Here is a 57671-nt window from a genome sequence, read left to right on the forward strand (position 1 = left end):
TTTCGTTTGGGTATTTACCACTGAGTTTCACAGAGGAATAAGCCGTATTCTTATTTATTCTGTTTATGAAGGATAATTAATAGCGCCTGGAAAAACTCCCAGTGAGGGAAGTACAATATAAAGAGCGATAGGACGTTATATATTAGTAAATCTATATTTATATGCAATTTATTGATATTCGACGAATAAAGGTTGTGCTAGTTCTTTCTGCTATAGTTATAGCCGTGGCTTCTTTGTACATTTCTCATCAGTTGGTTAGAGATCTTTCAATGGAAGAAAGGCTTAGGATGGAGGTTTGGGCGGAAGCCATGCGTGCTTTTAATACAGCTGATGAAAAGACTGACCTTAATCTGGTGTTGAAGGTACTGAATGCTAATAATACGATTCCTGTAATCGTAGTAGGGGAAGCAGGAGATATCCAAACCTATCGTAATATAGACGTTGCTTCCAATGACTCTGTTTCCTTTTTATATAAACGGTTGGAGCATTTGAAGCAATATGGAAGTGTGATCCGTATTAATTTGTCTCCAGGGAGTGATTATATAGATGTTTACTATGAAGATTCTCTGATGCTGACCCGGCTTTCTGTTTATCCTTATGTGCAGTTAGGGGTTGTTCTGATATTTGTATTGGTAGCTATTTTTGCTTTACTTAGTTCTAAAAAGGCTGAACAGAATAAAGTTTGGGTTGGGCTTTCTAAGGAGACGGCTCACCAGTTAGGAACCCCTATTTCTTCTCTTATGGCCTGGACGGAATTATTAAAGAGTGAATACCCTTCGGATGGTCTTATTCCTTGCATGGCTGAAGATGTAGCCCGTTTGCAGATGATTGCTAATCGTTTCTCTAAAATTGGTTCCGCGCCAGAAATGGAGGAAGTTGATTTGCGGATACTATTAAAAGAGGTGACTGAATATATGGCACGTCGTACCTCAGATAAAGTGAAAATTGTTACTCACTTGCCGGAGACGTCAGTAACTCTTCCTTTGAACGCTTCTTTATTTGGTTGGGTAATAGAAAATTTGTGTAAAAATGCGATAGATGCTATGGATGGTGTAGGAAGAATTACCATCTCAGTCACGGACTCTTCCAATCGCTGGTACATTGATGTAGAGGATACGGGAAAAGGAATTATAAAAAGTAAACATCAAACAGTCTTTACGCCGGGCTATACAACTAAAAAAAGAGGATGGGGTCTTGGCTTGTCATTGGCTCGTAGAATCGTTGAAGAGTATCACTCCGGGCGTATTTTTGTGAAACAATCCGAACTAAATAAAGGTACAGTATTTAGAATAGAACTTAAAAAGTGAATATTTACTGATGATTTGTGTGTTATGAGGATTATTATTTGTATCTTTGTCGCCCGAATTCTGTCCATCTAATTGTCCTAAATCGGAAAATAACTGGTGAAGAACAGAATATTTAGGCTTTTTTTGTACCTTTGCAACGATTAAAAAAGTAAAGCTTTGGGAAAGTTTGATAAATACAAAATTGATTTGAAAGGAATGCAGTCAGACTCTGTTAAGTATGAGTTTGTACTGGATAATCTTTATTTCACTCACATTGATGGCCCTGAGGTTCAGAAAGGTAAGGTTAATGTGGAATTAACTGTAAAGAGAACATCTCGTGCTTTTGAACTGAGTTTCCAGACCGATGGTATGGTATGGGTGCCGTGTGACCGTTGTCTGGATGAAATGGAACAGCCTGTTAGTTCTTCTGATAAGTTGATGGTGAAATTTGGTCATGAATATGCAGAAGAAGGTGATAACCTCATTGTGATTCCGGAAGAAGAAGGAGAGATCAATGTGGCATGGTTTATGTATGAATTTATAGCTTTATCTATTCCGATGAAGCATGTACATGCTCCCGGAAAATGTAATAAAGCGGTGACAAGTAAGCTAAGTAAACATTTAAGAACTAATGCCGATGACGACAGCGAAGATTCGTATGAATCTGCCGGAGGAGAAGATGTCGTTGTGGAAGAAGAGACAGAGGAACAAATAGATCCTCGATGGAATGAATTAAAAAAAATATTAGATAATAATTAAAGTTTAAAGAAAAATGGCACATCCTAAGAGAAGACAATCAAAAACAAGAACTGCAAAGAGAAGAACTCACGATAAGGCAGTGGCTCCTACATTAGCTATTTGCCCGAATTGTGGAGAATGGCACGTTTATCACACTGTATGTGGCGCTTGCGGCTATTACAGAGGTAAACTCGCTATCGAAAAAGAAGCAGCTGTATAAATTATAGTACAGTCTGAATAGACTTATACTTAAATAAACAGCCAGGGAGCTTGCTCTCGGGCTGCTTTAAGTATTATAAGTATTGCTAAATTAAATTTGAATTGATGGAAAAAATAAACGCAGTAATTACAGGAGTCGGTGGATATGTACCTGATTATGTCTTGACTAATGACGAGATATCAAAGATGGTAGATACAAACGACGAGTGGATTATGACTCGTATCGGGGTAAGAGAAAGACGAATTCTGAATGAAGAAGGATTAGGTACCTCTTATATGGCTCGTAAGGCCTGCAGACAGTTAATGCAGAAGACCGGTGCTAATCCTGATGACATTGATTTGGTTATTGTTGCTACTACTACAGCTGACTATCACTTTCCTTCCACAGCTTCTATTCTTTGTGATAAACTCGGATTAAAAAATGCATTTGCTTTTGACTTACAAGCTGCTTGTAGTGGTTTCTTGTTTGCAATAGAAACTGCAGCCAATTATATCCGTTCAGGAAGGTATAAGAAGGTGATTCTCGTAGGAGCAGATAAAATGTCATCGATGGTAGATTACACGGAACGTGCTACATGTCCTATCTTTGGAGACGGTGCAGCTGCTTTTATGATGGAACCAACTACTGAAGAGCTTGGTGTTATGGATTCTCTGTTGAGAACAGACGGTAAAGGTTTGCCGTTTCTCCATATGAAAGCGGGTGGTTCTGTTTGTCCCCCTTCTTATTTTACTGTAGACAACCATATGCATTATATCTATCAGGAAGGTAGAACCGTATTTAAATATGCTGTTTCAAATATGTCTGATAGTTGTGCTGCTATTGCTGAGCGGAATGGTCTGAATAAAGATAATATTAATTGGGTAATTCCTCATCAGGCTAATATGCGTATTATTGACGCAGTGGCTCATCGTTTGGAGCTTCCGATTGAAAAGGTTTTAATCAATATAGACAGATATGGTAATACCAGTGCTGGTACTCTGCCTCTTTGTATCTGGGATTATGAAGATAAACTAAAGAAAGGCGATAACTTAATCTTTACCGCATTCGGTGCAGGTTTTACCTGGGGAGCTGTTTACGTGAAGTGGGGTTATGATGGAAAGAAGGAATAGTAACAAATGTTACTAAAATATAACACATAAAACGCATCTTATTTCGATTCGATGCGTTTTTTTGTCTAAATCAATAAATGAAAGGCAATGCATAAAGCAGGTTTTGTAAATATAGTAGGTAATCCGAATGTCGGAAAGTCGACATTGATGAATGTGTTAGTGGGGGAGCGTGTTTCTATTGCTACCTTTAAGGCACAAACGACTCGTCATCGTATTATGGGTATCTATAATACGGATGATATGCAAATTGTTTTTTCCGATACTCCGGGAGTTCTGAAACCAAACTATAAGTTGCAGGAGTCTATGCTGAATTTTTCTACTTCGGCATTGACCGATGCGGATATATTGCTTTATGTGACGGATGTGATAGAGACTCCTGATAAAAATAATGAGTTTGTTGAGAAAGTGCGTCAGATGACAGTTCCGGTGTTGCTACTTATTAATAAAATAGACTTAACAGATCAGGAGAAGCTCGTTGAACTTGTAGAAGACTGGAAAACTTTACTTCCGCAAGCTGAGATTATTCCTATCTCGGCAACGTCAAAATTCAATGTGGATTATGTGATGAAGCGAATAAAGGAATTATTGCCGGATTCTCCGCCTTATTTTGAAAAAGATCAATGGACTGATAAGCCGGCTCGTTTTTTTGTAAACGAGATTATTCGTGAGAAGATTCTTCTGTATTATGACAAGGAGATACCTTATGCGGTAGAGGTTGTTGTGGAAGAGTTTAAGGAAGAGGCGAAGATGATACATATCCGTGCGATAATCTATGTGGAGCGAGATTCTCAAAAAGGGATTATTATCGGAAAGCAGGGAAAAGCTTTAAAGAAAGTGGCTACTGAAGCTCGTCGGGATCTGGAACGTTTCTTTGGGAAGACTGTTTTCCTGGAGACATACGTAAAGGTGGATAAAGACTGGCGTAGTTCGGATAAGGAATTGCGCAACTTTGGTTATCAGTTGGATTAAGAAAATATTCATACGACTGTGATAGTCGCAAAAACAACACGTGAACTATGGGAAATTTAGTTGCAATTGTTGGACGCCCCAATGTGGGAAAGTCAACTTTATTTAATCGCTTGACAAAGACTCGTCAGGCAATCGTAAATGATGAAGCGGGTACAACCCGTGACAGACAATATGGCAAGTCGGAATGGCTGGGTCGTGAATTCTCAGTAGTTGATACCGGCGGTTGGGTTGTCAACTCAGATGATATATTTGAAGAAGAAATTCGTAAACAGGTATTGATGGCAGTTGACGAAGCTGATGTAATACTGTTTGTGGTGGATGTGATGAATGGTATTACTGATCTGGATATGCAAGTAGCAGCGATTTTGCGTCGTGCGAAAAGTCCGGTAATTATGGTGGCCAATAAAACAGACAATCATGACTTGCAGTATAATGCTCCTGAATTTTATCGTTTGGGACTGGGTGATCCTTACTGTATTTCAGCTATGACCGGTAGTGGTACAGGAGACCTGATGGATCTTATTGTTAGTAAATTTAAGAAGGAGTCAGCTGAGATTCTGGATGACGATATTCCTCGTTTTGCTGTAGTAGGCCGTCCGAATGCAGGAAAGTCGTCTATTGTTAACGCTTTTATTGGTGAAGAGCGTAATATTGTTACTGAAATAGCCGGTACGACTCGTGATTCAATCTATACTCGTTATAATAAGTTTGGTTTTGACTTTTATCTTGTCGATACAGCAGGTATTCGTAAGAAAAATAAGGTCAATGAAGATTTGGAATATTACTCGGTTGTACGTTCTATCCGTTCCATAGAAAATGCGGATGTATGTATTCTTATGGTTGATGCAACCCGTGGTATAGAGAGTCAGGATCTGAATATATTTTCTTTAATCCAGAAGAATCAGAAAGGACTTGTCGTTGTTGTGAATAAGTGGGATTTGGTAGAGGATAAAACAGCAAAAGTAATGAAAACGTTTGAAGAAGCTATCCGTACTCGTTTTGCTCCTTTTGTGGATTTTCCTATTATATTTGCTTCTGCATTGACCAAACAGCGTATTTTAAAAGTACTTGAAGAAGCACGTGCAGTTTATGAAAACAGGACTATAAAGATACCTACTGCGCGTCTGAATGAAGAATTGCTTCCATTGATAGAAGCTTATCCACCTCCTGCAATAAAAGGGAAATACATAAAGATTAAGTATATTACTCAATTGCCTAATACGCAGGTGCCCTCTTTTGTGTTTTTTGCTAATCTGCCGCAGTATATTAAAGAACCATATAAGCGATTCCTTGAGAACAAAATGCGTGAGAAGTGGAATCTGACCGGAACTCCTGTAAATATTTATATTCGTCAGAAATAATGTGAAATAAATAATGCAATATCTTCATTTTTCTAATGATAATATTTATATTTGTCAAAAATAGCAACAGACAATAAAATAGTATGGTAGAGAAAGCGGAGATTTTGCTGGTTGATGATCATGCATTAATCTTGGAGGGAATATGTCATATTCTTAAACGGCTTCCTGAAGTTGTGGTAGTAAATGCTGTAACAACTGGTGAGGAAGCTGTTGGATTAATAGCTGAACGTGATTATGATATTTATATTTTGGATGTTGGCCTTCCCGATGTATCTGGATTTGAATTGATAGATATGATTCGTGAGCTCAATGAAGATGCACGTATTATTGTAAATACGATGCATGAAGAAATATGGTATATTAACAGGCTTGTTCGGCAAGGAGTGAATTCTGTAATTTTAAAGGCCTCCGATTCAATTGAAGTAGAAAATGCAGTGAAGAGTGTGTTACGGGGTGAAGCCTATACTTGTCCACGGTTTGAGAGGATACGTAAGAAACTGGGACATACATCTTCACAGATACACCCTAAAGACGTACCTACTAAGCGTGAAATAGAAGTACTCCAGGCAGTGGCTGAGGGACTTTGTACGCATGAGATTGCTGGACGATTGAAGATCACGGAGAATACTGTTGAAACATTCCGTAGAAGGTTGATTCAGAAATTTAATGCAAAGAATGCTATCGATATGGTAGTAAAGGCTATGGCTCAAGGATGGATTAATATTGTGTAAATAGATTTTTTCTTTTGTCACGGTTTTCAGTGATGTTTCTGTATGAATTTTCGACTATCTTTGAAGCGGTAATTGAAATACTCTCTTTTAGAGTTTTATAAAAAAAAGGGACAGTCAATATGTCGTGATGATATATGTCAATTCTATTAACTGGTTTTTACAATTAAGAAGGGCGCATTCTGAAGTGAGTGCGCCCTTTCTTATACTGTGTACTGTGTTTAACCTTCTATGTTTTGTATTTCTACATCTTTCACTTTACGGAGTAAGTCGGAAGCGAAGATAAAATCGTTCAAACGTTTATTGGTCGATGTAAAAATGTCGTCTTTTGTACCTTCCCACTCTTTTGTACCTTCATAAATATAAATAATCTTCTCTCCAATACCCATAACGGAGTTCATGTCATGTGTATTGATGATGGTGGTCATATTATATTCGCGGGTAATGTCATGTATGAGATCGTCAATTACCAATGAGGTTTTGGGGTCAAGACCAGAGTTGGGCTCATCGCAAAACAGATACTGAGGATTTAGTGCAATAGCCCTTGCAATGGCTACACGTTTTTGCATACCTCCACTGATTTCTCCCGGATATTTATCTTTAGCTTCTGTCAGATTTACACGGTCCAGGCAAAACATTGCACGTTTGGTACGGTCCCGTACCGTATCATTGCTAAACATATTCAGCGGGAACATTACATTGTCCAATACAGACATGGAATCGAATAAAGCAGCACTCTGGAATATCATGCCCATTTCACGGCGGAGCATCTTTTTTTCTTTCTTTCCCATGGTCAGAAAGTTACGATGGTCGTATAATAACTCTCCTTTTTCCGGGACAAGCAAACCAACGATGCATTTCATCAATACAGTCTTTCCCGAACCACTCTGACCAATAATCAGATTAGTCTTTCCATTTTCGAAGGTGGCATTGATATCTTTCAATACCGCTTTGTCCTCGAATGACTTATAGAGCCTTTTTACTTCAATCATCCCATTAAAAGTTTAGTTAATATCAAGTCGGCAAATAAGATTAGTACGCTACTGGAAACTACAGAGTCCGTAGATGCTTTTCCTACAGCTATCGAACCACCCTCTACCGTATAGCCGAAGAAAGAAGATACGCTGGCAATGATAAATGCAAAGAATAACGATTTTATAATACCGCACCACACAAACCATTCCACAAACATATATTGCAAACCATACTCTAAATTGGTAGCAGTCATAATGCCTCCAAACCAACAGGTGGCAAAGGCACCGATGATACCGGCAAAAATACTAAACGTTACCAGAATCGGAATGGTTGTCACCATTGCTGCTATTTTGGGAAGTATCAGGTAGTTAGCAGAGTTTACTCCCATTATTTCGAGGGCATCTATTTGCTGTGTTACACGCATTGTCCCCAATTCAGAGGCAATATTAGAACCCACTTTACCGGCCAGTATCAAACACATGATAGAGGAGGAGAATTCCAGTAACATGATTTCGCGGGTCACGTAACCCACTGTCCAACGAGGCATCCAGGGGCTTTCGATATTCAGCTTGATTTGTATGGTGATAACCGCTCCTATGAAAAATGAAATCAGCAGTACGATTCCAATAGAGTTCACCCCTAGTTGTTCTATCTCATTGAGATATTGACGGAAGAACATTCTCATACGTTCAGGCCGCGAGAAAGTGCGTCCCATCAGCACCATATATCTCCCAACCGTTCTTAATGCTTTGATCATAACTTCGTATATTTGTCTGCAAATGTACGTTTTTTCGGCTTATTTTTGCTACATTTGCCGCAAAATAACAAAGATATGGAAGAAAGCAAGATGGTACTTCGTACGGAGGACCTGGTAAAAAAGTACGGTAAGAGAACTGTGGTTAGCCATGTTTCCATTAATGTGAAGCAAGGTGAAATCGTAGGTTTGCTGGGACCGAACGGTGCTGGTAAGACTACCTCATTCTATATGACCGTAGGCCTGATTACTCCTAATGAGGGCCGTATCTTTCTCGATGATCTTGAAATAACAAAATATCCGGTGTATAAGCGTGCGCAAACCGGTATTGGTTATTTGGCACAGGAGGCTTCCGTATTTCGTCAGATGAGTGTGGAAGATAACATTGCTTCTGTGCTTGAAATGACAAACAAACCGAAAGAATATCAGAAAGAAAAGCTGGAGAGCCTGATTGCCGAGTTTCGTCTGCAGAAAGTGCGTAAGAATAAAGGAAATCAACTTTCGGGAGGAGAGCGCCGTCGTACGGAAATAGCCCGTTGTTTGGCTATTGACCCTAAATTTATTATGCTTGATGAACCTTTTGCCGGAGTAGACCCTATTGCAGTAGAAGATATTCAGCAAATTGTCTGGAAACTAAAAGACAAGAATATCGGTATTCTTATTACTGACCATAATGTGCAGGAGACGTTGAGTATAACAGATCGTGCCTATCTTCTGTTTGAAGGAAAGATTCTTTTTCAGGGAACTCCGGAGGAACTTGCAGCGAATAAGATTGTTCGTGAAAAATACCTGAGTAACAGCTTTGTGCTTCGTCGTAAAGACTTCCAGTTAGAGAAAGATTAGTCTTTTTTATCCGGGAGGTACTTCAAATAAACCATATCAATACATTGTTCGCCGTTGTCCTCGAATATAGGTTCGGGATAGTTGTCAACGAAGAAGTTCTTGATAATGTGTGAATTAACAAAGCCGCATTTCCGGTAAAATGCCAATTGGTAGAATTCCCGTTCGGGTATACCGGTGCTTCCCGTACCAACAATGATTTCAGGAGTTCCCTGGAAATAATTGATAATAAAGGAGATCATATGGCTGGCATATCCTTTCCTTAAATGATCGGGATGGGTAACCAGATTTTTTATTTCTGCTGTGATCCCATCCGATACAACTACAACTGCGCATACAACCTCTTTTTTTACCTGCATAGTAAATAAATGCCCCTTGTTGAGATATTTCGTTATCATGTCCACTGAAGGATCTGCTATCAGCAGTAATTCAATGAAAGCTTCTTTGTTCTCAGTGATTTCTTCTATCACGATGTCTTGTGGATATTTCATATAGATAAATCTGTTAAAGAAAGAACCTTCCGACAACACTTAGTATATCGGAAGGCCATTTCATTTTTTCCTTTTGTTAGAATTTGGGTCTTGCCTCTTTAACCACCATTGTACGACCGTGGTATTCTGCGCCATTCAGTTCGGCGATAGCTTTTGAAGCAGCAGCATCGTCTTCCATTTCAATAAAAGCAAAACCTTTTGATCTGCCGGTTTCGCGATCCATAATAACTTTTACTGAAGATACTGTTCCGTAGTCTTCCATGACTTGTTGCAAATCTGCCTCCTTAACGCGGTAGTTAAGGTTTCCAACATAAATGTTCATAGTGAAAGTGATAAAAAATAAATAATGAAATAAAACTCTCGGGAAGATGATTGATAATAAAAAGATTAAAACGACAGAGAGTTTACAAATGCGTTTTTCAAACGAAGTAAAACCTTGTAATAGAAATCGAGAAACTAATATATCATCATTCCGTAACAAAGAAAAACATAAAAAATGAAAATACAATTATTTTTCTTGTGTTTTTGTTGTTAATGTGATGATATACTGTGCTTTTATTCGTCTTGTAGTATAAATTGGTGTATTTTAGAGGCCTTTTTTTCAATAACAAGGATTTATTGAAAATTAGTTCCGGATAGTTTATAAAACCACCTAAAGACCTGTTTTTATACAGATGTCTTTAGGTGGTTTCTCTTTTTTGTTAGATAAAGAGGGAGAGAATATTATTCGATTACAACTTTTGTTGTATAGGATACCTGGTCTTTTGTGATTTTTACAATGTATAATCCGGCAGAAGGTACCTGTATATTATCTATGTTATTTATAATTTCTTTCTGTAAACAGACTTTTCCACTGGCATCAAAGATACGAATATAAGTGTTAGCGGCATTTTCTACAGTCAATGTTTCTTCGTTGGCATAAACAGTGAATGCTGTTTGTACTGCCATCTTTTCAATACCTGTACCTGTTTCCTTATCGAGTACAAAAAGGCATACGGTTTTACTATTGTTTTTGTAGGTTGCCGTCAGGTTGCATTGGGTCGTTTCATCCGGAAGTGTGATTGTAACCTCTTTGCCGTTGATTGCAGCTACTGTGGTATTGTCTGAAGTCCAGACTGTTTCATTGCTTCCGCCTACTTTAAAGTTTTTGCTTATTGTACTGAAATTATTGCCTGTGGCCAGATAAACCGGGGTTGCAGCAAGTTTGGCAGCATCGGTCTCAGTAAAATCTTTCAAGGTAGGATATTGTTCATTGGCAAATCTCCATGTATCGGCACTCATATCTTTAAGCGCTGTCCCGTTAGTAAGGTTAAGAGTTGATACTGCGGTTGCTCCTTCAGCAACTAAACCGTTTGTACACATTTGAGAGTCATAATAACAATTTTCCAGAACATCACTTGCAGCCATTGTACCTGCGATGGCTCCGGCTACACCCCGTGCTGTGACAATAACACTACCTACATTGATACAGTCTTTTAAGATGGCAGGTGCTGCTTTACTACCTCCGGTTCTGCCTATGATGCCTCCGGCTACCGATTTAGTATTTCCTGTAGCAGCGTCTACAAATAAGTGGGCTACTACCCCATAATTGATACAATCGGAAACCGGTTTTGAGGTATACCCCAGGATACCTCCGGCCTGTGTTGGGTTAGTTCCTGTTCCATCAACAAGCACGTAACCGAAGTTATAACACTTATTGATACTCAAAGCTGAGTTATTCCCCATGATACCACCTACGTTTCCGCGGGTTGAATTGATCTTACCTGCATTATAGCAGTTGTATATTTTACCATCATTAGCTCCGTATTCGGAACCTCCTGCAATGCCACCAACACCTGTTATACCAAAAATCGCGGCGTAGTTACTGCAATTATAAACAACTCCTCCAAGCTGGCCAACAATCCCTCCGATTGACATTGAGCCGTTGATATAGGAACCTGCCCCGAGCGTCAGATCTTTTATAGTCCCGTTTATACCTACATAGCTGAATAATCCGGCGGCACTTGTTGTTTCAGTAGAATAATAAAAATTGTCGATTACTTTTTTATTTCCGTCGAATGTTCCCTGGAATGGATTGTCTTTAGCGCCTACAGGTATTGAAGGGGTAGATTTATTTCCCTGCATATCCAAATCGTTGATCAGTTTGAAGTACTTACCTTTATAAGTTTCACCTCCTGCAACCATTGTTGCAAAGTAGCTGAATTGTTTAGCTGTTTTAATTTGATACGGATTACCTTCTGAACCGTCACCTCCTAAATCGGCTGTAATACTCAAAGGATAACTATAATTCATGTCCCCCAAAGAAGCTGTTAGTGTACCAGATACCAACTCGTCTGTCGGACGTTTTAAAAGAGTTACCTGGTTATTCTCTATTTTCAGATATTCGGTATTATCTACTTTCCAGCTTAATGAATTTCCTGTAGGTATGCTGATAGAGTGTGCCAAATAGTCTAATCTATCGAATTCACTGCCATCAGCATTAGAGTAACAAATAACCGGTGAAGCTGTGAGTATCGCATTAGGGATTGTCTCCATTCCTTTCAGGCGTGGATACATACCTTCTTCATAAATCCAGTCTTCTGCTCCAAGTGCTTCTTTCAAGGTTTCCCCGATCATATCTTTTGTTAATGTTCCTTCACCCGGCCCTCCGGCAGAACGATGCATTTGTTTGTCATAAAAGCAAGATTTGATACTGGCAACCAAACTGCTTCCCGGATCAGGGGTAATCATACCTGCCTTATAGTCACTTTGTCCGCCAGCTATGGTGTAGCATGATTCTAACTTGCTGCTTCCTGCATAGCTTCCTACTATTCCTCCTACATATGCATAGTTGTTTCCTTTGCAGGGCATTGTATTATAGCATTTCTGCACTATCGCCGAATAGCAACGTCCTACAACACCACCCACATAAGAAGAAGTGGCACTCTGTATGCTCTCTACTTTTCCGAAGTTGACACTTTTCTCTATAACGGCATTACTGGCAATAAATCCTGCAATACCGCCTACGCCAGCCTCTGTCTCGTAGTCGTACCCCATTTCGCTACCACCGGAAATTGATATACTCCCCATATTGTAACATTGACTGAGAGAGCCTGCATTATTAAAGGCTCCTGTAATTCCTCCCACGTGTTTCACGCCAAATATCTCTCCGGTATTGTAACAGTTCGTGATGTTCCCGCATGTATTCAGGGAATACTCTTTGTCCATGCCTCCGACGATACCTCCGATCCACCAGCCACCGGACGCTTTTCCGGAGAAATTACAATTTTCAATATTCCCGCCTATATTGTTACCTGCAATGCCTCCAACGTATTTACTTCCCTGAATCGTTGAGCTTTTAACGATACAATTACTTATTTTTCCTTTATTGTATCCGCAAATTCCTGCCACATAATAAGCCTCTTCACTTCCTACAGATACAATACGTGCAGAAGCTAATGTCAGATTTTTAATGACAGCACTAAGATCTGTACCTCCGAAAAGTCCTGAACCGTTTTGCCCACTTGGGAAAACAATCAGATTACTAATCGTCTTATTATTTCCGTCAAAACTCCCCTTGAATGGAATTGATTTACTCCCAATTGAAAATTGAGTACCTTCCAGCTCGATATCGTTGGCAAGTTGGAAGTAAGTATCTGCAAACTGGTTGTCTTTGGTGATGGCATCTGCCATATCTTCCAGATCCTGAGCAGTCTTGATCAGATAAGGTTCGGTTTCCGTCCCTTTACCACCGCTGAATCCTGCTGCCTGAGACTTTAACGAAAAAGTCAGACTGCATAGCAGAATCGCAAAAAAGTAATACTTTCCCATAATACAAATTTTTTAATGAATACTATATATAAATTGAAATACACGTTATTGCTTCATCATTATATGATATTATTATTGAAACGCAGAAACTCGCGGATTCACGCAAAGCATATCATCGCTCAAGTATAACGCAGCCATTTAATCTGCGAAAATCAGCGATCATTTGCGTTTCAATAAAATGCTGCCATAGTATTGACTAAATTTGAAATATACTACTTACACATTATTGCTTCATCATAACTATGTCTATAGCCCGATCCAGTCCTCCGGCGTAACTGCCACTCGAAGGCTCTTTGGTGGAGAATCCCGCGAAATATAATCCTATGACCTTGTTGCCGGGGAATGTGCCATTGTCTTTGAATGACAGTCTTACCTTTCCATCACGTATTTCCGGGATAGCCATGCACTGGCTGCTTTTATCCCATGTGATATTGTCATTATCGGCCAATACACAATTATATACAAACAAAGGTGTTGAAGTACCCAAATACTGCCCGGCAGCGATAATTAGTTTTCCGTTATCATAGTCTACAACGAACTGCGCACCAGACATCGGACCATCAATCATCACATACTTATCAGGTTGATATTTTAATAATTGAGCTGTATGCGATACCGTTTTATTGGTTTTATCTATATAGCTGATGTCATATTTTCCCTGAAAATCCTTATAGATGGTTTGGCAGAATGAATAAGTTTGTTGTGTTTTTCCACATCTGATAGTGACCGGGATGACTTTTTCGGTCAATGTTCCTTCTTCGTACGGAATGGAAGTGAAAATAACGGAATCGCCTTCGACTTTATGTGATAACCATTTAGAATCGTATTTTATTTCGTATGGTAAGTTGCTTTTCAGATAATATGCTTTTCGCTCTCCTGTTGTAGAGAAATTATAGAAAGCTGGAAAGTTGGTGGAGAAAATAGCTCCTAACTGTGTGACGGGGACAACTGTACTTTCTGTTCCCATACAGATTTCTATCAAAGCATTTCTTCCGGTAATATCTTCATTGGCAGAGATTGTCAGGAGTACTTTATTTCCCGATAGAACAGGGGCACACCACTCTTCTGTAGAAGTCACCACATAGTCTCCTACCACCGATAATTCAATCTCACCCGTTCCTCCGATAGCAGGTAGGCTGGTACTGGCACTGATCACTTTAAAAGTAGGGGAGGAATTCTCCTCTTCATTGTCATTGCATCCCATGTTTAGTATGCAAAGCATAAATAAGCATAGATAAAAATATTTTTTCATAACTCTTTATTTAGCTGAGACGGTGAACCACACCTCTTCTGGTTTATCAATACTTGTGAATTTAATTTTTGTCGGATATTTGGGATTATCAGCTTCCATGATATAAGGACTATAGTTTGTAATAATACTGACAAACTCCTGATATCCACCTGTCCAAAATGCACCTCCGTTGATATAGCCTTTATTTGTAAAGTCAAGTTCTATTTCATTTTCCGTATTCTTTACCGGAATGAAATCGAATGAATAATAGCTCCACCAGGCGATAGAAGAGTTGTCTACCCGGGTGGCGCCGGTTACTACGGCATAAGTGCTTTCATCTTTGTAGTATCCCAGGTATATGAAAGATAATCCGGTAGTAGCTTCTGCGAAGTTGGTAGCAAGCTGGCGATCTGTATATTTCCAATAAGTCAGAACGAAATCACTCATTTCGTCCGGAGAAAAATACCAGGAAGCCTTTGATTGGGCAAAGAATTTATTCACTTTCATTAGTTCAAAACTAATTTGGGCATTTCCATTGTCTGTGCTTAATATATCTTGTTCAACCGAATATTGCATACTTTCAATAGAGTTTCCTGAGATAGTGACCGGTTGATAGAAGCGGATGCCTGTGTCTGTGTAGATATAGGGTACTTCTGTAGAAATAGTTTTTCCCCCATCTTCATAATTTAGAGTGAAAGTGCGGTTGGCACCTTTTTCTATGGAAACTTCCTCTCCATTGACATTCATTTTATAAATAGGAGCTATCGCATTCTTTTTTGTGTATTCTACTTTATCCATGTACTCTTTGGCGGGTACAGTCAGTTTGTTCATTACGATTTTGTTTCCGGTCTTTTTGCCTTGTAATATGATTTGGGTATCGGTTTTACTCATTAATATAAATTCGTAATCTCCTTCCAACCCCTGATAGAGATCAGAATATGGAGTAGAGAAATAGTGTAACAATGAATTATAAGTATCAAAAGTAAGTACAGGACCGTTATCTGATATTAAACGCCACAGACTGCTCTCTTCTTTTCCGGGAGATAAATCCATTCTGACTTTTACTTCTGAACTGGTGAACTGGAGCGTGTACATATATCCTCCGTAAGCCTGTGATCCTTGCGGGTAGTATTCCATAGACCATCCGTATTCGGAACTCACCAATGCTTCCTGATATTCCCTTAATGCCTGTGCGATTCTTTCGGCGGCCGGGCTGTCGAAGATATCTTCATTATCTTTAAAGCAGGAGCCTAATAGAAGCGGCAATAATAATATGATTACTATTTTTTTCATTTTTGTTCTGTTTAAAAGTTTTCCAGATCGAGTTTGTCTATCTCAGAAGAGCGGCGTTGTACGATGTCTCTAAGCTGGTTTAGGTCGATGTTCCAGCTGTCTTTCATATAGTTGTATACAACTTCAAATTTCTGTTTTATAATTTCGGCTCCGGCTGTTCCGGCTCCAGTCAACATGGCGTCCCATTGTTTGGAAGATTGAGTCAGATAGATACATACATTTTCGGCAAAATCCTCGTTGGCCTCTTTACTGGCATATTGGCTGACAAAACCGGCTTTTTGTGCATCTGCATCACTACTCCAATAATCATTCCAGGCATCGCCCACATACGACGTACCGGATATTAACTGAAAGTCGCTCGTGTACTCTTTGGTCTGAGTAAAGATATGCGTAAATTCATGGTGAATGGTTTTAAAGTACCATTCGTTGAGTAGGTTGATATTGGTCGGATCAATGTAGTTAGCTCCGTATAAAGTGATTTTCATCCCTCCTTCGGCAGTACCCAGTTCGAATGTTCCGTTGTTGCGAAAAGCAAAACTGCCTATGATATGAATTACTTTGGGAAAATAGTTTCGGATGTAATCCGGACCAGCCAGTTCATCATAGGCTTCAATACAAAGATGTTTGATGAGCTTGGCCAATTGTACTGACTTTTTCATTTCTGCGGGAACCAATGTATAGTCCATATCCGATTCAATATCTTCCATCCGGTATTTGAATTCGATGTTGTAAGGATATATATAGTTGTTTAACAACCATCCGTCAAATTCGTTTTGTTCACCGGTTTCTACGGTAATAATACTATGGTTCTTGTCCGGTTCGTCATCAGTGCAGGCTATGAAGCCTACTATGACAGGAATCAGGAATATCCATTTACTTTTCATATTCTCAGGTTTTTATTTTTGTTGTAACGAATGTGTTTATCTCGGGTTGGCCGGAAGCCCGGCATTGATGACTTCCTGTGGAAGCTGTATGGCACAGCGTGGGTCACGGGGAAGCAATTGGTCTGCTATGGTGACATCTTTCCCGTTGGCACTGACTACACGGCGGTCTACCTCTATGCCATATCGTTTGATGTCGAACCAGCGCAATCCTTCATGAATTGTTTGTATCCGGCGGACGAACAGTAAGAATTGGATGAAACTTTCCTGCTTCCCACTTTTGACAGTGAATCCGGGATTCAATTTTTTCTTTAGTGTTGGTGCATTCGGTTCATAATAAGGAATAGGATTGATAAATTTCTCTACATCCTCTTCTTTTAGTACATAAGCACTTTTTGTATTGGCTTTGATCCAGATATTGAAGTCTCTGACAGCTTCCTGATATTTCTCTTTCATGATATATGCTTCCGTTCTTGCCAGTAAAGTCTCTTCTGCACTGAAGGCTGTGTATACGGTGTGTGGATAGCCTATCATTGCAACGGGATCGAGGTATTCAAACAAGAATGGTAACTTCATTGTCAGAGTCTTATCAAGATTGGTTCCTTGGTATATGAATGGGAGGACATGATAGTTGGTATATCTTCCCCATGGTCCGTCGGCCTTTAATGTTTCATATTCGGCGATGAGGGCTCCGTGCGTAATACGCGACATGTTAAAGTAAGGGCCAAAGTATCTTCCTGCCTGTGATAGTGAAGTCATTAACATCAGATTACAGTTATATTCCGGTTTGATATAGTCTTTGGTATATACATCTTCGTCTCTTGTCATTTTGGCGCGTGCCTCCATATTCCTCATCATAACAGCGGGGTTGGAGGTTAGTACTTTATCTGCATATTCTATCACTTTGTCCCATCGTCCGGCATATAAGTTGAAACGTGTGGCAAATGCATAGGCAGCCTTGGTGTTGAAGTGATATTTGGGTACACTGTACGCGTCTTTGATCATGGGGAGTGCTTCTTCTATATCCTTGTTGATTTCTTTATAGACACTATCCACTGTGATACGGTCATATTCTACTATCAGCTGGGTTTCCGGTACCTTCACATAAGGTATACCCATGTCTTTGGTTGCATACTTTTCAGTGTAGTGCTGGCAGAAAATATTGACCAGTATGAAGTGTGCATATGCCCTACATAACAGGGCTTCTGCCTTGAATGGTTTCAGACTGGCAGGAGTTCCCAGCTCTTCTATGGCTTCCAGCGCCTGATTGGCTGCGGAGATTGATTTATATGACCGACTCCACAAGGCATACGGATCTTCTTGTCCGTTCGTTTCTGTAACATCTTTCCAGTATGCCATTTGTTCAATGAATAAATAGGTATAGGGATTACTGGGGCCATAGTCGTCTACGTTGTCGGAAGAGTACTCCCCTAAGAACATGGCTGAGGCTTCGGGATAGGCTGAAGTTATCAGCGCTTTTACATTTGCCTCTGTGTTGACCTCTGTACGGTTGTCCGGAACCTCGCTCAGGAAGTCATCGCACGAAGCTAAGATGCTTCCTGATAGTAGGATGATAACCGGAATATATTTATATATATGTGTCATATTGATTTTATTTAGTGGTTATTGTTACATTCCAAGTCTTAATGTCAAAGTGAACTGCCGTGGCACTGGGGTTGCTACACCACCTGAATTAAAGAATTCCGGATCTTGCCCGTTCAGTTTCTTATCGGCATATATCAAAAAGAGGTTCGTACATTGTAGTTTCAATGACAGGCTGTTCAGTTTCCAGTTGGCTATCAATGCTTTGGGGAAATCATAAGACAAGCCTATTTCTTTCATTCGGATAAATCCGCCGTCAGCAATGCGCATGTCAGAATAGTTGTAGGCATTGTAGGCCCGGCTTAAATAAGGATCCAGTCTGTTTTGGCGCGTACTGGCTATTACGGGTATATTAGTAAACTTTTCGTCTCCCGGCACCATCCAGCGGTTTTTGAATTCTTTTGGAGTGGCGGTGAGGTCCGAATAACTGGAACTGAAAACATTGTCCAGACGCACCACGTTGCCGAATGAATAGGTGATGAATAAGTTTAGTTTAAACCCTTTATAGCCGAATGTATTCCCGAAACTACCCAGATCTGTTGGGTCAGCAGCTCCCGAATATTTCAGGAAATCAAGTTTTTTACTTTCCTGAAAGTTGATATCTGTTGTTGTAATCTGTCCGTCCTGATTGAGGAAAGTAGGTATACCATCTTTGTTTAATCCCTGAAATGGAATAGAGAAGATGGAACGTACCGGATAGCCTTCTCTGGCAAAACCATATCCGGATACCAAGCCCATCAGTGTTTTGTTTGATTTTAGTTTGGTAATCTCGTTATGTGTATGAGAATAGATGAAGTCGGTAGTCCAGCTAAAATCTTTAGTCTGGATGTTTCTTGTTGACAGGGTGAACTCTACACCATTGGATTTCATTTCGGCGATATTACCCATTTTCAAAATCTCACCTCCGGCTCCCTGGGTACTTACCGGCCCTATGAGGTCATAGTTGTTACGCTGATACCAGTCTACTGCAACACTGATACGATTGTCCAGCAATCCTACATCAACTCCTATGTTCAGTTCATGTTTTTTTTCATAAGTCAGATCAGAGTTTCCAAGATTCACTACCTGCAATCCCATTTCACCTGTAGAGGCTGTTGGTCTCCAGGGTTTATAAGCGGATAAGATGGCTGTAGAGTTTGTTACACTTTCGGGACCACGGTCTGCCGTCAAGCTATAAGATGCTTTAAGCGATAAATGAGATAGAGCCGGTTCCCAATCTTTGAAAAACTCTTCCTCATGGATGTTCCATGCACCCGATATATTCCATGTTGGTAACCAACGGGACGAACGTGTTTTTCCTAATGTATTGGAACCTTCGTAGCGAATCGTACCATTGAGGGTGTATATTCCTTTATAAGAATAGGTTGCATTGGCGAAAAAGGCAATGTTGCGTACCCTTCCCTTTGCGATTGAATAGTAATCAGTGCCTTCTTCGGCACCTTTCTTAAATACTTGATAAGCATAGAACGGTACTTCACCCATTGAGTACTGAAGCCCCCATCCGCGTATCCACTTTCTTTGCCGGTCAATATAGTTTGATTCCATACCGCCAAACAAGTTCACGATATGTTTCTCTTTGAATACATTATTATAAGAGATTGTACCGCGAAAATCGTATCCTAACATGCGGAAGTCCGAACACTCGTAAATACCACCTTCCGGGAGTATACTGATAGGCAGTGCGTATGGATTGTCCGGATCACGGTATAAATGAGGATTTTGGTCTCTGATACTAGAAGTGGGCATGGCCCGGTAGGCCATTGCCTGATTGGAAAAGTCAGTAATGATATGTTCTTGTGACGTTGATGAGTATTTCATGGCACCTAATGCGGTAACTTCCAAGTTGGGCAGTATTTTCCATTTCAATTCTCCCTGTACCTTTAGGTCGGATGCGTTGATATCCATGTAATTGTTCTCTAATTCATGGAAAATATTGAAAGGAGCATAATTACGGGTATAGTATTCGGTGGCACTGATGGCTCGCGAACTGTTCAGGGCATAGCTGTAAGGGTTGATATCAAAATCACGTTTTACTTCTCCCGAAACGGGATCGGTACTTTGTGACAATGTGCCTGGTGCTTTTTGCTTTCGGTACGAACCGCTTGAAATAAGATTCAGGCTCAGGTTTGTCAGAATGTTGTAGGTGGCATTCAGGTTGGCTGTATAGCGGTTTACCTTGCTGTCTTTAGTCCATCCCGGGTCTACCAGAGCGCTCAATGATGCATAATAAGAGGTCTTGTCGTTACCGGAGGAGATACTGACGGAATGATTGTGCATCACATTGGTATTGAATAATAAATCGAACCAGTCGGTATTTCTCATTTCTGCATCACGCAGGTAATTGGCACGGGACAGCGGTGTATTTAATAAACCGAATTGTTGGGTAACGGGGTCGTACGTATGTAGTAGCTCGTACATCTTTCCGTAGACTCCACTTTCACTGGCATTAGATAATTCGGAGAAGTTCAACCACCCTTTCTTCTGCATCTCCTGATAGACAGACATCTGATCTTGTGAATTCATTATGTTGAACTGTGAGTAGTCCGGCTTTAATCTCATCGTGTATTCACCTGTATAACTAACCCGGCTACTGCCTGCTTTTCCTTTCTTGGTAGTGATCACAATTACTCCCGACATGGCTCGGGCCCCATAAATAGAGGTGGCAGAACCATCCTTTAATATCTGAAAGCTTTCGATGTCGTCAGCATTCAGGCCTGATATAGCCGAACTGATTAACGTGGTGGCATCTCCTGAGGATAGCTGGTCGGCATCTACTTCTACTACATCCTCCATGATGACCCCGTCTACTACCCATAAAGGCTTGGAACTACCATAAATAGAAGTAGCACCACGAACACGAATTTTAGGTGCCGTACCAAAGGTACCCGATACATTTTGCACAGATACACCTGCGGAACGTCCTTCCAATGAACGACTTATATCTGGTACACCATCCAGTTTAACATTCGAAGCACTGAGCTGATCGGTAGCTCCTGTGAATAGCCGTTTGTCCATTTTCTGTACACCCGTTACGACTACTTCATTCAGTGTCTGTACATCTGAAGCCAATGTCACTTTTAATGGGATGCCTCTTTTGACGGCTACTTCTTTATCTTTCATTCCGACATAAGAAACGATCAGTGTTTGTGCGTTTTGAGGGATATCTTTCAATGTAAAACGTCCGTCTATGTCGGCAATTGTCCCCATTGTGGTACCTTTTACTTTGATAGATGCCCCTACAACAGGTTCGTTGTCTTCTTCGAATAGAACGATACCGGTTATAATATTACTTTCCTGTGCAGGAGCCTGTACCGGGGCCATCTTGTAGATCTGTATTACTTTATTTTTAACTTCATACTGTAGTTGCTGGCCGGTAAGAATAATGTCCAGCATCTCACTGATCGTTTTATCCTGCGCCTCCACGCTGATTTTCTTTTCTAACTCCATTTCAGAAGAGCTGCACCACAGGGAGTAAGATGTAAGTGTCTTCAGCTTTTTAAGGGCTTCTTTTACCGTAACATTGTGCATACTCATTGAGACCCTTTGTTCCTGTGCAAAGGCTCCGATGCTACAACATAAAAGCATGATTAATAATAGTTTTCTCATATCATCCGTTTAAAATGTTTATGGACTAATTTACACGATTTCTTATTTCATTTTTTTTCATTATCTGAATAGTATCCCCTTTTATGGTGTAATAGAGACTGTTTTTCTCCGCTATGATTTTCAATATGTCAGTGATTGTTTCTTCATTGCAGAAGTCACCGTAGAAGTGTTTCTCCCTTAGAGTTTTGTCTTCTATCACAATATGTACATTGAAAGCTCTTTCCAGGTCTTTTACAATCTGACTGAGTGGTTCTTCATCAAAAAACAGTATATTCCGGGCTGCTGCTTTGGGGAGGCAGGTTGCTGCGGGAGCCTTTGCATTGTCGGTGGGGGATAATGCTGCACTTTTGGAGTGGGAGGTGGTCCACATTACATAGTTAGATGCAATAACATTGCGTACTTGCGTCCGTTCGCTTTTTTGATTGATGACTGCCTGTTGGTTAGGTTTCAATAAAATATTGGCTTTTGAATTTTTGTTGTTTTCAACAGCCAGACTTCCTTCTACCAGTGTAATTTTGGCTTTCTCATCTTCCGGATAGGCTTTCATGTTAAATTTGGTTCCTAATACATGAATGGCAATTTTTCCAGAACTTACTCTGAAAGGGAGTTCCTTGTTTTTGCTGACCTCAAAGTAGGCTTCTCCTTTTAAAGTCACATTTCTGTTACTTCGCCCGAAACTTCCGGGATATTCAAGTTTACTTCCCGAATTGAGCCATACCTGTGTACCATCCGGCAGGGTGACCAATGATTTTGAACCATAGGCTATTTCTATACTTTGCATAGAGTTATCCCATGAATTTTCGCCGGTTGATTTTAATAAATATCCCACTCCGAATGCCAGTAATACAATCGCTACATAGCCTATCCAGGCGATAGAGTGTTTTCGGTTTATGGTATATTCTTTTTGTCTGGTGATTTTATATATGCGGTTGTAAGCCGGGATTACCCGGGCTGTGAAATGCTTTTCTTTTTGCTTGATCCGGAAAAGTTTTAGTGTGGCATAATAACAGGTATAAGTACGCTGGTTGTTTGCATTGTTATTATACCACGCTTGTAGTTCCTGCTCTTCATTAGGAGTGAGGGCTCCATTAAATTGCTTTTTAATTAATTTGAAAATATTATCCATAAATTCTCTATTAATTGTTTGTTGATTGTATAAAGACGTAATAGAGAATAAAAGGGGTAGTGAGAAAATGAAATATTTTTCTACTAAAATGATTTATTTTAATAGAAAAAAGAAGTTAGTGCTTTTAATTTTTTACTGAAAGTTAAGTAAAAAGAAAAAGTTGCAATGCCAGGATGCATAAAATATAATCGGTGAGATCTTCACGAAGAGCATTTAACGCGTTTTTTATGTGATATTTGACTGTATTTACAGAAATGCCTAATTCTGCGGCAATTTCCTGATGGCTTTTGCCTTCATAGCGGCTGAGGATGAATACTTTCCGGCATTCTTCGGATAATCCGTTGATAATTTGCTGTATTTGTTCTTCTAATTCCTGAGATACCAATTGCTCAAAAACATCCTCGTCCGGTGCAAAACAGTTTTGATATTTTTTGTCTGTGATGTCTACTGAATGAAAAGAATGGTCAGCTCGTATAAAGTCGATAGCCTGATTCCGAACAGCTCTCATTAAATATCCCCTGATGGACTTTGTTACAGCTATTTGCTTTCGTTTTTCCCATAATGCGAGCATCACGTCTTCTACGATACTTTGGCATATGTATTCATCATGGACATATTCATAAGCAACGGCACACAAAAATGCATAATGTTGTTTGAAAATAATCTCGTATGCTTTATGATTACTATTCTGAAGTTTCGATATCAGCTCACGTTCGTCCATGCCGTTAAGTAACTATTTTCTTGCAAAAGTAGTTATTTTGTCGATATATCCTATAAAATCTAATAATAGTGATTGTTTTTTTAGAATATTCCGTTTGTAGTTGTTCTGTTTCTCTTTTGCTGACATTGTTTTTATTTGTGATTGTTTGTAAGTTGTTGATTATCAATTGATGTAAGGATGTACATTCTTGTAGTGTGAAAGTGTACATTTTTGTATGACAGGATTGTACACTTTTGTGGTACTAATGTGTACAACCTTGTCCTATTAAAGTAATAAGAAGATAATTTTATTATTTATTTTGGTCTCTTTTTATTACAAATAATGCAAGACCTTTATTTTGAAGTTTATGTCCTTTGTAATCTTTTAGAAATAGCCTGTCGGCTTCTCTACGAGAAACGCCTCGTTTGTCGTAGAGAAACGGTCCGATCTTCGTAGAGTTTCGAAGCGTTTCTCGTAGAGAAAAAATATGTATATTTAATGTGTTGATATTTAGTATTTTAACAAGAGTTTGGTATGTCTTGTATTTTCTTAATGATACTATCTTTCTTTTTCTTCTTTTCTTTGTGTACTAGTTTTATAAATAGTTACAAAATTAAGTTCGGAAGTGGCTGTTGTTCTTGTGCTTAAAAATGGTAATACTTTGGGTGTTTTTTATCAATTTTGGTAGAAATATTTATGGGAAGTATGACAAACGATGTTTGGTTGAAATGTATGTTAACTCAGGCTTTCGAGAATAAAATGATGTGTAAGATAAAGAAAAACAGTTTTTTAATCTGTGTTTTATTGAATAATAATACTCAGTAGAACTTTGTGTGACTCTGTGGTGAGTTTAACTCATTTATTGATTCATATTAAAAAATCTTCAATGCGTTAGTTCTATAAATAATTCTTCCGCGTTTTTTTGATAATTGAAAGATTAGCACTAATTTTGCACCCTCATTTGAATATAGAATAAAGTATAAATCAAATAAATAATTGTCAGAATGAACGTTTCATTTCAAAACATTGACAAAGTAAGCGCATTGCTTACAGTAAAGCTGGAAAAGGCTGATTATCAGGAAAAAGTAGATAAATCTTTGAAGACATTCCGTCAAAAAGCTCAGATCCCGGGATTCCGTAAAGGGATGGTACCGATGAGCCTGGTGAAGAAAATGTATGGTAAATCAGTGGTTGCTGAGGAAGTAAATAAACTTCTTTCAGAAAAAGTATATGATTATATTAAGAGTAATAATATAAATATGCTGGGCGAACCAATGCCTAACGAAGAAAAGCAGCAGGTGATTGATTTCGATACAATGGAAGATTTTGAATTTGTATTTGATATTGCTTTGGCACCTGAATTTAAGGCGGAAGTAAGTAGCAGTGATAAGGTAGACTACTATACAATCGAAGTAACTGATGCAATGGTAGACAACCAGGTGAAAGCTTATACACAGCGTAATGGTAAATACGAACAGGTTGCTGCTTACGAAGATAACGATATGCTGAAAGGCCTGATTGCCGAACTCGATGAAAACGGTAATACTAAAGAAGGTGGTATTCAGGTAGAAGGTGCCGTATTGATGCCTTCTTATATGAAGAACGATGAGCAGAAAGCTATTTTTGCCAATGCAAAAGTAAACGATGTATTGGTGTTCAATCCGAATACTGCATATGACGGACATGCTGCTGAAATCGCATCGTTACTGAAGATTGAAAAAGAGGCTGCTGCTGAAGTGAAATCTGATTTCAGTTTCCAGGTGGAAGAAATTACTCGTTTTGTGTCTGGTGAATTAAATCAGGAAATCTTTGATCAGGTATTTGGCGAAGGCGTTGTGAAGACTGAAGAAGAATTCCGTGCTAAAATTAAGGAAAGCATTGCTGAACAGCTTGTTGCCGACAGTGATTATAAATTCCTGATTGACGCTCGTAAGATGTTGATGGAGAAGGTTGGTAAACTTGAATTCCCGGATGCATTGCTGAAACGTGTGATGTTGTTGAACAACAGAGAAAAAGGTGAAGAATTCGTAGCTGAAAACTATGACAAGAGTATTGAAGAACTGACTTGGCACCTGATTAAAGAACAGTTGGTGAAAGACAACGAAATCAAAGTTGAGCAGGAAGATGTAATCAAGATGGCTAAAGAGGCTACCAAAGGACAGTTTGCTCAGTATGGTATGATGACTGTGCCCGAGGATATTCTTGAAAACTACGCTCAGGAAATGTTGAAGAAAAAAGAAAATGTTGATGGTCTTGTAGGGCGCGTGGTTGAAGCTAAATTGGCTACAGCGCTGAAAGCTAAGGTAACGCTGAACAACAAGACTGTTCCGATGGAAGAATTTAACAAGATGTTCGAATAATATCCTTTTACAGGAAAGAACATAAAGTCACAGAAACACAGAGTTTTTATAAAATTATAACTCTGTGTTTTTTTGTGTCTCTGTGTTCTTTTTTGTTTCTTTGCAGTTACATATTAAAAAATAAGAAAGGAACATAAAAATGGACGATTTTAGAAAATACGCAACCAAGCATTTAGGAATGAACAGCTTGGCACTGGATGATGTGATTAAATCACAGGCTGGGTATTTGAATCCCTATATTCTTGAAGAAAGACAGCTCAATGTAACACAACTTGATGTGTTCTCGCGTCTGATGATGGACCGCATTATCTTTCTTGGTACTCAGATAGACGATTATACAGCCAATACTTTGCAGGCTCAGTTGTTGTATCTGGATTCTGTGGATCCGGGCAAAGATATCTCTATCTATATTAATTCTCCGGGAGGGTCAGTGTATGCCGGATTGGGCATCTATGATACAATGCAATTCATTTCCAGTGATGTGGCTACTATCTGTACAGGTATGGCTGCTTCTATGGCTGCTGTTCTGCTGGTAGCGGGTACAGAGGGTAAGCGTTCTGCTTTAAAGCATTCCCGCGTAATGATTCACCAACCGATGGGGGGGGCGCAAGGACAGGCTTCGGACATCGAAATCACTGCCCGCGAAATAATGAAGTTAAAGAAAGAACTCTATACGATTATTGCAGACCATTCTCATACAGACTTTGAAAAGGTATGGGCGGATTCTGACCGTGATTACTGGATGACAGCAGAAGAAGCCAAGGAGTATGGTATGGTAGACGAAGTGTTGATTAAAAAATAAAAATGGCTGAATCAAAAAATAATAAAAAGAGATGTAGTTTTTGCGGCCGTACGGAGAATGAAGTCGGCTTCCTGATAACAGGAATGAACGGTTATATCTGCGATAGTTGTGCCACCCAGGCTTATGAGATAACTCAGGAAGCGCTGGGGGCTGACAAAAAGGGCGCAGGAACTACAAAACTGAATCTGAAAGAACTGCCTAAACCGGTAGAAATCAAAAAGTTCTTAGATCAGTATATTATCGGGCAGGACGATGCGAAACGATTTCTGTCCGTGTCGGTATACAATCACTACAAGCGTCTTTTACAGAAAGACACGGGAGATGATGTGGAGATTGAAAAGTCGAACATCATTATGGTGGGAAGTACCGGAACCGGAAAAACTCTATTGGCACGTACAATTGCAAAGCTGCTGCATGTGCCGTTTACTATTGTAGATGCTACAGTGCTTACTGAGGCTGGTTATGTAGGAGAAGACATCGAGAGTATTCTCACCCGCCTGCTCCAGGTGGCCGATTATAATGTACCCGAGGCAGAACAGGGAATTGTATTTATAGACGAAATAGATAAGATTGCCCGCAAAGGTGATAACCCTTCTATAACCCGTGATGTCAGTGGTGAAGGTGTACAGCAGGGGTTACTCAAACTATTGGAAGGATCTGTTGTAAATGTACCGCCTCAGGGTGGTCGTAAACATCCGGATCAGAAAATGATTCCCGTGAACACCAAAAATATTCTGTTTATTTGTGGAGGTGCTTTCGATGGTATCGAGAAGAAGATAGCACAGCGCTTGAATACGCATGTGGTAGGCTATAGCGCTTCACGTAAGACAGCTACGATTGATAAAAGCAATATGATGCAGTATATTGCACCGCAAGACTTGAAATCATTCGGATTGATACCCGAAATTATCGGTCGTTTGCCGGTGCTTACTTATCTGAATCCGTTGGATCGTGATGCACTTCGTGCGATACTGACAGAACCGAAAAACTCCATTATCCGTCAATATGTGAAGTTATTTGAGATGGATGGAGTCAAACTGACGTTCCAGGATGAGGTGTTTGAGTACATCGTAGATAAAGCAGTTGAATATAAGCTCGGAGCACGCGGATTGCGTTCCATTGTAGAGACAATCATGATGGATGTCATGTTTGAAATCCCTTCGGAAAATAAAAAAGAGTACGAAGTAACATTGGATTATGCGAAATTGCAGCTGGAAAAAGCAAATATAGCAAGATTGCAAACTGCTTAAAATCAAAAGGTAAGAAGTATCGGATGGTTCGTTTCTGTTTTTTATTGAAAAATATTAGTCGAATTATGCTTGATATTTAAGAAGTTGTTTATAACTTTGTTAGAGCTCTTTTACAGAAAGAGTTTTTAAAGTTAAACCATGAACTGAATAAAACAACCTATTTAAGATGGCAGGGAAGATTAATTTGACAGACCAACTGAAACAGTATTTCGGATTTGATAAATTCAAAGGAAATCAGGAAGCGATCATTCAGAACTTGCTTAATGGTGGCGATACTTTTGTGTTGATGCCTACCGGTGGCGGCAAATCTTTATGCTATCAGTTGCCTTCTCTTTTGATGGAGGGTACGGGAATTGTTATTTCTCCATTGATTGCATTGATGAAGAATCAAGTGGATGCAATGCGTAACTTCAGTGAGGAGGATGGTATAGCCCATTTTATTAATTCTTCATTAAATAAAGGTGCGATAGACCAGGTGAAGTCTGATATTCTTGCCGGAAAGACAAAGTTGCTGTATGTGGCTCCTGAGTCATTGACGAAGGAAGAGAACGTGGAGTTTTTGCGGTCGGTAAAAATCTCGTTTTACGCAGTAGATGAGGCTCACTGTATTTCGGAATGGGGACATGATTTCCGTCCGGAATATCGAAGAATACGTCCTATTATTAATGAGATAGGCAAAGCGCCACTTATTGCGCTTACAGCAACTGCAACACCCAAAGTGCAACACGACATCCAGAAGAATCTGGGAATGGTAGACGCACAAGTCTTTAAATCGTCGTTTAATCGGCCGAACTTATATTATGAGGTACGTCCGAAAACTACAAATATAGATAGAGATATCATTAAGTTTATCCGAAATAATCCGGAAAAGTCAGGTATTATCTACTGTCTGAGCCGGAAAAAAGTGGAAGAACTTGCTGAAATTCTTCAGGCGAATGGTATTAACGCACGAGCTTATCATGCAGGTATGGATTCGGCTACAAGGACTCAAAATCAAGATGACTTCCTGATGGAAAAAATTGATGTGATTGTGGCAACCATTGCTTTTGGTATGGGGATCGATAAACCGGATGTCAGGTATGTGATGCATTATGATATACCAAAGAGTCTGGAAGGTTACTATCAGGAGACAGGGCGTGCCGGCAGAGATGGCGGTGAGGGCAAGTGCATTACCTTTTATACAAATAAAGACCTGCAGAAACTGGAGAAGTTTATGCAAGGCAAACCTGTGGCAGAACAGGAAATAGGCAAGCAGCTTCTGCTGGAAACTGCTGCGTATGCCGAATCTTCCGTTTGTCGCCGTAAGACTTTATTACATTACTTTGGCGAAGAGTATACGGAAGATAATTGTGGAAATTGTGACAACTGTTTAAACCCTAAAAAACAAGTGGAGGCTCAAGAATTATTGTGTGCTGTGATTGAAGCGGTCATAGCGGTAAAAGAAAACTTTAAGGCAGACTATATAATAGATATTTTACAAGGAAGAGAAACTTCTGAAATACAAGCACATTTACATGAAGATCTGGAAGTATTCGGATCGGGTATGGGCGAAGAAGATAAAACCTGGAACGCTGTTATTCGTCAGGCATTGATTGCCGGTTATCTAAGTAAAGACGTTGAGAATTATGGCCTGTTGAAAGTGACAGAGGAAGGACATAAGTTTCTGAAGAAACCTAAATCGTTTAAAATTACAGAAGATAATGATTTTGAAGAGGTAGAAGAAGAAACTCCGGCCAGAGGTGGTGGTTCTTGTGCTGTGGATCCGGCACTTTACTCTATGCTTAAAGACTTGCGGAAGAAACTTTCTAAAAAACTGGAAGTTCCCCCTTATGTTATTTTCCAGGATCCTTCTTTGGAAGCGATGGCGACCATTTATCCGGTGACGCTTGATGAACTCCAGAATATTCCGGGAGTTGGAGCTGGAAAAGCGAAACGTTATGGTGAGGAGTTCTGCAAACTGATTAAGCGTCATTGTGAAGAGAATGAGATAGAGCGCCCTGAGGATTTACGTGTGCGTACTGTCGCCAATAAATCGAAGTTAAAGGTTGCTATCATTCAGGCCATTGACCGTAAGGTTGCATTGGATGATATTGCTTTGTCCAAAGGGATTGAATTCGGTGAACTGTTGGATGAAGTAGAAGCGATTGTTTATTCGGGCACAAAACTGAATATTGATTATTTTCTTGACGAAATAATGGATGAAGACCATATGCTTGATATTTATGATTATTTCAAAGAGTCAACAACAGACAAAATAGATGATGCCCTGGATGAATTGGGAGATGAGTTTACAGAGGAGGAAGTGCGTCTGGTGCGTATTAAGTTTATCTCGGAAATGGCTAATTAAAAAAAAGCAAAATATATTTTGCGGAGAATAGCAAAAGTCCGGTTACCCGTTGAGGTAGCCGGACTTTTTTATGGAGGAAAATAAAGGTTTCTTTTTGAAATGTAGTAATACTGAATTGTTATAAAAACACGGCATTTCTCTTTCATTTGGATGGAAATGGGAAATTTTAACAATAAAGTAGGAGTTTTTACGGAATTATATTTAACTTTGTAGCATCAAATAAAAAAAATACAAGTATAAGTTTTACACCTGACAAAACAAGTTTATCATGAATGAGGATTACTTAATAAATCTATTAACTGCACACGCTCTGAATATTTGGGTCAAGATAAAAAAATGCCCTGTCTGAATATCTTCTCTTGAGCTATTATCTATAATGTATTTAAAAGTGATTTTCTCTCTTTTGCTTTTTTATGTATACATTGAAACTGCTCATACTATAAATATCCTAACGAAAAGAATTTCTTTATTATAATCAATGCTATCACACCTGACAAAACAAGTTTATCATGGATGAAGATTACTTAATTACCGTTTTTGCCGTACGTGCTTTAAAAAATGTCTGGGTCAAGATAAAAAAATGGCCTGTTTGAATACTCTCTTTTAATCGTATTAAAGTTTATGCGAAAATAGTTACCCTCTTTTGAAGAGGGCTGGATTTGTTTTATCATATCTGATTGCATCCCCCGTCTTTGTACGCACATGAATAGTCTAAATAAGTATATAGAATAAAGTTTAATTAAAAAGAACGCAGAAGATGAGAAAAAGTATCCTTTTGTTTGTACTTTTTTCAGTTTTGCATATCTCAATGCTCTATGCACAGGGGTATGTCGTGAACGGACATATCATTTCGGCTGAAGATAATCAGCCTTTGATAGGTGTTTCTGTTCTGGAAAAAGGTACAACGAATGGTGTAATTACCGATATGGATGGTAATTACAGACTGAATGTAACAAAGTCTCCGGCAACCTTGCAATTCTCTTATATAGGAATGACAATGGTAGAAAAGCAGGTGACAGGTACTTCAACAATTAATGTTACAATGGAAAATGCCACTCAAATGGTGGACGAAGTTGTGGTGGTGGCTTACGGGGTAAAGAAAAAAGGGACCATAGCCGGTTCGGTTTCCGTAGTTAAAGGTGATAAGATTGAGAACACACCCACAGCCAGCTTCGATCAGGCACTACAAGGTAAGTCTGCCGGATTAACCGTTTTACAGAATACAGGGGAACCGAGTGCTGCTGCCAGTTTTCAGATTCGTGGAACGAATTCAATCAATGCAGGTACTGCACCTCTCTTTATTATGGATGGAGTTGCTATCTCTGCCGATGATTTTTCGTCTATCAATCCCAATGATATAGAAAGTTTTACAGTGCTGAAGGATGCATCGTCTACTTCAATTTACGGAGCTCGTGCCGCCAATGGTGTGATTGTGATTACAACAAAGAGGGGACGTACGGCTGAAAAAGGAAAAATCATTCTTCGTGCTCAATATGGTTTTTCTGACCTGGCGTATGGTAAGTGGGATCAGATGAACACAACGGAACGCCTCAATTATGAGGAACAGATCGGACTGCGTGTGCCGGGCACGTATGATCGTGAAGCATTAGAGCGCATTGATATAAACTGGCGTGATGTAATATACAATAATAATGCTCCCATGTATTCTTATGAATTGAGTACATCGGGTGGAAGTAACAAATTCAACTATTTTGTTTCGGCAGCTTATTTTGGTCAGGAAGGTATTGCAGTAGGATCTGATTTTGAACGTTATTCGGTTCGTGCCAACCTGGAGGTCCGTCCGGTGGAATGGTTGAAAATCGGCACGAATACTTCTTTATCATATGAAAAAATAAAGGAAGCAGACGAAGGTGATTATAATGTAGTGACTCCGGTTTCGGCTTCTAAGTTTATGTTACCTTATTGGAATCCTTATAGGGAAGACGGTTCTTACACATCTGTAGGAGACGGTTCTTGGAATGGTACGAATCAGAACCCCTTGGAGTGGCTGGATAATAATCCGGTAAAACGGAATCGTATGAAGGTGTTGACCAGTCTGTTTGCTGAGTTGAGACCCATTGAAGGGTTGGTACTACGTACTGTCGGAGGTCTCGATGCATCAGACAACCGTCTGACCGCTACCTCTAATCCTTCGTATGTCCCTAATTATGGTTCCGGTACGGTAGCCAAATCATTTGAGCGTTATAGTAACCTGACATGGACAAATACTGCCAATTATACATTTACAATAAAGGATGACCACAATATTAGCCTGCTGCTTGGACAAGAGGCGGTTATTAATCAGTCTGAAGGATTTAATGTAACCACAAGAGGACAATCCAATGATAAATTGTTGACTATGGCTACTGCCACCTCTGCCACTTCATGGGACGACATTGTATCAGAGGCCACTTATTTGTCTTTCTTCGGTCGTGCGGAATATAACTATAGCAATAAGTATTATGCCGATTTTTCAGTTCGTAGAGACGGTTCTTCCAAGTTCGGCAAGGATGCACGCTGGGCCAACTTCTGGTCGGTAGGTGCGATGTGGAACCTGAAATCGGAAGACTTCTTAAAGGATATAGATTGGCTGACCAATCTTCAGCTGATTGCGAGTATCGGAACATCGGGAAACTCTTCCATTCCTAATTATGATCATACGGCCTTGTTTGCAGCCGGACCGCAGTATTCCGGTAAAACCGGTATCGCACCCTATTCACGTGGAAATGAAAACTTGACCTGGGAAAAATTAATGACTACCAATATTGGTGTGAAGATCGGGCTTTTTGATCGTCTGAATCTGAACGTTGAATTCTATAATAAAAAGACAACTGATATGTTGATGGAAGTTCCCGTCACCTTTGGTAATGGCTTCAATACTAAATGGGACAATATCGGAGCCATGATTAACAGGGGAGTGGAGTTTGATGTGGATGCAGATATTATTCGTACGAAAGACTTCACATGGAATGTTTCAGCGAATGCTTCTTATAATCACAATGAAATAACAGAATTGTATAATGGTCTGGATGAATATGAAATAAGTACGACTGGGCTACTTTTGAAAGTTGGACATTCTTATGGTGAATTTCATGCAGTGCGTTATGCGGGAGTTAATCCGGCCAATGGTGATGCTTTATGGTACACTAAAGACGGAGAACTGACAAATCGTTTTAGCAATGAAGACCGTGTGTTATTGGGCAAATCTTATGTAGCCCCCTGGCAAGGTGGTTTTGGTACAACCTTTTCTTATAAGGGTATTCAGTTGTCTGCCTTGTTTAGCTGGGTGGCAGACCGTTGGATGATGAACAATGACCGCTTCTTTGATGAAAGTAACGGTACATATGCTGTTTATAACCAATCTGCTAAATTATTAAATCGCTGGCAGAAACCTGGTGATATAACAGAAATTCCCCGTGATGGAGTCCAGACGCAGCTTGATAGCCATTTGGTAGAAGATGCTTCGTTTATGCGTTTGAAAAATTTGTCGCTTAGTTATACTTTCCCGCAATCGTTATTGAAAAAGACAAAAGTGATAGAACGTGCTAAAGTATTTGGGCAAGCACAGAATTTATTGACTTTCACTAAGTTCACAGGTCTGGATCCGGAATCTAATTTGAATATGTACCGGGCGTCGTATCCGTTGTCCCGTCAGTTCTCATTCGGCATTGAAGTTACATTCTAATAAGTAGAAGAAAGAGTATGAAAAAGATAAGAATATATTTATTAGTGGCACTATTGTGTGGAATGTCCTCCTGTAGTGATTTTCTGGACAGATACCCGGATACAGCTGTGCCCGAAGAAGAGTCGATGACCGATCTGGTATCCAGTGAGCAGATTGTAATTGGTATTTATAGTAGTTTTAAGAATTCCGCTTTGTATAGCGGAACTTTGACCTTGGCACCCGATGTGCAGACTGATCTGGTATATGCTGTAAAAGGGTATACGAATGTATATGGTCCGTTGTATCGTTGGGATTTCCGGGACAGTGATACAAGTATTGAATCGGTATATTCGGGGTTGTATCAAGTGATCGCCCGCTGCAATTTCTTTATGGATCATAAAGATGAAGTATATGGTAAACTAACAACAGAGGCCGATAAAACTACTTTCAAGAAATACGAAGGGGATGTTTATTTTTTCCGTGCGTTAGCTTATTCTGATTTGATACGTATGTATTGTGAGGCTTATGATCCGGATAACGCGGAAAATCAGCTGGGAGTTTCTTTGTATTTGCGCTATCGTAAAGAGGGTGAGGATAGCTCTATTGAGCCTCGTGCTTCATTAGCTGATTCTTATAAACAGGTATTAAGTGACCTGGAACAGGCGGAGAAATATGCAACCCGTAAGGGAGCAGACACGCAGTGGATTACAATAGGAGCCGTGCAGACCTTGAAATCAAGAGTTTATCTTCATATGAAGAATTGGGAAAAGGTGATAGAATATGCTACAAAGGTAGTTGACTCCAAAGTATATACCTTGGCCGATGCAATGAAAGTAAAATGGGTAGATGAAGAAACTGGTAATACGATGACCGATTATCAACGCATGTGGAAATATGATGAAGGTGATGAAGTGATCTGGCGTGTGCAAATGAGTACGACGGATAGAGGGGGCGCACTGGGAACGGTCTTTCTGAACTATAATAATGTGGCTTATCTGCCCGATTATGTACCGGCTAAGTGGCTGCTTGATTCGTATAGTACAAATGATATGCGCTATTCTGCTTTCTTTTATTCCATTAAGACCGGATATTCTCATGGATTAACCTGGCCTATTGTGATCAAATATTTGGGTAATGCGGATATCGATGCCGGTGTTGGTAAGTATTATACAAATATTCAAAAAGTATTGCGTTACGCTGAAGTCTTTTTGAACCGTGCTGAGGCTTATGCACAATTGGGAAAAACGAAAGAGGCCAATAATGATTTGACTAAGTTGCGAAGAGCGCGTATTGCAGATTATGGTAGTGCATCCTATACTCAGGATAAACTGATGAAGGCAATTCAGGATGAACGTGCAAAAGAATTATTTATGGAAGGTTTCCGTTTGTCTGATTTGAAGCGTTGGAATTTAGGTTTTGAACGCACGCCCCAAACCGGAACGATAGATGGATCTTTAAATAACTCATTGAAAATAGAAAAAGGTAATCCAGCCTTTATATGGCCTATCCCGAAACATGAACTTGATGCTTCGATGGGATTGGTTAAACCAAATGAAAGTAATAAATAAGGGAGATGATTATGAAGAAAAGCATATATAGTTTATGTGTACTGTTTGCAATTCTGTTTGTGAGTTGCGATGGCAAGGAAATATTGTATTCCGGCGATTCGTATGTCATGTTTGCCGACTCTGCCATGGTAATGCCTGTAACGGTGAATTCGGAAAGAACTTTTGATATTGTAGTTGCTGCTACCCAGGCAATGGATTATGACCGGAATTACGTGGTAAGTGTAGATGTAGATCATACAAATGCCATTGAAGGATATCATTTTGAGCTTTTGAATAAGAATGTTTTGATAAAGTCAGGTGAGAGGACAGGAGTGGTGACGATGAAAGGGTATTTTGATAATATGAATCGTACAGATAGTCTGGCAGTCACTTTGAAACTGATCAACGATAAGAATGAAACGATGAGCCTGTACGGGAATACGACAAATATCTTTTTATTTAAATGCTATCCGTTTAATATAAATGATTACATAGGTGACATGCGTATGACATGTACATTCCCGTTCAGTGAAGATTCTAAGAGCTTTTTAGTGAAAAGCGAGAAGATAGACGATCATACAATGCTTATCAAGGCACCGTTTGATGACAGTTATGATTTAAAGGTCAAATTCAATGCATCGGATGATGAACCGATGAATGAGGAAGTAACTGTTGTGGAACAGGAAGCGTTTCTCGACGCAGGATACGGGTTGGTTTTTGCACAATCGGTGGCAAGTAACCCGAGCTTTTTCATCGCAGCAGACAGAGGAGTAGTTCTCTATTTGAACATATTCCTTCCTAAAGTGGGCTCATTTGGAACATACCTGTATATATTTGAATGGATCAGCCCTTATGAGGCCGAAGCAGAAAAGAACGGTATTACTCCTCCTTATGACATTAAGGTACAGCCTACAGGATATTCATTGAAAAAATAATCGATTAAAAGAAAGAAAATATGAATACAATCACCCATTTGAAAAATCGGTTGGGCTATTGGGCGTTACTCGTAATGACCTTTGCCATTGCAGCCTGTTCGGATGATAAGGAAGAATCACCGGAGGTGCAGGGAAAAACAACGTTTGATGTTGAAGATATAGTTTTTGTAAGTGAAAAAGGAGAACAGGAGACAACCTTCTCTTTTGAAGCAGGAAATGAATGGACGGCTTCTTTTTCGGAAGGTGGCAGTGTGTTTTTCTCGGCTTCACAAACTAAAGGAAGTAAAGGCAAAGCGGAAATTACCATACAACCTTTGAGAACAAACCTGGAAGCACAGGTACGTACAGCGGAATTCCGTATATCAGTTGTTGGAGATGAAATGGTATATGTGGTGAAGATCTCTCAATTAGGCAAAGGGGCTAACCTTGTGGTCGACACAGAAAGCTTGGTTTTAGAGGCGGATAATGTTGGTGAGTATTTTGTAGATACACTGACTGTAAGCTCTGATCAAACTTGGGAGTTGACCGATGCAACAAGCGGAATACTTTTCTCTTTTATAGACGAGCATCAGTCCGGTCAGATTACTACTAAGAAAGTAGAAGTGAAAGTACTGTTTACAGACTTTGAATCAATGGTCCTGGAAGGTGGGTTTAATATTAAGGCCGGTGCTACTCTGAAACATATTTCGGTGAAAGCTACAGCCGAATGTAAAGCTTATCTGACAGAAGAAATGGATGCGGAAGTTGAAAAGTTGGAACTGTTGATAGACCCTGCTACCCCCGGAGTCTATATGGCTCCTCTGTATGTCTCTTCAAATATTCAGTGGAAATTGGAGTTGCCGGAATGGTTGTCTACTCCTCAACCCACTAATATTACTGTATCAGGAACGTTGGCTACGAACCCTTTATATGTAGAAGTACGCATAGCTGACGGTATGATTCCTGCGTCAGAAAAAGAAGATGTGATTATATTGTCGGATGTTCGTTCCAAGCAACTGATTATTATTCCTATTCACTTTGCCGGAATCAGTGATGATTATATTAATCATAATTTTGAGTTCCCGGCATTTGATCCGTATGGAAATGATTTTGCATTTGATCCGATACCAGGTACGGCACGGATACTCGAATTGCCATTTATGATTGAAACAGGTGAAAATTATACAGATGTAACTGATGCACCATTCAAGTTACTTTTATGTAAATGTGTGAATGGAGCGCTTGAGCGTACAGCTGTCCATTGGGCTACTTTGCGTATGGGCGATTCTTCCAAAGATAAGACATCCAATGGGATATATACAAAGGAACTTTATCTGGTAGCTAATCAGCGTGGCGACGAGGATGATGTGAATAAGCTTACCTCTATGGGAGAAGATAGAGAGGCTTATCTGTTTATTGTTCCCAATTCGGTAAGTTTTGATGATTTGTTTGAAGATCCGGTTTCTACCACTTTGAAGAGCCAGTATATAGGGTCATATATACGGCAAAAAAATGCTTTTCTGGAATATAAGATGAGTGTAACCGGTATTGAAAATGGAGCAACGATCACTCTTCCGGCAGCAGGTGAAACAAAATCTTTTGATATGCTTTCTGATGCGGTGAAAATCTTTACACCCCGGTTGGATGTGACGGAAGTCATAGCAGGAGTTGAGAATCCGCGTACTTTTGTCCCTAATGATGTAAATGTTGAATTTAAAATGAAAGATGGTGTGGTCGATTTAACTAAGTTCGTACTTATCGTAGGAAAGAATAAGGATAAACGGGATCGTGTAATCAAGATTGAATTTAAGGCATTTAGAGGTGTTAATCCGGAAGATGGTAGTGATAATACCTTTACGATGTTTACTTTCTATGTTAAACAACCATTTCAATAATTAAATATACTGTTAATAATGAAGTTATTATATCAAATATTAGGAGTGTTTGTGGCTTTTCTGGGGCTTGTTCTGGTCGGAAGTTGTTCTGATGATGAAATAGTCGCCTCACAGGAAGGTTACGGATATATGCAGCTTCAGTTGCATAAGAAGGGTGCGGACTCCCGCGCATTGGATAGCGGAAAGGAACTCAGCTATCTGAAGGATGTACGTAAGATTCAGATTACCTTAGCATCTGCCGGTAATCAATCTTTCAGTATGGCATTGATGCCGAAGTCTGTCAGTGAAGAGGGTGCTGAATTTGGATTATCTACTGTACCGGTGCAATTGATGCCCGGTACTTATAAGATCACTTACTTTGTTGTTTATGGAGATGAGGTTGTGGATGGACAGGCTGAAATCTTACAGTCGGGGACACCTGATGAAGAGGTTAACTTCCGGATAGAGAATAACCGTCTGACAGAGGTTGATTTTGCGTTAGAAGCTGTATTGTATGGTAAATATGCGGCAGTATTTGGCAAAGACTTGTCTGCCATTGAGTCTCCTCTTTCTCGTGCAACTGTTGATAACAGCGAGATAAAATACGATGATATTGCTTCTGCTGTGTTCACGTTTAAGTATTCAAGTAATGGCGTTAGCTATGTTGAGAGTTATCCGGTAAAGGCAAAAAAGGAAAAAAAAGCTCAGCTGTTTTCTACCGATACGATTCAAATGAAACAGGGAGATTATGTTCTGTCTCATTATAAATTGTATAATAAGAATCAGGAACTGATCTATGCAATGGACGAAGAGCAGAATGTGAAGATTGAGCATTTTAAGCTTTTGCGTGATACGGTGGATGTGAAACTATATGAAACGGCAGCGATTCGCGATTACATTGCTTTGTATAACATTTGGAAGGCAATGGGAGGTGAAGAGTGGTCATGGAACGGTGAAGGCTATAATGTAGGTTCAAACTGGGTGTTTAAGTTTGCTGATGGTACTCCGCGTCCTATCGATATGTGGGGAGATCAACCGGGAGTAGGGCTTGGTGGTAATGGCAGGGTTACTTCTTTAAATCTGGGAAGTTTCAATCCTAAAGGTTTCGTTCCCGATGCTATCGGCGATTTGACTCAGCTTGAAACTTTGTATCTTGGAAATCATGATGAAACAGTTTCGATTGTTGGAGATGAGGGTATGGAGGGCATACTTAGCCATTATCTGCTTGCACGTGAAGGAGTGGATGTACGTGCCCACCGTATGGATATTGCACGCGAAAGGTTTGCTTTGAGAAGAGCGCAGCTTCAGGTAGCTTCTAAATTGAACTATGAGAGCAGAAATGCACGTCCCACCGTATATACAAAATATGCAGGTAGGAATAAGGGTTCTATGTCAAATCGTATTACAGGTATTTCTGAGCGTATTGGTGAATTAGCAGGTACATTGACTATGCTATACATAGCAAATGGATTTATAGAAGAGTTGCCGGAATCATTTGGTAAATTGGAGAATCTTACAGATTTGGAAATTTATAATTGCCGGGTGACTACTTTCCCGGAACAGTTGAAAGAACTGCCTAACCTGGTTTCCTTAAACTTCTCTATGAATGGGAACCTTGATTTAGAATCAACCTATGAGAACTTGGATGACTTTTTTACGAATGGAAAGTCTCAGGGAACGGTTCAACTTTTATACTTGAATGACAATAAGTTAACTAAACTACCACCCAGTATTCGTAATATGAAAAAGCTGGGAATGCTTGATTTGGCTTATAACAAACTGGTTGAACTTCCTGCTCTTGGTAATGTATCTCCTGTTCAGTTTATGGTTGATTGTAATGAACTGGGCAATGAAGATTTGGGAGCCGGAGCTACTCCTATTCCTAATAACTTCTGTATTACAGATGATTTAGAGTTGTTCTCAGCTTCTTGTAATAAGTTAAAGAAGTTTCCGGTATTGTTGTCTAATATGAAAAATGACGGTAAATATTCCATTGAAGAGATAGACCTGTCTGTCAACCAGATTGATGGTTTTGAACCGGGCTTTAAAGGAGTGCGTGCAGAGAAACTTAATTTATGTTCCAACAAGTTTACCAAGTTGCCTACTGAATTTTCTGAATATTCATCTGTGATCAATTTCCTTCGGTTGTCTTACAATGGAATAACAGAAGTCCCATTTGAATCATTTAAGAACCTGAAAGCACTGGAGGCACTGGAGTTGGCTGGTAATAAGATAAAATCCATGCCCAATGAATTTAATTCGGAATATCTTCCTCACTTTTCCGGAATAGATTTGAGTCAGAATCGTTTTGATACATTTCCTGTCAATATCTTATATGTGAATAGTCTCAATCAGCTGATTCTTAACTCTCAAGGATATTATACCGATGCTGCTCAGAAGAAATTCAAACGTACATTGGTTGAATGGCCTACCGGTTTGGATCAGCATATGGCTCTGAAGATATTGGAGGTATCCGGTAATGACCTGCGTATGATACAAACTTTTCCGGACAATCTTAATAAGTTTGATGTTTCGGATAATCCGAATATCAAGATGACTGTTCCTTCAGCGATTATTGCCCGTATCAATGATGGCTCGTTCCTGCTGGTTTATGATGAGACTCAGGATATTACGAATGTAAACAACTAATGACAAAGAAGATGAAATCAATCAGATATAAAAATAGAAATATCCAGGTTTTCCTGTTAATCTGCCTGGGGATAGTTGCTCTCTTCTCTTGTAAGGATGATGACGATGTTCAGCCTTCTTTCTTTGGAGTGAGTGAGGAAGAATCGGAGTTTGTTGTTCCGGACTGTGGTGATACATATGCTGTCAATCTGTCCGCTGATCAGGATTGGTATGTAGAATCGAATGCTGAGTGGTGTATGGTATCACCAGCCAATGGGAACGCTTCTACTGTTTGCGAATTGCGCGTGGATACCAGTTATTTGTATAAGGAACGGGAAGCGGTTATTACGTTCCGTTCCGGCTCAAAAGCCTCTCAGGTAAAGGTATTCCAGTATGGTTATGAGAAAATTATAAAACTGGATAAAGAAGCGGTTGAAGTGGAAGATTTTGTAGACTACGAAAAGATGTTCACAGAGTTGAATGTAACCTCGAATGTTAAGTATGAAGTGATACCGGTTGATGCTACTCAGAAATGGGTACGTGTGAGTGTACCGGAAAAAAAGGTCGGTTCGGTACCCCGTCCGGATAAGGTACGTTTCGACTTCGACATTTACACACAGTCAGATGCAGATCGGGTGGCTGAATTTACGTTTCGCCAGACAGATGCAAAAGAGGGTGAAAAACCTATAGAGAAAACATTTACTTTCCGGCAGAAGAAGTCAGAAAGAATAGTACCGTCACGTCGGGGAGATTCGCTTGCCTTATTGGCTATCAGCCGTATGATGAAGTGTTACACCCAGTGGGATGGCAGTCAGCCGATGATTTATTGGAACAATGTAAAGACGGAAGAGGTCGACTATAAATATGTGGATGGCGATTTCGTACGAGATACCACCGAGCTGCGTGTCGTTGGCGTAAACTTCTATATATTCAATACGGATAATAGTATTCCTTTTCAGATACGTTATTTGAATCAGTTGAAAACCTTGGTCTTTACGGGTAATGAAAATAGTTATCGTAAGTCTATTAAGCTGGAAGATGATGTAACCTATTTGGATAGCTTGGAGAGCCTTGCCTTTATTGGTTATGGAATTAATTCACTTCCTGCCCGGATGACCAACCTGAAGAAATTAAAGGAACTGGAGATGACTGGTAATCCTTTGCAGGAATTTCCGATGGATATTATTGAGACTTTGGATAAAGACAGTCTGCTCTATGTGAGTTTAGGGAATTGCCGTCATTATGAAGTGGGTAGTAATCTTTTTACTAATAAAAAAGACAGTATTGGCTTGAGAGGTGAACTTCCGGAGCGCTTGTTTCTGTTGAAACGGGTGGCTTATCTTCATCTGTCATACAACTATTTTGAAGGCTCTATTCCGGCTATGGAAGGCGTGGCTGATGTGATGCCTCAATTAAAAGCCTTATCACTGAATTTGAACTACTTGTCTGGTATGATTCCTGAATGGATATTGAAGCATAAGCGATTGAAATGTTGGAACCCATACACAATGGTGTTTAATCAGACTTATAACGGCAGAGATAGTAAGAACCGACGGGTTGGTTTTGATAATGAGCCGGATTTTATAGATACTCCGTGTCCAGATTGGGAAGAGGATACGAACAACACGGCTCTGACTCCATCTTCATTTGATAGCACTTTCAGATGGTTTCACTATTATGATGCAAGTAAGAAACAATATCCCAAGCTTTCACTGGATGGAAACTGGGGTGAAATAGATGATTAAAACTAAAATGATTATGAGGAAGATTAAGAATATACTGGCGATTGTCTGGGCAGCTTGTTTTTTACTGGTCTTAATTTCGGCTTGTAAAGAGGATGATAAGGATGCTTTGTTACCTAATCAGGGAGAAATTTGTTTCCAGTTTACCAAAATAACAACCTATACATTGGCTGATCTGGACGATATTGCTACCGTAAAGATTGTGTTAGAGAAGGACGGGGTAAAAATAGAACTGCCCAGTTACCCGCTTACGGGAAACACTGAATTACTGTCTACTGAAAAAGTAAGATTAGAAGAAGGACATTATAAACTTTTAAGTTATCGGGCTTTTGGTAAGGATGCTAATTTAATTGAGAATCTGGATATTACTTTGACAGAAGATAATGAGTTTGATGTGAAAGTAGGAGAACTACAGGAATATATTTTACCGGTAAAGGTAAAAACAGTTGTTGATCCTACTAACAATTATACCAACGTCCTTTTTGCTATTTGCAAAGAGGTATTGGGGGACGATAGAAGTAAGTGGCCACCTTCTTGGGATGTGGAAGAAACACTGGATACCTGGGCCGGACTCTCGTTTGAGACGGATGATTATGGAAATTTGCTTTATATTACTGATTTGGATATTGACGGCGACGGGAATCTGCCTGAATTCAAACATATGAAAAAACTGTCCCGGGCGATTATCAACTTCCCGAGTATGACAGGACTGCACATCAGTAATTGCGATCTGGAAGAACTTCCTGATAATATTGGTGAATCGAGGATTGCTTCTATTTACATTGAGAATACTAATTTCAGCACCTTTCCAAAGTCTTTCTGGGATATGAAAAAACTGAATGATCTGACACTGATAAACAATAAAGTGACGGAACTTCCAGAATCGATAGGTGAGATTAAGACGCTGAGAACCATTGATGTGATTAATGAGAAGGTTAGCAAAATACCGGCAAGCATTGTCAATCTGACGGAATTGGTCAGCTTGCGTTTTATAAATACTGAAATAAGTGAACTCCCCGATGTATTTGATCAGTTGTACAAAATATCAACGTTGGATATGCGCAATAATAAGAACCTGAAATCGCTGCCTCCTTCTATAGCCAATACAGTAATTGGTGAAGAAGGCAACCGAACCCGTAAATATCTGCGTGGCATGTTATTGGATGGATGTTCTTTTACCTCTATACCTAAAGAGGTACAGCATGAAAATATGCAACTATTGTCTATGGCTGATAATCAGATCCAATCTGTGACAAAAGAAGAATTAGAGAAAATGCCCAATTTGCATTCATTGATATTAGATGGTAATAAATTACCATCATTTCCTGCTATGAAAAGTGATAAGTTGTTGATGTTGAGTTTGATTAATTGCGGATTGAAGGCTGCTGATATAGATCGGAGTAATCTACCTAATCTGAGGTTCCTGTTTATGACACAGGAAGAATATGATGCGGTAATGAAGGGTTACGAAGTGAATGCGGATTATCTGCTTAAATAATAAATTACTCTCTCTTGAAGAAAGTTGTTAGGAAGGTTGTCGTTGTGAAACCATAGGCCTTCCGAAGCAACTTTATAGAGAGTTATTTTAATATAAGAATAAGAATGAAGACTTTAAACTGTACTATTACCATACTATTAGGCTGTATATGTGCGGTCTTTACTGCTTGTAAGGACGACGACCTTATTGTGCAACCGGTTACTCCATATGAAAAGCAATATGGTGAAGCAACTGTTGTGTGGGAGGCTACTCATCAGAGCTTGTTCAATTTTAAGGGAAACCCACTCTATGTGCAGGTGTCAGAAGAGAGCACGAACGAAGATTTGGCAGTATTCAATACAACCAAGAAATATTTGTTCGACACACGCGGACACTTACTAATCTATAATCCAATTAATGAACTTGTTGACGCATCCTCCGGCTTAACGAGAGGATGGGGGACTACCGGTGACGCAACGAGATATTCTTATGGATATGATTCTGCAGGGAGGTTGGCGGTAGTTACCGAAACGGAGTTGGGAGGTACTTCCGTCGTTTATGAATTGAAATACGGCACTCATGCTGTATACGTACCTTTTCCTTTCTCATTTGCTGGTTTACCTCTCTTCTTGCTGAAAGGATTGGTCTCGGTAGAAGGTGACAATGGCTTCAAATACGAATTTGATGGAGAGAAAGCTGTTTGTGAAACAGATAGCTGGATGGGGATTGCCCGAACAGAGTACTTGTTTCGGAACTCTTACCCGTCAATGTGTACCAAGCAGCTGATCAGAGGAGACGAGGTACTTCAGCATGAAGAAACGGTCTATGCTTTCGGAGAGAAAGGTGTGTTACTTGGAATGACAACTTCTGCTCGTACCAATGATGATCCCGACATGGTTCAGAAGCGATCAGTGGTTTATGCTTCTCCCCGGTTGCAGGTACAGGTAACGGAAGTTGCCTATGAAGCCGGATTGGCACAGGAAAGAACTGTGTATACATATACAGAAGAGGGTTTTCTACTCTCTGCTACGAAGAGTGATAACGAGGGAAATACGGCATCTGTTCATTTGAACGCTTATGAACTGGATGCGCAAGGAAACTGGATTTCTGCGGAACGTGCCGTCGAGGGTTACTTTAATGATTACTGGCCGGAGGGCACGATGACTTTGAAACAAGAATTTTCTTATAAATAAACTTAGTATTAATTAAAATTTAGTGTAACATGGGAAAAAAGAACTACTACTTCTTGCTAATGTTTGTCATGATGAACATTATGGCAGTGGCTACATCTACCGTAAAGGCGGAGGCGTGGGATGGAACCAAGAGGAATGTAACAATCACTTCTGCGGATGATAAACTTATTTTAGAATTTACTCCTACGGAAACAAAGTCGTATACTTTTAAATGTGATACGGAAAATTATGAAACGAAAATAAATGCTTCTTGGGAAGGACTGAGTTCTCCAGAGTTATCTGATCCAATTTATAGTGGTTGGGCAGGTTCTACGTTGACTGTAGAAGCTGTTGCAAATCGCGTTATTACATTGATAGTATATGCTCCGAATGAAGCAGATGCAAATGGCTATCCTGTTACTTTCCCACTTGAATTGGTTGCCGGTGGTGGAGATGATGAGCCTGTCGCTGAACCATGGGATGGCACTACTAAGTCTGTTACGATAGCTAGTGTAGATGATTCTAAGACATTTATTTATACGGCTACTCAGAATGAGATGTTCTATCTCTTCTCTAAAGTAAGCTCTTATGATGTTAAATTTGCGGGTAGAGTAGTTGATACTCCTGATTCTGAATTCGAAGGGGAAGCTTATGATAACTTGGTTGGTGGTTATGCTGCCATAAAATTATGGGAAGGTGATAAACTACAATTTACAGTGACCTCTACAGAGTTTACGGATGAAGAAAATACCGGTGGCAAGTTCCCTCGTAAATTCAACATTAATAGCTTGATTGTACCGTTTGGAATGGGTGGCGTTTTGCCCGGATCAGAATATGAGTTTTCTTCGATCAAACTACAACTGGATGCAGAAGCGATTATTCCTGTGAACGAAATCAATCATGAATTAAATCCATTCTTTGTTGATTATTCAGAACTGACTTGGCTGTCGTTTACAGCGACGGAGACAGGACTTGCTAGTGTAGATGTTGAAGAATATGTGATATTTGTATATGATGATGCAGATAAGATTTGGATGACGGATAAGGATGGCAATGTTACTTATGAACCCATGCAGGTTGTGCAAGATGCGAAGGATAATAGCCATGAATTTGCGGTGAAAGCTGGTACTACTTATTATGTAGCAATTACCAATAATCGCCCTACAAAGGCAACTTTGAAGCTTACGGAAGTTGAAGAAGGCAATGATTGTATCATACCTATTCATATCAATTCTACGACTTCAACTCTTTCTGTGAAAGCAGGGGCTACCTGGTATAACTATACTATAACCAAGAGTGAAGATAGTGCACTTAATCTGTTGGAATTGGCTTCTAATAAGGGTTGGACAGGAACAATCAGTTATTATGTGGATTGTTCAGATGCCGAGCCTGTGATAAATGAAGTGGCAGCTGGTGCTAAATCATACTTTGAAATGGAAACTACCAGAACTAATTATCTTATCTGTGTAAACAGTGCTAATGCTGTTGAGGATGCTATTCAATTAGTGCAGCGTGATCCCAAACCTGGTGAGGCGAAAATAAATCCTTTAGATGCTAAATTGGGTGATAATGAGTATGGTGGTGAAAAACGTAATTATTGGTTTAAGTATATCGCTACTAAGGATTGTATGTTGAAACTTACTTATCCGGAAGAAGCATTGACTATGATAACTTTGGGTACCGGTACAACGAATGTGGCTAATTATGGTTCTACAGGCTGTGCGGTAAGAGTAAATGCCGGTGAAGAATATAGAATGAGGTTTGAAGCATCAAATACAGATAAGGTTACATTCACAGTTGTTGAAGATGAGAATATTCCACTTGGTGATTATTGTGATTTTCCGAGACCGTTTAATCTGGATGAGGATATTGTAATGAAGAACCGGGATGCTCGGGAAGAATGGTATGTATTTACCGCACCTGAGGATGGTATTGTAGAGTTTGAGGTTGAAGATCCTATCTGGGTTAGAGATCATTGGTCATGTGGTATCGTGAAAGAATGTGGTTCTACACAGGATAAATTGTCATTTGAAGAATTGATGGGAAAACTTACTTACCGTTACTCTGTAATCAAAGGTGAAACATATCGGTTTACTGTTTACCAGTTTAAGAATGAAGAAGGAGCAGACATTGTAATCAAGACTAAGTTTACACCTGCGGGTGAAGGTGAGTCTTGCGATAAAGCTATCAACATCGATTTTGATAAAGTTGTAATATGTAAAGATGTTGCCAGTGAAACATGGTATGAATTTGTAGCTCCTGAGGCTGGCGAGTACTATCTGGTAAGTTCATTGGGACAAGGTGCTGGTGTATCTTATAAGATTGGTGATTGTAGCACAAAAGCCATAACTGCAGAAGTGAAAGACTTTATGTATGGAAGAGCGTATGCAACATTAAATCTGGAAAAAGATCAGATTGTGAAAATCTGTGCAGTTATATCTAAGGACAAACCGGAAGATCAGGACTATGATTATTCACTGATTGTGAGAAAGAAAGCCCAGGGCGATAATCTGGAAGCTCCGTTTGCTGCTAAGGCAGGGGAATATTATACATTGGGTGCCGGAAACGTAATGACTGCGGCTACTTTGGAAGGATATGTTTATTCTATCGCTGCCACAGATGCTAAACTGGAATTTACTGTTCTTACAAAGGAGGCATATTTCAGTGGAAACTTCTTCGTTTATTATGAAGGAGAGAGAATTGGATTTACTCCGGTTAAGACAAAAATAGATAATGAGGATGGTACATATACTTATACCTATACGCTGACTAATGCAGCTATTGAGACTGGTAAAACTTATACGGTTCTTTTCCCGTTTACAGTAGATGGCTTTAATCTTGGTACTTCGTTGATTACAGGAATTGAATCAACTGAATCTGTTAGTAAAGTAATTGTTTGTCCGAATCCGAGTGATGGAAACTTCAAGGTTAATTTGGGGGAACTGTCAGCCGAAGGTGCTTTGATTGAAGTGATTGATATGGCAGGTGTCGTTATTTATAAAGAATATGCAACGTCGACTATCATTTCTGTAAATCTGAAAGGTATTACAGCAGGTGTTTACTTTGTCAGAGTATGTGCCGATGGCAAAAATGCAGTTGCTAAGTTGATTGTTCGTTAACCATTTGTCAGGTTGTATATTATAAGGAATCCTCTTACCTTCTGGTAGGGGGATTTTTTTATTTCTATTTTTGTCCGTATTGAATAAAAACCGTATATTTGCACGCAATAAATTTTAAACGCATAGCCCTATGTCATTTATTGCTGATAAGATTGTTATGGATGGATTAACGTATGATGATGTTTTGTTAATCCCTGCCTATTCAGAAGTTTTACCGCGCACTGTCGAGCTCTCGACAAAGTTTTCAAGAAATATTGAGTTAAAAATTCCTTTTGTTACCGCCGCTATGGATACGGTTACCGAGGCTAAAATGGCTATTGCTATAGCTCGTGAAGGAGGAATTGGTGTAATTCATAAAAATATGCCGATAAAAGATCAGGCTAAACAGGTTGCCACTGTGAAGCGTGCTGAAAATGGTATGATTTATGATCCGGTGACTATCAAAAAGGGTTCCACTGTACGTGATGCACTTGCTTTGATGGCTGAATATAAGATTGGTGGTATTCCGGTAGTAGATGATAACAGATATCTGGTTGGTATTGTAACCAATCGTGACCTTCGTTTTGAACGTGATATGGATAAACATATCGATGAAGTAATGACAAAAGACAGGCTGATAACTACTAATCAGTCTACTGACTTGGAAGCTGCTGCACAAATCCTGCAAAAATATAAGATAGAAAAGCTACCGGTAGTTGATAAGGATAACAAACTTATTGGATTGGTAACCTACAAAGATATTACCAAGGCAAAAGATAAACCGATGGCTTGTAAAGATTCTAAGGGGCGTTTGCGTGTAGCTGCCGGTGTTGGAGTGACTGCCGATACGATGGAACGTATGCAGGCTTTGGTTGATGCCGGAGTGGATGCTATTGTTATTGATACAGCTCATGGCCATTCTAAATTTGTAATTGAAAAATTGAAGGAAGCAAAGAACCGTTTTCCGAACATTGATATTGTAGTAGGTAATATTGCTACCGGAGAAGCTGCTAAGGCTTTGGTTGAAGCTGGGGCTGATGGTGTAAAGGTTGGTATTGGACCAGGCTCTATTTGCACTACACGCGTAGTGGCCGGTGTGGGTGTACCTCAATTATCTGCTGTCTATGATGTAGCAAAAGCTTTGAAAGGTACAGGTGTTCCTTTGATTGCAGGTGGCGGACTTCGTTATTCAGGTGATGTTGTAAAAGCACTTGCAGCTGGAGGGTATTCTGTCATGATCGGTTCTCTGGTTGCCGGTACAGAAGAAAGTCCGGGTGAAACTATTATTTTTAATGGACGTAAATTTAAGTCATATCGTGGCATGGGCTCTTTAGAAGCGATGGAAAACGGATCGAAAGACCGCTATTTTCAGAGTGGAGAAGCAGATGTGAAGAAACTTGTTCCGGAAGGTATTGCTGCACGTGTTCCTTATAAAGGGACACTGTTTGAAGTGATTTATCAGTTGACCGGTGGCTTGCGTGCAGGTATGGGGTATTGTGGTGCGCAGAATATTGAAAAGTTACATGATGCTAAATTTACACGTATTACGAATGCAGGTGTGATGGAGAGCCATCCTCATGATGTAACAATTACAAGCGAGTCGCCTAACTATAGTCGTCCGGAATAATATAATTCTCGATAACGTGGGAGCTGCTAAGTTTACCACGAGTTGATGCGGAGTCTCACAGAGTTATTTTTCTTCTATCGCATAGTAGGAAAAAGAATAATACTCTGTGGGACTCTGTTTTACTCGGTAGGAAGTCCGGCTTTTTATTATCGTTAAATACAATTTTTCCAATCTTTCAGCGTTTAATAAAACGTATGTATATAAACGAAGCTTTGTATGAAAAGAAACTTGGTTTTATTAGTAACCTGTCTATTGGGCCTTTCTGCTGTTGCACAGCAAGATCCTGTATTGATGCGGATAAACGGAAAAGATGTAACTCGTTCTGAGTTTGAGTATATCTATAATAAGAATAACTCTCTTAATGAACAAGAGTCAAAAACACTTGATGAGTATGTTGATCTTTTTGTCAACTTTAAGTTGAAAGTTGCGGCTGCCGAAACTGCTGGCATTGATACCACCCGGACTTTCCGGGAAGAACTGGAAGGATATCGCAGGCAATTAGCGAAATCTTATTTGACGGATGAAGAAGCCGAAGAAGCTTATGTGCGTCAATTTTATGATGAAATGAAAGCTAAATCCCGGGCTGGCTATGTACAGGTGATGCACATCTTTAAATACCTTCCTCAAACTGTATCAAAATCGTATCTGAATGAAACGGAAGTTCGGATGGATTCAATTTATAAAGTGTTATCTGCTGCGCCGAATACGGATGACTTTGCAACTTATGTAGAAAAGTTCTCAGATGATAAGAAACCGTTTTGGGTGGGTTTTCTTCAGACACCGGAAGAGTTTGAAGATGTTGTTTTCTCTTTGAATAAAGGAGAAATATCCAAGCCTTTTTTCACTCCTCAAGGCATGCATATAACAAAAGTTCTTGATACCAAAGAGTTGCCTTCGTTTGAAGAAATAAAGGGAGAAATAGCCCGTCGGCTTACTCGTAAATTCGGAGTTGACAAAGGCACGGAGTCAATGGTAGAAAAATTAAAGAAAGAATATAACTACCAGGTGGATGATGAAGGAATGAAAGAATTGTTGTCTAAGGGTGAAACAGACAAAACGCTCTTTACATTGGATAATCATTCGTATACCGGTTTGGATTTTAAAAGTTTTGTAACGTCGTTTCCCAGAGGGCTTAAAACACAAGTGGATGCTTTTGTTTTAAAAACTGTATTGGATTATGAGAATGGACGTTTGGAACAGAAATATCCGGCTTTCCGGTTGTTGATGCAGGAATATAAAGAGGGGATGTTGCTGTTTGAGATTAGTAATCGTGAGGTTTGGGAGCGCGCAGTGGCCGATGAACCTGGACAAATAGCTTATTTTACTTCTCATAAGTCAAATTATAAATGGAAAGAGCCGCGTTATAAAGGCGTTGTAGTGCATTGTGCCGATAAAAAAATGGCCAAGCAGATTAAGAAATTAATTCGGAAACTTCCTGAAGAAGTATGGACAGATACGATAGCAAAAACTTTTAATGATTCTGTAGAAGTTGTTAAAGTGGAGGGAGGCGTGTTTGCTAAAGGTGATAATAAATATGTAGATAAACTGGTATTTAAAACCGGAAGCTTTGATTCTCTGGAGTCTTATCCTTTTACTACTGTTTTTGGTGAAAAACGGAAAGGTCCTGATAGCTATACAGAAGTGCGAGGGCCGCTTGCAGCCGACTATCAGAACTTCCTTGATTCGCTTTGGATAAAGCGTTTACGCGAAGAAAGTAAGGTTGAAATTAACCAAGAGGTTTTAAAAACAGTTAATAACCACTGATATAACCGATTATTGCATTATCTTCGTACCTTGAATATAAGTATAATTTCAGTTGACAATGCGAATAACGGGCCTCTTGCTGGTTTCTCTCTTTTTCTGTATATCATGTACTGAGAAGCATGATCATAGGGGAAAAACACCTCTGGTAGAGGTTAATGGAACTTTTTTATACAAAGAGGACCTTCAATCTGTGCTTCCTGCTGGGTTGACTAAAGACGATAGTTTGCTTTTCGCTGAACATTATATACGCACTTGGGTTGAAGATCTTTTGTTGTATGAAAAGGCTCAGAATAACATTCCCGACAATGAGGAGATAGACCGTCTGGTGGAGAATTATCGTAAAGCATTGATTATGCATACTTATCAGGAGGAGTTAATCGGCCAGAGACTTACCAAAGATATCCCTGAACAGGAAATCGCTGAATATTACGAGAAAAACAAAGAACTTTTTAAACTGGATCGTCCTTTGGTGAAAGGATTGTTTATAAAAGTTCCGTTGACAGCACCACAGCTTACCAATGTGCGTAAGTGGTATAAATCCGAAGCACAAGAAGCCGTAGAACATTTAGAGAAGTACAGCTTTCAGAATGCGGTGAAGTATGAATACTTTTATGATAAATGGGTTTCATTGGCAGATATCCTCGATTTGATTCCTTTAAAGACAGATTCACCGGAAGAATATATCAACAAGAATCGGCATGTGGAGTTGAAAGATACCGCTTTTTATTATTTTCTTAACGTCAGTGATTATCGGGCGGTAGGAGAGCAGGAACCCTATGAGTTTGCAATGCCTGAAGCAAAAGATATGCTTGTTAATATAAAACGCGTAGACTTTATGCGCCAGGTAAAAGATGACTTGTATAAGCGGGCCATAGATCGGAAAAAGATTATATATAATTATTAAATACAAAGAATGAAGAAGTTTGTAAACTTTAGATTTGTTGTTTTATTTGCCTTAGTAATGCTTGCTAATGTGGTAGCATACGGACAGGACAACGTGATTGATGAAGTGGTCTGGGTCGTAGGTGATGAGGCTATTTTGAAATCGGAAGTAGAAGAGGCACGTTTGAGCGCCCTGTATGAAGGACGTAAAATAGATGGCGATCCTTATTGCGTAATTCCGGAGGAGTTAGCTGTGCAAAAGTTGTTTTTGCATCAGGCGCGTCTTGATAGTATTGATGTTCCCGAAAGTGAGGTTATCCAACGTGTAGATGCTATGACAAATCACTGGATACAGATGTTGGGCTCAAGGGAGAAAATGGAGGAATATTTCTTCGAACAGCAGAATAAAACTCCGTCACAGATACGTGAAACTTTGCGTGAGAATGCGCGTGAAGGACTTACTGTGCAAAAAATGCAACAAAAACTTGTAGGTGATATCAAAGTGACTCCTTCTGAAGTACGCCGCTACTTTAAAGATTTGCCACAGGATAGTATTCCCTATGTACCAACTCAGGTGGAGGTTCAAATAGTTACTTTGCAGCCCAAGATTCCTATCGCTGAAATAGAGGATGTAAAAAGTAGGTTACGTGAATATACGGATCGTGTAAATAAGGGAGAAACAGAGTTTTCTACTTTGGCTCGTATGTACTCGGAGGACCGTGGCTCTGCTATGCGGGGTGGTGAAACGGACTTCATGGGTAAAGGTATGATGGACCCAGCTTATGCAGCGGTTGCCTTCAGCCTGCAAGATCCTAAGAAAGTATCTAAGATTGTAGAGTCTGAATATGGTTATCACATTATTCAGTTGATTGAAAAACGTGGCGACCGTGTGAATACTCGTCATATACTGTTACGTCCCAAAGTTTCAGAGAAGGAACTAATAGAGGCTTGTGCACGTTTGGACTCCATTGCTGATGATATTCGTGTTGGTAAGTTCTCCTTTGATGATGCTGCAGCAGCACTTTCTCATGATAAGGATACAAGAAACAATCATGGATTGATGGTGAATACTAATTCTAATGACGCCATGGCTACTTCTAAGTTTGAAATGCAGGAATTGCCACAGGACGTGGCTAAGGTGGTAGATAAATTGAACGTGGGTGAGATTTCGAAGGCATTTACAATGGTTAATGAGAAAGATGGAAAAGAGATTTGTGCTATTGTAAAGTTGAAAACCCGTATCAATGGTCATAAAGCAACGATTACAGAAGATTATCAGAACCTGAAAGAGATTGTTATTGCTAAACGCCGGGAGGAGATGTTACATAAGTGGATTCTGGAAAAACAGAAACATACGTATGTTCGTATCGATGAAAACTGGAAGAATTGCGATTTCAAATATCCAGGTTGGATTAAAGATTAATGAGAACTAACAACTTCTTTTTTAAATGCATCCTCACGGGGATGCTATGCTTGTTTGGTGTATACCTTCTTCGGGCACAGGGGCAGAAACCACAACAGAAGAAAAAAACGAAAGTAGATCTTCTGCATGCTGACGTGGGTAGGGCAGACAAACTGGCTCGTCCGGATGTGCAGGTGCTTATCGGTTCAGTAAAGCTGCGTCATGATAGTATGTATATGTATTGTGACAGTGCATTGATCTATGAAAATACGAACTCATTTGAAGCATTCAACAATGTACGTATGGAGCAGGGGGATACCTTGTTTATTTATGGTGATTATCTGTATTATGATGGAATATCCCAGTTAGCCCAGCTTCGTGAAAACGTAAAGATGATTAATCGGAATACAACTTTGTTGACTGATAGTCTGAACTATGATCGTATTTATGATCTTGGATATTATTTCGAAGGTGGTACATTGATGGATGAAGAAAATGTACTAACCTCTGACTGGGGTGAGTACAGCCCTGCTACGAAGCAATCTGTTTTTAATCATGATGTAAAGTTGGTAAATCCCCAGTTTATTCTTACCTCAGACACTTTAAAGTATAATACTTTGTCTAAAGTGGCCACTATTCTCGGCCCGTCTGAAATAGTAAATGAAAAGAATCATATTTATTCGGAACGGGGTATTTATAGTACCTTGACGGAACAGGCTGAGTTGCTTGACCGTTCTGTGCTGACCAATGAAGGGAAACGAATGACCGGAGACAGTTTGTTCTATGACCGTAAGTTAGGTTATGGAGAAGCCTTTGACAACGTGGTGATGAATGACAGCATTAACAAAAATATGCTGACTGGTGATTACTGTTTCTATAATGAACTGACTGATAGTGCTTTTGCAACCAAACGTGCAGTTGCTATTGACTATTCACAGGGCGATAGTCTTTTCATGCATGCCGATACTTTGATGATGATTACATCTTATCTGAACACTGATTCTATGTTTCGTGAGATGCGGGCTTATCATAAAGTGCGCATGTACAGGACTGATGTTCAGGGCGTTTGTGATTCATTGGTCTATAATTCAAAAGACTCTTGTGTGACAATGTACCGCGACCCCATTCTTTGGAATGAAGGACAGCAGTTGCTGGGAGAAGAAATTAAAATCTATCTGAATGACAGTACGATTGACTGGTCGCATATTATCAATCAGGCATTGACGGTAGAGATGAAGGATTCATTGCATTACAACCAGGTTTCCGGGAAAGAAATTAAAGCGTATTTTGATGGAGGAGAGATGCGGAAAGTCGATGTTATAGCCAATGTGCTTGTGATTTTTTATCCGCAAGAGGAAGATAGTACTATGATTGGTATGAATACTTCGCAAACCAGTTTGTTGACAATGCATCTGAAAGACCGTAAAATGAAAAGGATGGTCATGAGTCCGAAATCGGATGGAGTGCTTTATCCGATGGATCAGATCCCTCCGGACAAGATGAGGTTGCCTACATTTGTGTGGTTTGATTATATACGTCCTCAAAATAAAGATGATATATTTGAATGGAGAGGTAAAAAAGAGGGTGAAACATTGCGTAAATCTACCCGAAAACCATTAAATTCGCCCAAGCGTGAATTAATTAATATGAAATAGCTCTATGGGAATGTTTAACAGTGGTATGAGAAAGCCGCGTCGCTTTAATCATCAGTACATTTACGTGAATGAGCGGAAAGAGAAGCTTGATAAAATGGAAGAGCAGGCCAAGCGCGAATTGGGTATGCTATCTGAAAAAGAGTTCTCTCCGGAGGATATTCGTGGGAAGTTTGTGGAAGGAACTACTCATCTGAAACGTCGTAAGGAAAGTGGACGAAAACCCGTACATCTGGGAGTGATCCTTTTGATTATTGCCCTGTTGCTTTTTCTTTGGCATTATTTGCAAACCGGTAGTTGGGCGTTCTGATTAATGAGGAAGGTATGAATAATGATTTATAAAGTGAGTGTTTTCTATCTCCTAATTCCTGAATTCTAACTCCTAAATTCTAACTACTAAATATTATGAGTGATATCATTCATTTGTTGCCAGATTCAGTTGCTAATCAGATTGCAGCTGGTGAGGTGATACAACGTCCGGCATCTGTCATTAAAGAGTTGGTAGAAAATGCGATTGATGCTGAGGCTTGCAATATACATGTATTAGTGACTGATGCAGGCAAGACCTGTATACAGGTTATTGACGATGGGAAGGGGATGTCTGAAACGGATGCTCGTTTGTCTTTCGAACGTCATGCTACGTCCAAAATTCGTGAAGCATCCGATCTTTTTGCTTTGCGTACAATGGGATTTCGTGGTGAAGCGCTGGCATCTATCGCGGCTGTAGCACAAGTAGAACTTAAAACCCGCCTTGAGGCTGAAGAACTCGGAACGAAATTGGTTATTGCAGGTTCTAAAGTTGAAAGTCAGGAAGCGGTGTCCTGTCCTAAAGGGAGTAACTTCTCTATTAAGAACCTTTTCTTCAATATCCCGGCACGTCGAAAATTTCTGAAAGCCAATTCTACAGAGCTTAGTAATATACTTACTGAATTTGAACGTATTGCTCTTGTACACCCCGAAGTGGCTTTTTCACTTTATAGTAATGATTCGGAACTATTCAATCTTCCGGTGAGTTCTTTGCGGCAACGTATTCTCGCAGTTTTTGGTAAAAAGCTTAATCAGCAATTACTGAGTGTGGATGTGAATACAACGATGATAAAAATTTCGGGTTATGTAGCCAAACCTGAAACTGCTCGTAAGAAAGGTGCCCACCAGTATTTCTTTGTAAACGGGCGCTATATGCGGCATCCCTATTTCCATAAGGCCGTGATGGATGCCTATGAACAGTTGATTCCGATAGGCGAACAGATCTCTTATTTCCTTTATTTTGAGGTGGATCCTGCTAATATTGATGTAAATATTCACCCTACAAAGACCGAAATCAAGTTTGAGAATGAACAGGCTATCTGGCAGATTATTTCAGCAGCTGTCAAAGAATCATTAGGTAAGTTTAATGCTGTTCCTTCTATTGATTTTGATACGGAGGATATGCCTGACATTCCGGCTTTTGAACAGAATCTTCCACCGGAACCGCCGCGTGTACAATATAATTCGGACTTTAATCCTTTCAAAACTTCTTCTTCCGGATCGGGAGGAGGCGTTGCGGGGTATTCTCGTCAAAAAGTAGAGTGGGAAGATCTTTATGGCGGATTAGAAAAGGCCAGTAAAATGAATCGACCTGTTATCAATGAACCAGAGGCAGAACCTGACTATTTTTCCCCGGCAGAGCCAGAGGCTCCGGCAGTGGTTCCTTCGACTTTGTATGCTAATGAACCTATTGTGGAAAAGGGAAATTTGCATTTACAGTTT

The 57671-nt window shown here is 39.7% G+C and carries 40 protein-coding genes (1 of these 40 running past the window's edge); 28 read left to right on the forward strand and 12 right to left on the reverse strand.

The annotated features are described in order from the left end of the window. Positions 1-161: 161 nt before the first annotated feature. The 7 genes from ACESQI_RS12950 (at position 162) to ACESQI_RS12980 (ending at position 6414) form a co-directional block, all read left to right on the forward strand. Positions 162-1307, forward strand: a complete 1146-nt coding sequence (locus ACESQI_RS12950; RefSeq protein WP_195659941.1) for a PAS domain-containing sensor histidine kinase — start codon at positions 162-164, stop codon at positions 1305-1307. 156 nt (positions 1308-1463) lie between these two features. Next, a complete protein-coding gene (locus tag ACESQI_RS12955; RefSeq protein ID WP_002562388.1) occupies positions 1464-2045 on the forward strand; it encodes a DUF177 domain-containing protein in 582 nt (193 codons plus the stop codon). A 13-nt stretch (positions 2046-2058) separates the two neighbouring features. Beyond that, the gene (rpmF, locus tag ACESQI_RS12960; RefSeq protein ID WP_002562387.1) at positions 2059-2244 is read left to right on the forward strand and encodes a 50S ribosomal protein L32; all 186 of its coding nucleotides are present in this window, start codon (positions 2059-2061) and stop codon (positions 2242-2244) included. A 104-nt stretch (positions 2245-2348) separates the two neighbouring features. Then, complete coding sequence (locus ACESQI_RS12965) at positions 2349-3353, forward strand: beta-ketoacyl-ACP synthase III (protein WP_002562386.1); 1005 nt, start codon at positions 2349-2351, stop codon at positions 3351-3353. Positions 3354-3440: 87 nt separating this feature from the next. Then, positions 3441-4322, forward strand: a complete 882-nt coding sequence (gene era, locus ACESQI_RS12970; protein ID WP_002562385.1) for a GTPase Era — start codon at positions 3441-3443, stop codon at positions 4320-4322. A gap of 47 nt (positions 4323-4369) precedes the next feature. Further along, positions 4370-5683, forward strand: a complete 1314-nt coding sequence (der, locus tag ACESQI_RS12975) for a ribosome biogenesis GTPase Der (protein WP_002562384.1) — start codon at positions 4370-4372, stop codon at positions 5681-5683. Positions 5684-5766: 83 nt separating this feature from the next. Next, on the forward strand, positions 5767-6414 hold the full coding sequence (locus ACESQI_RS12980) for a response regulator transcription factor (protein ID WP_195659942.1): 648 nt from the start codon (positions 5767-5769) through the stop codon (positions 6412-6414). Between the two features lie 218 nt (positions 6415-6632). On the opposite strand, the gene ACESQI_RS12985 is transcribed toward ACESQI_RS12980, so the two are convergent. Then, complete coding sequence (locus ACESQI_RS12985) at positions 6633-7403, reverse strand: ABC transporter ATP-binding protein (protein WP_002562381.1); 771 nt, start codon at positions 7401-7403, stop codon at positions 6633-6635. Next, a complete protein-coding gene (locus ACESQI_RS12990) occupies positions 7400-8143 on the reverse strand; it encodes an ABC transporter permease (RefSeq protein ID WP_002562380.1) in 744 nt (247 codons plus the stop codon). The genes ACESQI_RS12985 and ACESQI_RS12990 overlap by 4 nt, the downstream gene beginning before the upstream one ends. A gap of 75 nt (positions 8144-8218) precedes the next feature. Here ACESQI_RS12990 and lptB point away from each other — a divergent pair, with 75 nt between their 5' ends. Next, positions 8219-8983, forward strand: a complete 765-nt coding sequence (gene lptB / locus ACESQI_RS12995; protein ID WP_002562379.1) for an LPS export ABC transporter ATP-binding protein — start codon at positions 8219-8221, stop codon at positions 8981-8983. Here the strand turns inward: lptB and ACESQI_RS13000 are convergent. The 10 genes from ACESQI_RS13000 to ACESQI_RS13045 all read right to left on the reverse strand — a co-directional run bounded on the left by ACESQI_RS13000 (position 8980) and on the right by ACESQI_RS13045 (position 23741). Continuing rightward, on the reverse strand, positions 8980-9471 hold the full coding sequence (locus ACESQI_RS13000; protein WP_320970590.1) for a GNAT family N-acetyltransferase: 492 nt from the start codon (positions 9469-9471) through the stop codon (positions 8980-8982). The two genes, lptB and ACESQI_RS13000, sit on opposite strands and share 4 nt — an antisense overlap. A 76-nt stretch (positions 9472-9547) precedes the next feature. Then, the gene (locus tag ACESQI_RS13005) at positions 9548-9793 is read right to left on the reverse strand and encodes an RNA-binding protein (RefSeq protein ID WP_025868121.1); all 246 of its coding nucleotides are present in this window, start codon (positions 9791-9793) and stop codon (positions 9548-9550) included. A gap of 401 nt (positions 9794-10194) precedes the next feature. After that, complete coding sequence (locus ACESQI_RS13010) at positions 10195-13281, reverse strand: T9SS type A sorting domain-containing protein (protein WP_195659944.1); 3087 nt, start codon at positions 13279-13281, stop codon at positions 10195-10197. A 223-nt stretch (positions 13282-13504) separates the two neighbouring features. Then, positions 13505-14533 carry a BACON domain-containing protein gene (locus ACESQI_RS13015; RefSeq protein ID WP_002562374.1) on the reverse strand — a complete coding sequence of 343 codons (1029 nt, stop codon included), beginning with the start codon at positions 14531-14533 and terminating at the stop codon, positions 13505-13507. 6 nt (positions 14534-14539) lie between these two features. Then, entirely contained in the window at positions 14540-15805 is a 1266-nt protein-coding gene (locus ACESQI_RS13020) for a DUF4302 domain-containing protein (RefSeq protein ID WP_007487145.1), read from the reverse strand. 11 nt (positions 15806-15816) lie between these two features. Then, a complete protein-coding gene (locus tag ACESQI_RS13025) occupies positions 15817-16689 on the reverse strand; it encodes a putative zinc-binding metallopeptidase (RefSeq protein WP_002562372.1) in 873 nt (290 codons plus the stop codon). A gap of 36 nt (positions 16690-16725) precedes the next feature. Continuing rightward, positions 16726-18291, reverse strand: a complete 1566-nt coding sequence (locus ACESQI_RS13030; RefSeq protein WP_007487149.1) for a RagB/SusD family nutrient uptake outer membrane protein — start codon at positions 18289-18291, stop codon at positions 16726-16728. Between the two features lie 24 nt (positions 18292-18315). Continuing rightward, the gene (locus tag ACESQI_RS13035) at positions 18316-21894 is read right to left on the reverse strand and encodes a SusC/RagA family TonB-linked outer membrane protein (RefSeq protein WP_195659948.1); all 3579 of its coding nucleotides are present in this window, start codon (positions 21892-21894) and stop codon (positions 18316-18318) included. Positions 21895-21919: 25 nt separating this feature from the next. Continuing rightward, a complete protein-coding gene (locus ACESQI_RS13040) occupies positions 21920-23020 on the reverse strand; it encodes a FecR family protein (RefSeq protein WP_195659949.1) in 1101 nt (366 codons plus the stop codon). 142 nt (positions 23021-23162) lie between these two features. Then, the gene (locus ACESQI_RS13045; protein ID WP_122201943.1) at positions 23163-23741 is read right to left on the reverse strand and encodes an RNA polymerase sigma-70 factor; all 579 of its coding nucleotides are present in this window, start codon (positions 23739-23741) and stop codon (positions 23163-23165) included. Between the two features lie 983 nt (positions 23742-24724). Here ACESQI_RS13045 and tig point away from each other — a divergent pair. The 20 genes from tig to mutL form a co-directional block, all read left to right on the forward strand. Beyond that, the gene (gene tig / locus ACESQI_RS13050; RefSeq protein WP_007487157.1) at positions 24725-26080 is read left to right on the forward strand and encodes a trigger factor; all 1356 of its coding nucleotides are present in this window, start codon (positions 24725-24727) and stop codon (positions 26078-26080) included. A gap of 139 nt (positions 26081-26219) precedes the next feature. Next, positions 26220-26882, forward strand: a complete 663-nt coding sequence (clpP, locus tag ACESQI_RS13055) for an ATP-dependent Clp endopeptidase proteolytic subunit ClpP (protein ID WP_002562365.1) — start codon at positions 26220-26222, stop codon at positions 26880-26882. Positions 26883-26884: 2 nt separating this feature from the next. After that, positions 26885-28132 carry an ATP-dependent Clp protease ATP-binding subunit ClpX gene (gene clpX / locus ACESQI_RS13060; RefSeq protein ID WP_263667522.1) on the forward strand — a complete coding sequence of 416 codons (1248 nt, stop codon included), beginning with the start codon at positions 26885-26887 and terminating at the stop codon, positions 28130-28132. Positions 28133-28298: 166 nt separating this feature from the next. Continuing rightward, positions 28299-30479 carry a DNA helicase RecQ gene (recQ, locus tag ACESQI_RS13065; RefSeq protein ID WP_002562363.1) on the forward strand — a complete coding sequence of 727 codons (2181 nt, stop codon included), beginning with the start codon at positions 28299-28301 and terminating at the stop codon, positions 30477-30479. A 757-nt stretch (positions 30480-31236) separates the two neighbouring features. After that, on the forward strand, positions 31237-34164 hold the full coding sequence (locus ACESQI_RS13070) for a TonB-dependent receptor (RefSeq protein WP_122201946.1): 2928 nt from the start codon (positions 31237-31239) through the stop codon (positions 34162-34164). A gap of 17 nt (positions 34165-34181) precedes the next feature. Beyond that, positions 34182-35711 carry a RagB/SusD family nutrient uptake outer membrane protein gene (locus ACESQI_RS13075; RefSeq protein ID WP_373126259.1) on the forward strand — a complete coding sequence of 510 codons (1530 nt, stop codon included), beginning with the start codon at positions 34182-34184 and terminating at the stop codon, positions 35709-35711. 11 nt (positions 35712-35722) lie between these two features. Continuing rightward, on the forward strand, positions 35723-36625 hold the full coding sequence (locus ACESQI_RS13080) for a DUF4984 domain-containing protein (protein WP_195348852.1): 903 nt from the start codon (positions 35723-35725) through the stop codon (positions 36623-36625). Positions 36626-36645: 20 nt separating this feature from the next. Further along, positions 36646-38499 (forward strand): BACON domain-containing protein, encoded by a 1854-nt coding sequence (locus ACESQI_RS13085; protein ID WP_007487160.1) that lies wholly within the window; start codon positions 36646-36648, stop codon positions 38497-38499. 18 nt (positions 38500-38517) lie between these two features. Next, a complete protein-coding gene (locus tag ACESQI_RS13090) occupies positions 38518-41127 on the forward strand; it encodes a DUF4458 domain-containing protein (protein ID WP_320908848.1) in 2610 nt (869 codons plus the stop codon). Between the two features lie 11 nt (positions 41128-41138). Continuing rightward, positions 41139-42851, forward strand: a complete 1713-nt coding sequence (locus ACESQI_RS13095; protein ID WP_256142837.1) for a BACON domain-containing protein — start codon at positions 41139-41141, stop codon at positions 42849-42851. A 13-nt stretch (positions 42852-42864) separates the two neighbouring features. After that, positions 42865-44346 carry a leucine-rich repeat domain-containing protein gene (locus ACESQI_RS13100; protein ID WP_025867893.1) on the forward strand — a complete coding sequence of 494 codons (1482 nt, stop codon included), beginning with the start codon at positions 42865-42867 and terminating at the stop codon, positions 44344-44346. A 104-nt stretch (positions 44347-44450) separates the two neighbouring features. Beyond that, positions 44451-45518 carry a hypothetical protein gene (locus tag ACESQI_RS13105; RefSeq protein ID WP_025867894.1) on the forward strand — a complete coding sequence of 356 codons (1068 nt, stop codon included), beginning with the start codon at positions 44451-44453 and terminating at the stop codon, positions 45516-45518. A 29-nt stretch (positions 45519-45547) separates the two neighbouring features. Beyond that, positions 45548-48616: a T9SS type A sorting domain-containing protein gene (locus ACESQI_RS13110; RefSeq protein WP_373126262.1), complete on the forward strand. Its 3069-nt coding sequence runs from the start codon at positions 45548-45550 to the stop codon at positions 48614-48616. Between the two features lie 130 nt (positions 48617-48746). Beyond that, positions 48747-50222 (forward strand): IMP dehydrogenase, encoded by a 1476-nt coding sequence (gene guaB, locus ACESQI_RS13115; protein WP_373126264.1) that lies wholly within the window; start codon positions 48747-48749, stop codon positions 50220-50222. Positions 50223-50438: 216 nt separating this feature from the next. Beyond that, a complete protein-coding gene (locus tag ACESQI_RS13120) occupies positions 50439-51986 on the forward strand; it encodes a peptidylprolyl isomerase (protein ID WP_373126266.1) in 1548 nt (515 codons plus the stop codon). A gap of 58 nt (positions 51987-52044) precedes the next feature. Continuing rightward, on the forward strand, positions 52045-52890 hold the full coding sequence (locus ACESQI_RS13125; RefSeq protein ID WP_007487168.1) for a peptidylprolyl isomerase: 846 nt from the start codon (positions 52045-52047) through the stop codon (positions 52888-52890). A 9-nt stretch (positions 52891-52899) separates the two neighbouring features. Continuing rightward, positions 52900-54291, forward strand: coding sequence for a peptidylprolyl isomerase (locus tag ACESQI_RS13130; RefSeq protein ID WP_007487170.1), 1392 nt, complete (start codon positions 52900-52902; stop codon positions 54289-54291). A gap of 41 nt (positions 54292-54332) precedes the next feature. Then, a complete protein-coding gene (locus ACESQI_RS13135) occupies positions 54333-55925 on the forward strand; it encodes an OstA-like protein (RefSeq protein WP_373126313.1) in 1593 nt (530 codons plus the stop codon). Between the two features lie 4 nt (positions 55926-55929). Then, entirely contained in the window at positions 55930-56232 is a 303-nt protein-coding gene (locus ACESQI_RS13140; RefSeq protein WP_002562348.1) for a hypothetical protein, read from the forward strand. Positions 56233-56327: 95 nt separating this feature from the next. Further along, positions 56328-57671, forward strand: the 5' portion of a protein-coding gene (mutL, locus tag ACESQI_RS13145; RefSeq protein ID WP_002562347.1) for a DNA mismatch repair endonuclease MutL. It continues 540 nt past the right edge of the window; only the first 1344 of its 1884 coding nucleotides appear in the window; its start codon is at positions 56328-56330; the stop codon falls past the right edge of the window.

The sequence above is a fragment of the Bacteroides sp. HPS0048 genome (assembly GCF_964240755.1).
GTDB classification, from domain to species: Bacteria; Bacteroidota; Bacteroidia; order Bacteroidales; family Bacteroidaceae; genus Bacteroides; species Bacteroides nordii.

Bases quoted from the DNA above. Each gene is read 5' to 3' on its own strand.
- ACESQI_RS12950 (WP_195659941.1), top strand. From the start codon at position 162: ATGCAATTTATTGATATTCGACGAATAAAGGTTGTGCTAGTTCTTTCT.
- rpmF (WP_002562387.1), top strand. From the start codon at position 2,059: ATGGCACATCCTAAGAGAAGACAATCAAAAACAAGAACTGCAAAGAGA.
- ACESQI_RS12965 (WP_002562386.1), top strand. From the start codon at position 2,349: ATGGAAAAAATAAACGCAGTAATTACAGGAGTCGGTGGATATGTACCT.
- era (WP_002562385.1), top strand. From the start codon at position 3,441: ATGCATAAAGCAGGTTTTGTAAATATAGTAGGTAATCCGAATGTCGGA.
- der (WP_002562384.1), top strand. From the start codon at position 4,370: ATGGGAAATTTAGTTGCAATTGTTGGACGCCCCAATGTGGGAAAGTCA.
- ACESQI_RS12980 (WP_195659942.1), top strand. From the start codon at position 5,767: ATGGTAGAGAAAGCGGAGATTTTGCTGGTTGATGATCATGCATTAATC.
- ACESQI_RS12985 (WP_002562381.1), bottom strand. From the start codon at position 7,403: ATGATTGAAGTAAAAAGGCTCTATAAGTCATTCGAGGACAAAGCGGTA.
- ACESQI_RS12990 (WP_002562380.1), bottom strand. From the start codon at position 8,143: ATGATCAAAGCATTAAGAACGGTTGGGAGATATATGGTGCTGATGGGA.
- lptB (WP_002562379.1), top strand. From the start codon at position 8,219: ATGGAAGAAAGCAAGATGGTACTTCGTACGGAGGACCTGGTAAAAAAG.
- ACESQI_RS13000 (WP_320970590.1), bottom strand. From the start codon at position 9,471: ATGAAATATCCACAAGACATCGTGATAGAAGAAATCACTGAGAACAAA.
- ACESQI_RS13005 (WP_025868121.1), bottom strand. From the start codon at position 9,793: ATGAACATTTATGTTGGAAACCTTAACTACCGCGTTAAGGAGGCAGAT.
- ACESQI_RS13010 (WP_195659944.1), bottom strand. From the start codon at position 13,281: ATGGGAAAGTATTACTTTTTTGCGATTCTGCTATGCAGTCTGACTTTT.
- ACESQI_RS13015 (WP_002562374.1), bottom strand. From the start codon at position 14,533: ATGAAAAAATATTTTTATCTATGCTTATTTATGCTTTGCATACTAAAC.
- ACESQI_RS13020 (WP_007487145.1), bottom strand. From the start codon at position 15,805: ATGAAAAAAATAGTAATCATATTATTATTGCCGCTTCTATTAGGCTCC.
- ACESQI_RS13025 (WP_002562372.1), bottom strand. From the start codon at position 16,689: ATGAAAAGTAAATGGATATTCCTGATTCCTGTCATAGTAGGCTTCATA.
- ACESQI_RS13030 (WP_007487149.1), bottom strand. From the start codon at position 18,291: ATGACACATATATATAAATATATTCCGGTTATCATCCTACTATCAGGA.
- ACESQI_RS13035 (WP_195659948.1), bottom strand. From the start codon at position 21,894: ATGAGAAAACTATTATTAATCATGCTTTTATGTTGTAGCATCGGAGCC.
- ACESQI_RS13040 (WP_195659949.1), bottom strand. From the start codon at position 23,020: ATGGATAATATTTTCAAATTAATTAAAAAGCAATTTAATGGAGCCCTC.
- ACESQI_RS13045 (WP_122201943.1), bottom strand. From the start codon at position 23,741: ATGGACGAACGTGAGCTGATATCGAAACTTCAGAATAGTAATCATAAA.
- tig (WP_007487157.1), top strand. From the start codon at position 24,725: ATGAACGTTTCATTTCAAAACATTGACAAAGTAAGCGCATTGCTTACA.
- clpP (WP_002562365.1), top strand. From the start codon at position 26,220: ATGGACGATTTTAGAAAATACGCAACCAAGCATTTAGGAATGAACAGC.
- clpX (WP_263667522.1), top strand. From the start codon at position 26,885: ATGGCTGAATCAAAAAATAATAAAAAGAGATGTAGTTTTTGCGGCCGT.
- recQ (WP_002562363.1), top strand. From the start codon at position 28,299: ATGGCAGGGAAGATTAATTTGACAGACCAACTGAAACAGTATTTCGGA.
- ACESQI_RS13070 (WP_122201946.1), top strand. From the start codon at position 31,237: ATGAGAAAAAGTATCCTTTTGTTTGTACTTTTTTCAGTTTTGCATATC.
- ACESQI_RS13075 (WP_373126259.1), top strand. From the start codon at position 34,182: ATGAAAAAGATAAGAATATATTTATTAGTGGCACTATTGTGTGGAATG.
- ACESQI_RS13080 (WP_195348852.1), top strand. From the start codon at position 35,723: ATGAAGAAAAGCATATATAGTTTATGTGTACTGTTTGCAATTCTGTTT.
- ACESQI_RS13085 (WP_007487160.1), top strand. From the start codon at position 36,646: ATGAATACAATCACCCATTTGAAAAATCGGTTGGGCTATTGGGCGTTA.
- ACESQI_RS13090 (WP_320908848.1), top strand. From the start codon at position 38,518: ATGAAGTTATTATATCAAATATTAGGAGTGTTTGTGGCTTTTCTGGGG.
- ACESQI_RS13095 (WP_256142837.1), top strand. From the start codon at position 41,139: ATGAAATCAATCAGATATAAAAATAGAAATATCCAGGTTTTCCTGTTA.
- ACESQI_RS13100 (WP_025867893.1), top strand. From the start codon at position 42,865: ATGAGGAAGATTAAGAATATACTGGCGATTGTCTGGGCAGCTTGTTTT.
- ACESQI_RS13105 (WP_025867894.1), top strand. From the start codon at position 44,451: ATGAAGACTTTAAACTGTACTATTACCATACTATTAGGCTGTATATGT.
- ACESQI_RS13110 (WP_373126262.1), top strand. From the start codon at position 45,548: ATGGGAAAAAAGAACTACTACTTCTTGCTAATGTTTGTCATGATGAAC.
- guaB (WP_373126264.1), top strand. From the start codon at position 48,747: ATGTCATTTATTGCTGATAAGATTGTTATGGATGGATTAACGTATGAT.
- ACESQI_RS13120 (WP_373126266.1), top strand. From the start codon at position 50,439: ATGAAAAGAAACTTGGTTTTATTAGTAACCTGTCTATTGGGCCTTTCT.
- ACESQI_RS13125 (WP_007487168.1), top strand. From the start codon at position 52,045: ATGCGAATAACGGGCCTCTTGCTGGTTTCTCTCTTTTTCTGTATATCA.
- ACESQI_RS13130 (WP_007487170.1), top strand. From the start codon at position 52,900: ATGAAGAAGTTTGTAAACTTTAGATTTGTTGTTTTATTTGCCTTAGTA.
- ACESQI_RS13135 (WP_373126313.1), top strand. From the start codon at position 54,333: ATGCTATGCTTGTTTGGTGTATACCTTCTTCGGGCACAGGGGCAGAAA.
- ACESQI_RS13140 (WP_002562348.1), top strand. From the start codon at position 55,930: ATGGGAATGTTTAACAGTGGTATGAGAAAGCCGCGTCGCTTTAATCAT.